Source organism: Massilia sp. P1_C10 (assembly GCF_056406475.1).
Genome location: NZ_JBFUAC010000009.1, coordinates 173,015 through 216,746 on the forward strand (window position 1 = coordinate 173,015; position 43,732 = coordinate 216,746).

A 43,732-nucleotide genomic window follows, 5' to 3' on the forward strand; every position below is an offset into this window, starting at 1 on the left:
CGAGCGAGAGGCCGGGCGTGTCCTTCTCTACGATGAAGGCGGAGATGGCGCCGGCGCCGCGCTTGACCGGGTCGGTGCGCGCCATCACCGTGAAGATGCTGGCCTCCGGCGCGTTGGTGATGTAGCGCTTGGTGCCGTTGAGGAGATAGAAGTCGCCGTCGCGCACCGCGGACGTGCGCAGCGAAGCGGCGTCGGATCCCGATCCCGGCTCGGTCAGCGCGAACGAGCCGATGATCTCGCCGGCGGCCAGCTTCGGCAGGTAGTGCTGCTTTTGCTCCGGCGTGCCGTCGATGACGATGCCCTGTGAGCCGATGCCGTTGTTGGTGCCGATCAGCGAGCGGAAGGCCGGCGAGGTCTTGGCGATTTCGAAAGCGACGCGCACTTCTTCTTCCATGGTCAGCTGCAGGCCGCCGTACTGTTCGGGGATCGACAGGCCGAACAGCCCGAGTTCGCGCATCTGGGCGACGATCGCGGGCGGGATCTCGTCGGTTTCGGCGACCAGGTTCTCGTTCGGCACCAGCACCTCGCGCACGAAGCGGGATATCGAGTCGAGCAGGATGTTGAGGGTTTCTTCGTCACGGATCATGGAGTGTGCGCGTCAGCCGCGGCCTAAATTGGTTTCGATGTCTTTTACCAGCTTCACCAGGCGCGGACCCAGGTCGCCGACCAGCTTGTCGCGCGACAGCAGGAAGGCCGGGCCGCCGCAGTTGAAGGCCATGACCTGTTCGCCGTCGGCGCCGAAGGCCGGCACGCCGACCGCGTGCACGTCGGTCTGCCACTCGCCGGCGGAGATGCAGAAGCCGAGGTCCTGGTAGTCCTTGTAAGCCTGCTCGACGCCGGCCTTGATCTTCGGCCAGCGTTCGGGATCGTGCTGGCGGACGTGATCCAGCAAATAATCGCGTTCGGCCTGCGGCAGCACGCACAGCAGCGCCTTGCCCATCGCGGTGGTGGCAAGCGGGATGCGCGAGCCGACGTCCAGCTTCAGCGTGACGTTGGCGCTGCTGCGGCAGGTTTCGATGTAGACCATGCTGAGGCGGTCGCGCGTGCCGAGCGACACCGAGGCCTGCGCGTATTCGGCCAGCTCCGCCATCGGTTCGCGCGCCATCTTGCGCACGTCGAAGTTCGACAGCATGCGGTAGCCGAGGGCCAGCACGCCGGCGCCAAGCTGGTATTTGCCGAGGGATTCGGAGTAGGCCAGGTAGCCGAGTTTGGTGAGGGTGTAGGTCAGGCGCGAGATGGTCGGCTTGGGAATCGACGTGCGCTTGGCCAGTTCCGCGTTGGCCAGAAACTGCTCGCCGGGGCGAAAGCAGCGCAGCACTTCGAGGCCGCGCGCGAGGGCGTTGACGAACTGGCGGTCCTTGCCCTCGTCGTCATCGCTGAACACTTCGATTTCAGGATCCATCGCCGCCCTCCGACATATGGAAGCAGTGTGCCGGTCGGTCACCTGCAAGTCAACGAATTTCGAAACGTGGGTTTGCACAGCGAAACAAAATGCGGCAAAAGAGCACAAAAATGGCGAGTTTGTATGTTTTTGTTCAGGACAGATTGAAATATTGCCTATTCATATGTATTTTGCATTATGTTACTGCGAGACATAAAAAAGTATTGGTGCAATGTATTCACATTGCTGTTTAGAACAAACCGAGGAGTGAGACGATGTCTTTTTTGGATAAGGAACGAACGATCGCGGGACCGGGCTTCAACCGCTGGCTGGTGCCCCCGGCGGCGCTAGCGATCCACCTGTGTATCGGCATGGCGTACGGATTTTCCGTGTTCTGGCTGCCGCTGTCGCGCGCGATCGGCGTGACCCAACCCGTCGCGTGCGCGGCCGGTATGGACTTTTTCGCGAAGATTTTTTCGACCACCTGCGACTGGCAGATCTCGATGCTGGGCTGGATGTACACGCTGTTCTTCGTCTTCCTTGGCGGCGCCGCGGCGCTGTTCGGCGGCTGGCTGGAACACGCCGGCCCGCGCAAGGCCGGCGTCGTCTCGGCGCTGTGCTGGTGCGGCGGTTTGGTGATTTCCGCGATCGGCGTCAAGACCCACCAGATCTGGCTGCTCTGGCTAGGCTCGGGCGTGATCGGCGGGATCGGACTTGGACTCGGCTACATTTCGCCGGTGTCCACGCTGATCAAATGGTTCCCCGACCGGCGCGGCATGGCCACCGGCATGGCGATCATGGGATTTGGCGGCGGCGCCATGATCGGCGCGCCGATGGCCGACAAGCTGATGAAGTTCTTTGCCACCCCCACCTCGGTCGGCGTGTTCGAGACCTTCCTCACCATGGCGCTGGTCTACTTCGTCTTCATGATCTGCGGCGCGATGGCGTACCGCGTGCCGGCGACTGGCTGGAAGCCGGCCGGCTGGACGCCGCCGGTGGGCCAGAGCAGCAATGCGATGATCACCACGCGCCACGTCCATGTCAGCAAGGTGCTGCGCATCCCGCAATTCTGGCTGCTGTGGAGCGTGCTGTGCCTGAACGTGACGGCCGGTATCGGCATCCTCGGGATGGCGTCGCCGCTGCTGCAGGAAGTGTTCGGCGGCCGCCTGCTTGGCCTCGACGTCCCGTTCAACGAACTGACGCTGGCGCAGAAGGGGCAGATCGCCGCGATCGCCGCCGGCTTCACCGGCCTGCTGTCGCTGTTTAACATCGGCGGGCGCTTCTTCTGGGCGTCGTGCTCGGATTACATCGGCCGCAAGGCGACCTACTTCGTGTTCCTGGTGCTGGGCGTGCTGCTCTACGCGTCGATCCCGACGATGGCGCACACCGGCCAGCTGGCGCTGTTCGTCGCCTTCTTCTGCATCATCCTGTCGATGTACGGCGGCGGCTTCTCGACCATCCCGGCCTACATCGCCGACTTGTTCGGCACGCAGATGGTCGGCGCGATCCATGGCTGGATCCTGACCGCGTGGGCCGCAGCCGGCGTGTTCGGCCCGGTGCTGGTGAACTACATCCGCGAGTACCAGATCGCGCACGGTGTCGCAAAGGCCCAGGCATACGACATCACGATGTACCTGCTCGCAGGGCTGATCGTGATCGGCATGCTGTGCAACCTGATGGTCCGGCCGATCGCCGACAAGCACTTCATGACCGAGGACGAGCTCGCGGCCGAGAAGCGCCTGGCCAACGAGCGCGACATCAACGCATCGTCCGGTTCAGCGGTCGCTGTCGGCAGCGGCGCCACCAGTTCGGCGGTGACGGTGTTCGCCTGGGCGGCGGTCGGCATCCCGTTGACGATCGGGATCTGGATCACGCTGCAAAAGGCCGTGCTGCTGTTTAAGTGATGTGTCGGGGCAGGTCCGCGGACTTGCCCCCCCCACACCCGGAAATTGACTTCGGCTAATTTTGTGAAATCCTGCTCCTGTGGCGAGGGGGAGGGTATGGCACAATACCTGCCATGATGCCTTTTTCTCCACTTCGCCCGCAGCTTTCACAGGCGAGCGCCGCGCTTACTCACGACGTCGAAGTCGTCGACGAGCGCGGGCGCCGTTCCACCATCGCGATTCCCGCCGAGCGCCCGCTGACGGTGTACGTCGACAAGCGCGAACTGGTCACCCTGATGACGCTGGGCGGCGCGCCCGAAGCGCTGACGCTCGGGTATTTACGCAACCAGCGCCTGGTCAAGGCGATCGACGAAATCGAGTCGGTGCAGGTCGACTGGTCGGTGGATGCGGTGGCGGTGGTCACGCGCAACGGCATCGCCGACGTCGAGGAGCGCACGTCGAAGAAGGTGGTGACCACCGGCTGCGGCCAGGGATCCGTGTTCGGCGGCCTGATGGACGAAATCGACAAGATCTCGCTGCCGGCGGACGCGCGCCTGCGCCAGTCGGTGGTCTACAAGATCGTCGACACCATCCGCACCCAGAATTCGATCTACAAGCAGGCCGGCTCGGTGCATGGCTGCGCGCTGTTCTCCAACAGCGGCGAGCTGCTGTACTTCTTCGAGGACGTGGGCCGCCACAACGCGGTCGACGCCATCGCCGGGCGCATGTGGCTCGACGACGTGGCCGGCGGCGACAAGGTGTTCTACACCACAGGCCGGCTCACCTCCGAGATGGTGATGAAGGGTGCGCAAATGGGCATCCCGTTCCTGCTGTCGCGCTCCGGCACCACGCAGATGGGGCACATGGTGGCCGAACGCGTCGGCATGTCGCTGATGTCGCGCTGCTCCGGCAAGCACTTCCTGCTGCTGACCGGGCAGCAGCGGCTGGAATTCGAGCCGCACCTGCTCGAACCCGTGGTGCGCCAGGCCTGATGTCCTTGCTCGACGCGATCCGCGGCGCCTTCGCCCTGTTCCTGTCGGGCGACGCCGCGCTCTGGCGCATCATCTGGATCTCCCTCAAGACAAGTTTGATCGGCCTCGCGCTGGCGACGCCGATCGCCGTGGCGCTGGGCTACGCGATCGCGGCGCACCGCTTCCGCGGCCGGCGCGTGACGATCTGGCTGGCCCAGGCGGCGCTGTCGCTGCCGACGGTGCTGATCGGGCTTTTGCTGTACCTGATGCTGTCGCGCGCGGGGCCGCTCGGCGGCCTGCACTGGCTGTTTTCGCAGCCGGGCGTCGTCGCCGGCCAGTTCGTCATCGCGATGCCGGTGCTGGTGGCGTTCACGCTCGCGGCGGTGCAGGCGGCCGATCCGCGTTATGCCGAAACGGCCATCGCGCACGGCGCCTCGGGCTGGCGCGTGATGACGACGGTGCTGTACGAAGTGCGCTTCGGCGTGATGGCGGCGATCATCAGCGGCTTCGGACGCGTGATCTCGGAAGTGGGCTGCGCGCTGATGGTCGGCGGGAACATCGCCGGCGAGACGCGCACCATCACCACCGCTATCGCGCTCGAAACCAGCAAGGGCGAATTCGCCCAGGGCATCGCGCTCGGCATGGTGCTGGTGGCGATCGCGCTGCTGATGAACGGCGCGCTGATGCTGCTGCAGGGCGACGCCCACATGGCGCGGGGCCACGTGTGAGCGCGCTGCTGGTCATCGAACACCTGCGCAAGCATTTCGGCGAGCGCCAGCTGTTCGACATCGACCGCTTCGCCCTCGATGCGGCGTCGGCGTATGTGCTCACCGGCGTGAACGGCGCCGGCAAGAGCACCTTGCTGCGCATCCTCGCTGGGCTTGAACACGCCGACGCGGGGGCGCTGACCTTCGACGGCAAGGCGCTGGCGCTGGATCCCTATCCGACGGCGATGCGCGCCGCGGTCGGCTACGTGCACCAGCATCCGATCATGTTTTCCACCAGCGTCGCGCATAATATTGGCTACGGTTTGCTGGCGCGCGGCGTGTCGAAATCGCAGGTGCAGGCCGACGTCGAGCAGGCGATGGAATGGGCCGGGGTGGCGCACCTGCGCGACAGCGACCCGGTGAGCCTGTCGGGCGGCGAGAAGCAGCGCGTTGCGCTGGCGCGCGCCAAGGTGCTGAAGCCGCGCCTGCTGCTGCTGGACGAACCGACCGCGAACCTCGACGGCGCCGCCCGGGAACAGGTCATCGCGCTGATCCCGACCTTGACCGCGGCCGGCGCCAGCGTGGTGATGGCCTGCCACGACCCCGACCTGATCGGGCTGCCGGGCGTGCAGCGACTTAAACTGCGCGATGGGCGCATCGAACACAAATAACCAGGAGAAGCCATGCAACGCCGCACCCTCTTAGCATTGATGATCGCCGCATCGCTCGTCGGCGGCGCGGCCTCCGCGGCCGACGTGATCCGCATGTCGACCACCACCAGCACCGAAAACTCGGGCCTGCTCGGCTGGCTGCTGCCGGCGTTCGAAGCCAGGACCGGCACCAAGGTCAATGTGATCTCGGTCGGCACCGGCAAGGCGCTGGAGCTGGCCAAGAACGGCGACGTCGACGTGACGCTGGTGCATGCGCGTCCGATGGAAGACAAGTTCGTCGCCGACGGTTACGGCATCGACCGGCGCGACGTGATGTACAACGACTTCGTGGTGGCGGGGCCGGTGGCCGATCCGGCGCGCATTCGGGGCGGGAAGGATGTGCTGGCCGCGTTCCGCAAGATCCACGCGAGCGGCGCCAAGTTCATCTCGCGCGGCGACAACTCCGGCACCGACATCATGGAGAAGAACTACTGGAAGGCTGCCGGCATCCAGCCGTCGGGCGCCACCTACATCTCGGCGGGCCTGGGCATGGGCGAGGTGCTGAACATGGCTTCGGAGCTGCAAGCCTACACGCTGACCGACCGCGCGACCTACGGCGCCTACAAGGCCAAGACCGGGCTGGAGATCGTGGTCGAAGGCGACAAGTCGATGTTCAACCCGTACGGGATCATCGCGGTCAATCCGGCCAGGCACAAGGACATCAACTACAAGGGCGCGAAGCTGCTGATCGACTGGATCACGTCGCCGGAAGGCCAGGCGCGCATCGCCGCATTCAAGCCGGCGGGCCAGCAGCTGTTCTACCCTTCGGCGGCGCGCTGACCATGAAAGTGATCCTGTTTGGCGCCACCGGCATGGTCGGGCAGGGCGCGCTGCGCGAGTGCCTGGCCGCGTCCGACGTGGAGCAGGTGGTCGCGGTGGGCCGCACGCCGACCGGCCTGCAACATGCCAAGCTGGTCGACCTGGTGCACGCCGAAATGTGGGATTACACCAACGTCGAGGCGGAGCTGACGGGTTTCGACGCCTGCCTCTTCTGCATCGGCGTGACCTCGTCCGGCATGGCGGAGAAGCAGTACACGCACATGACGTACGATCTGACGATGGCGGCGGCGTCCACGCTGGCGAAGCTCAATCCGCAGATGGTGTTCGTGTACGTGTCGGGCGCAGGCGCCGACAGCAGCGAGACCAGCCGCATCATGTGGGAACGCGTGCGCGGCAAGACCGAAAACGCGCTCCTCAAGCTGCCGTTCCGCGGCGTGTACATTTTCAGGCCCGGCATGATCCAGCCGATGTTCGGCGTGAAGTCGAAGACCACCTCATACAGGTGGTTCTACACGCTGACCAAGCCGCTCTTGCCGCTGCTGCGGTCGATGCTGCCAGATCAGATCCTGAGCACGCCGCAGATGGGACAGGCGATGCTGGCAGCTGTGCGTCACGGCGCGCCGAAGCGCGTGCTGGAAGCGCCTGACATAAATGCGTTGAGTCGGAAATGAACCCGGGCCGGTCCGAGATGGGGTCAGGTCCGCGGGACCAGACCCCAACGATGCGCTAGCGCTTCAGGTACTTCAGCGCCGCTTCGGCCGCGGGACCGGACGATGCCGGGTTTTGGCCGGTGATGAGATTTCCATCGACGACGACGTGCGGCGCCCAGTCGGCCCCCTTGCTGTATTTGCCGCCGTTCGCCTTTAGCATGTCCTCCACCAGGAACGGCACCACGTCTGTCAGCTGCACCGCAGCCTCCTCGGTATTGGTGAAGCCCGTGACCTGCTTGCCATCGACGATCGCTTTGGTGTGCTTGAAAATGCCCGGCGCGTGACATACCGCGGTCACCAGCTTGCCCGCACCGTGCATGGACTCGACCAGCTTGATCGAGTCCTTGTCCTCGGCCAGGTCCCACAGCGGGCCGTGGCCGCCGGGGTAGAACACGGTGTCGAAATCGTCGGCCGACACAGTTGACAGCTTGACCGTGTTTGCCAGCGCCTTCTGCGCATCGGCGTCGCCCTTGAAGCGGCGCGTGTCGTCGCTCTGCGAATCCGGCTCGTCGCTTTTCGGATCGAGCGGCGGCTGGCCGCCTTTGGGCGAGGCCAGCGTGATGTTCGCGCCAGCGTCCTTGAAGACGTAGTAGGGCGCGGCGAATTCCTCCAGCCAGAAGCCGGTCTTCTTGCCCGTGTCGCCCAGTTTGTCGTGCGAAGTCAGTACCATCAGGACGTTCATTGCATCTCCGTTTCAGCTTGCGAAAAAAATAAGCTTACTCCGATTCGCCCGAACTTCGCGCACGATCGCTACATCAAAATGACGTCGTACTGCTCCTGGTGGTACGCGTTTTCCACTTGCAGCGAGATGCGCTTGCCGATGAAGTCGCCCAGCATCGCCAGGTGTTGCGACTCTTCTTCGAGGAACAGGTCCACCACTTCCTGCGATGCGAGGATGCGGAATTCGCGCGGGTTGAACTGCTTCGCCTCCCGCAGCAGCTCGCGTAGGATCTCGTAGCAGATGGTGCGGCTGGTCTTGACCTGGCCTTTGCCTGAGCACGCCGGGCACGGCTCGCACAGGATATGCGCCAGCGATTCGCGCGTGCGCTTCCTCGTCATCTCCACCAGCCCGAGCGCCGAGAAGCCGCTCACCGACACTTTGGTGCGGTCGCGCGACAGGGTCTTTTTCAGCTCGGCCAGCACCGCGTTGCGATGCTCGTTGTTGTCCATGTCGATGAAGTCGAGGATGATGATGCCCCCCAGGTTGCGCAGCCGCAGCTGGCGCGCGATTGCATGCGCCGCCTCGAGATTGGTCTTGAAGATGGTGTCGGCAAAATTGCGCCCACCGACAAAGCCGCCGGTGTTGACGTCGATCGTGGTCATCGCCTCGGTCTGGTCGACGATCAGGTAGCCGCCCGACTTGAGGTCCACGCGCCGGCCCAGCGCGCGCAGGATCTCCTCTTCGACGCCGTACAGGTCGAACAGCGGCCGCTCGCCGGCATAGTGCTGCAGGCGCGGCAGCTCGGTCGGGGTGTAGGCCTTGGCAAATTCGACCAGGTTGACGTAGTTCTCGCGCGAGTCGACCTGGATGCTGGCCGTGTCGTCGTGCACGAAGTCGCGCAGCACGCGCTGGGCCAGGTTCAGGTCCTGGTACAGCAGGCTGGTGGCGGGCCGCGTGCGCGCGCCGAGGCAGATCGCGCTCCAGGTCTTGCGCAGGTAGTCGACGTCGGCCTGCAGGTCGGCGTCAGACGCTTCCTCGGCCATCGTGCGCACGATGTAGCCGCCTTTTTCTTCCGGCGGCAACAGGCTTTGCAGGCGGCAGCGCAGCAGGTCGCGGTCGGATTCCTTCTCGATCTTCTGCGAGATGCCGATGTGATTGTCCTGCGGCAGATACACCAGCATGCGGCCGGCGATCGAGATCTGCGTCGACAGGCGCGCGCCCTTGGTGCCAATCGGATCCTTGATCACCTGGACGGTCAGCACCTGGCCGTCGAACAGGATCTTCTCGATGGCGGTGGGGGCGACCGAAGGGCCGTCGTGCGGTCGCGCTTCCCAGATGTCGGCGACGTGCAGGAAGGCCGCGCGTTCCAGGCCGATATCGATGAACGCCGACTGCATCCCCGGCAGCACGCGCACCACTTTGCCGAGGTAGACGTTGCCGGCCAGGCCGCGCGTGAGCGTGCGCTCGATGTGCAGTTCCTGCACGGCCCCCTGCAGGACCAGCGCGACGCGCGTTTCCTGGGGCGTGATGTTGATGAGGATGTCTTCGTTCATAGCGCGATGATACACGGGCGCGCACTGGAAGTGGGGACCAACGGTAGGGGTCTGACCCTGTGGGTCAGACCCTGGTGTTGACCTTGGCCTTTTAAGGCAGCGGCACGCCGGCCATGCGCAGCAGCCTGGCCGTCTCGTACAGCGGCAGCCCCATGATGCCCGAGTGGCTGCCGTCGATGTGCTCGACGAACAGCGCGGCCAAGCCCTGGATGCCGTAGCCGCCGGCCTTGTCGTACGGCTCGGCGCTGGCGCAATAGGCCTTGATCGCCGCCGGCGTGAGCGTGGCGAAGCGCACCTGCGATACCTGGGTGACTTGTTCGGCCATTTTGGTGTGGTGCACCGCGACCGACGTCAGCACCTGGTGGGTGCGGCCGGACAGGCGCTCGAGCATGCGCGCCGCTTCGTCCGGGTCCGCCGGCTTGCCGAGGATCTCGCCATCGATGGTGACGGTGGTGTCGGCCGCCAGCACGGGGCGCGGCGGCATGCGGCGCATCTGCACCACGTTGAACGCGAACGCCGCCTTTTCGCCGGCCACCCGCGCGACGTAGGCCGCCGGAGTTTCACCTGGAATCTCGATTTCGGTCACGTCGGGGCCGCGCGCCGGATCGCTACGCAGCATGAGCAGTTCGAACTCGACGCCGATCTGGCGCAGCAGTTCACGCCGACGCGGGCTCTTTGAGGCGAGGTAGATTTTGTTATCGAGCAGTTTCATCGAAAAGGCTGGTGGATTGATCAGACGCGGTGATAGGGGTGGTTCTGCGTGATCGACCACGCCCTATACAGCTGCTCCGCGAGCATAACACGCACCACGCCGTGCGGGAGCGTCATGCTGGAGATGCGGATCAGTCCTTCGGCTTTTGCCTTGAGCTCGGGATCGAGGCCGTCGGCCCCGCCGATCAGGAAGGCGGTGTCGCGCCCGTCCTGCTGCCAGGCCATCAGCTGCTGCGACAGGCCGACGCTGGTGAGGTCCTTGCCGCGCTCATCGAGGGCAATGATGCGCACGCCTTTCGGCAGGACCGCCTCGATGCGCTCGCGTTCGAGCGCCATCGCGGTGGCGGCGGTCTTGCTGCCGGAGCGCTCGACCGGCTTGATTTCCTTGAGCACGATGCGCAGCTCGGGCGGCATGCGCTTGGTGTACTCGGAAAAGCCGGTCTCGATCCAGGCCGGCATCTTGTGGCCGACCGCAGCGATAATAAGCTGCATCGGCGCTTACTCTGCCTCGACCTTTTTGGCGACGCGCTTGATGACCTTCTTTTCCGGCACGGCGTCGGCCGCGACCTTTGGCTTGGCGACGCGCTTCGGCGGCTGCTCCTTGAGCGCCTTGACGGCCGCCACTTCGGTCTTGGTCGGCGCGACCTTGACGGTCTTGCCCACTGCCTTGGTCGCTGCCTTCTTGGCTGCCGGCTTGGCCGCGGCGGTCTTCTTGGCGGCGGCTTTCTTGGCTGCCGCAGGCTTGGCTTCCTTGATCGGCTTGACTTCCGGCGCTTCCTGGGTCGAAGCGAGGTGCTTCGACTTCGGCTTGGCGGCGGCTTTCGTCACTTCGGCCGAAGCGAGCGTGCCTGTGCGCTTGGCGGCGCCCAGCTTGACCGGCTTGTCGCCCCAGATTTCTTCCAGGCGGTAGTACTGGCGGATCGCTGGCTGCATGATGTGGACGATCATGTCGCCCAGGTCGACCAGCACCCATTCGCCGGTGTCTTCGCCTTCGATGCCGATCACGTCGCCGCCGGCATCCTTGACCTTATCGCGCACCGAAGCGGCGAGCGCTTTGGTCTGGCGGTTCGAGGTGCCCGAGACAACCGCGATGCGGTCGAAAAGGCTGGTCAGGTGCACGGTGTCGAACACGGTGATTTCCTGGCCCTTGACGTCTTCGAGTGCGTCGACGACCAGGGCTTGCAGTTTTTTGATATCCATTAGATTTTGTATAAATTATGTTGTTGAATGTAGTCTAGCACTACCGGAGAGATAAGCGAGTTTGCCTGTTCTCCCCGTTGCAGTGCAGCACGAACCTGGGTGGCTGAGACGTCCACGGCCAGCGTCTCGGCCAGGAAAACCCTGCCGGACGGTGTGGTACGAAGCTGTTCCAGGCTCCCCTGGCGTACCATGAATTCTTGTGCGACGGCCGGCGGCAAGGCCGCCTGGTCCAGCGCGTAACCGGGGCGCGCGCCCACGCCGATATGGGCGTAGTCGAACAGCGTGCGCCAGTCGCGCCACGTATCCAATTGCTGCAACTGGTCGGCGCCCATCAGAAAGACGATCGACGCATCCGGCCCCAGTTCCGCGCGCACGTGACGAAGCGTGTCGATGGTGTAGGTCGGCGTGGCGCGCTCGATTTCCTGGCGGTCGATCACGACCTCGAGGCCGGCTTCGCCGAACGCCAGTTCCAGCATCGCGACGCGGTTTTCCGCGCTGGTCTTCAGGCCATTTTTCTGCCACGGGTTCCCGGCCGGGATCACGCGCAGCTGGTCGGGGTGCAGCAGCGAATCGAACAGGGCGGCAAGCGCAACGTGGCCGTGATGGACCGGGTCGAAACTGCCTCCCAGCAGTGCGACGCAGAAGGTCACGTCGCGAGCCAGTCTTTGTGGACCAGGAAGTCGGTCGCCAGCGCGGCTTCGGCGCTGCCCGGCTCCGGGCGCCAGTCGTAGCGCCACTTCACGATCGGCGGCATCGACATCAGGATTGCCTCGGTGCGGCCGCCCGACTGAAGGCCGAACAGCGTGCCGCGGTCCCACACCAGGTTGAACTCGACGTAGCGGCCGCGCCGGTACGCCTGGAAATCGCGTTCGCGCTCGCCGTACGGCGTGTCCTTGCGGCGCTCCAGGATCGGCAGGTAGGCGTCGAGGAAGCTGGCGCCGACGCTTTGCACCATCGCATAGCTCTGGTCGAAACCGGCCTCGTTGAAGTCGTCGAAGAAGATGCCGCCGACGCCGCGCGGCTCCTGGCGGTGCTTGATATAGAAGTACTCGTCGCACCACGTCTTGAAGCGCGCGTGCAGGTCGTCGCCGAACGGCGCCAGCGCGTTGCGGCACACCTGGTGGAAGTGGCGCGCGTCCTCGGCGAAGCCGTAGTAGGGAGTCAGGTCCATGCCGCCGCCGAACCACCAGACCGGGTCCTTGCCTTCGGCGGTCGCTTCGAAAAAGCGCACGTTCATGTGGACGGTCGGCGCATACGGGTTGCGCGGGTGGAGCACCAGCGACACGCCCATCGCTTCCCAGGCGCGGCCGGCCAGCTCGGGGCGCGCGTGGACGGCCGATGGTGGCAGGCTGGCGCCGGTCACGTGCGAGAAGTTGCAGCCGCCGCGCTCGAACACATTGCCTTCCTCGATCAGGCGCGAAATGCCGCCGCCGCCTTCGGGGCGCTGCCACTCGTCGCGCACGAACGGCTTGCCATCGACGCTTTCGAGGGCGGAGACAATGCGGTTCTGCAGGTCGAGCAGCCAGGCCTTGACGGCTTGAGGGGAGGGGGCGGACATTCGGGGGCGCGGTCGGGGAATAAAAAAGTGAGGACGAATTGTACACTAATGCCGAACGGCAGCCGGGGTCAGGTCCGCAGGACCAGACCCCCGCATGTTGCATGAGCCGCCGCCCAAGTGCTGGGGTCAGGTCCCCAGGACCTGACCCCGGGTTTGTCGCCGCCGCATGCCAGCGTCTTTAGTGCTTCAGCCCGCGCCAGCCGATGTCGCGGCGGAACTGCGCGCCGTTGAAGTGGATCTTGTCGACCGTCTCGTAGGCCTGCTTCTGCGCCATCTTGACGCTGTCGCCCAGTCCGACCACGCACAGCACGCGGCCGCCCGCCGTCTGCAGGTTGCCGCCGACGATCGCGGTCCCCGCATGGAAGGTCACGCATTCCGCCGTCTCGGCCGGAATTCCTTCGATGACGTCGCCCTTGCGGGGGCTGTCCGGATAGCCGGCAGCCGCCATCACCACGCCAACCGCCGTGCGGCGGTCCCAGTCCAGTTCCACCGCGTCGAGCGTGCCGTTGACCGCGTGCTCCATCACGCCCACCAGGTCGCTCTTGAGGCGCGCCATGATCGGCTGCGTCTCCGGGTCGCCCATGCGGCAGTTGAATTCCAGCGTCCTGGGATTGCCGGCCGCGTCGATCATCAGGCCCGCGTACAGGAAGCCGGTGAAGATGATGCCGTCCTTGGCCATGCCGGCGATGGTCGGGTTGATGATCTCGCGCATGACGCGCGCGTGCATCGCCGGCGTGACGATCGGCGCCGGCGAATAGGCGCCCATGCCGCCCGTGTTCGGGCCTTCGTCGTGGTCCTTCAGGCGCTTGTGATCCTGGCTGGTGGCCAGCGGCAGCACGTTCTTCCCGTCGCACATGACGATGAAGCTCGCTTCTTCGCCGGCCAAAAACTCTTCGACCACGATGCGCGCCCCGGCGTCGCCCAGCTTGTTATCGGTCAGCATGTCCGCGGCGGCGGCGTGCGCTTCTTCCAGCGTCATTGCGACGACCACGCCTTTGCCGGCAGCCAGGCCGTCGGCCTTGATGACGATCGGCGCGCCCTTCAGTTTGATGTAGGCGTGCGCTTCCTTCACGTCGGTGAAGGTCAGCGAGTCGGCGGTCGGTATGCCGTGGCGCTTCATGAAGCTCTTGGCGAAATCCTTGGAGCTTTCCAGCTGCGCCGCTTCTTTGGTCGGGCCGAAGATCTTCAGGCCGCGGCCGCGGAACAGGTTGACGATGCCGGCTGCCAGCGGCACTTCCGGTCCCACCACGGTCAGGCCGATATGCTCGGCCTGCGCGAAGTCGGCCAGCGCGGCCGGATCGGTGATGTCGACGTTGACGAGGCGGACGTCGCGCGCGGTGCCGCCGTTGCCCGGTGCGACGTACACCATCTGGATGCGCTCCGATTGGGCCAGTTTCCAGGCCAGTGCGTGTTCACGGCCGCCAGAGCCGACTACCAGGATTTTCATAAGAGCCTTACTTAATCTTCGATCAGGGCGTTGGTATAGACTTCCTGCACGTCGTCGAGGTTTTCGAGCGCGTCGAGGATCTTCTGCATCTTGATGGCGTCGTCGCCGGTGAACACGGTCTCGGTGGCCGGCTTCATGATGATCTCGGCCACTTCGGCCTTGAAGCCGGCTTTCTCCAGCGCGTCCTTCACGCCGGCGAAGGCGAACGGATCGCACAGCACTTCGAAGCCGCCTTCCTCGTCCTGGATCACATCGTCGGCGCCGGCGTCGAGCGCCGCTTCCATCAGCTTGTCCTCGTCCACGCCCGGCGCGAACATCAGCTGGCCGCAGTGCTTGAACATGAACGCGACCGAGCCTTCGTTGCCCATGTTGCCGCCGTTCTTGTTGAAGGCGTGGCGAACTTCGGCCACGGTGCGCACGCGGTTGTCGGTCATGCAGTCGACGATGATGGCGGCGCCGCCGATGCCGTAGCCCTCGTAGCGCACCTCTTCATAGTTGGCGCCTTCCAGGCTGCCCGAGCCGCGCTGGATCGCACGCGTCACGTTTTCCTTCGGCATATTGGCATCGGCTGCCTTGTCGACGGCCAGGCGCAGGCGCGGGTTGGCGTCGACGTCGGCGCCGCCCATGCGCGCGGCGACCGTGATTTCCTTGATCAGGCGCGTCCAGATCTTGCCGCGCTTGGCGTCGGTGGCGGCCTTCTTATGCTTGATGTTGGCCCATTTGCTGTGTCCAGCCATGTCGAATGTTCCTAAGATGGTGTGCTTGAGTGGCCAACATTTTAGCATGGAGGGGCTGCGAAAATGGCCCGAGCCGCCGTCAGCGGCGATTCCTGAATCGCTCTACAATTGTTGGATGACGCAAACCGCAGCACTCAATCCTCAAGCCAGATCGGCCCTCGTCGGCGGGCTGGCGATCGCCATCGGCGGCGCCGTTCTGTTCTCGACCAAGGCCGTCGTCGCCAAGCTGCTGTACCGCTATCACATCGACGCCGTCACCCTGATCGCCTTTCGCATGCTGTTCTCGCTGCCGGTGTTCGCCGCGGTGGCGGTCTGGAAGATGCGCGCCGGCCCGCCGCTGCCTGTGGCCGACCGCTGGCGCCTGGTCGGCCTGGGCCTGATCGGCTACTACCTCTCCAGCTTCCTCGACTTCCTCGGCCTGCAGTACATCTCGGTCGGCCTCGAACGCCTGATCCTGTTCCTGACGCCGACCTTCGTGCTGCTCATGACGTCCCTGGTCTTCAAGCGCCACATCGGCCGCGCCGAGTGGATCGCGCTGGCGCTTTCCTACTGCGGCATCGTGCTGGTGTTCGTGCACGACCTCACCGGCGGCGCCGGCAGCACCGTCATCGGCTCGCTGTTCGTGCTCGGCTCCGCCGCCAGCTACGCGGTCTACCTGCTGTTCACCGGCGAGATGGTGCGGCGCATCGGATCGCTGCGGCTGGTGGCGTACGCGATGTGCGTCTCCTCCGCCGCCTGCATCGCCCAGTTCTTCATCCTGCGCCCGGCCAGCCTGTTGATCCAGCCGGCGCCGGTGTACTGGCTTTCGCTGGTAAATGGGATATTCTGTACGATCTTCCCGGTGTTCATGACCATGATCGCGGTGCAGCGCATCGGCGCGGCCACCGCCTCTCAGGCGGGCATGATCGGGCCGGTCTCGACCCTGTTCCTCGGCGCGCTGATTCTCGGCGAGCCTGTCACCGCGATCCAGCTGGCCGGCACGGCGCTGGTCCTCGGCGGTATTTATATGCTGTCCCGGAAAACATAACCATGAAACCTCGCATCGCACTGATAGCCCACGACAAGAAGAAGGACGACATGATCGCGCTGGCCGACGAATACCTCGACTTCCTGCGCGGCTGCTCCCTGATGGCCACCGGCACCACCGGCGGACGCCTGGCCAACGAGCTCGGACTGACCGTGGAGCGCAAGCACTCCGGCCCCTTCGGCGGCGACTTGCAGATCGGCGCCGACCTGGTGGAAGGGCGCCTCGACGCGATCATCTTCCTGCGCGACCCGATGACGCCGCAGCCGCACGAACCGGACATCAACGCGCTGGTGCGCGCCTGCGACGTGCACAACGTCGCCTGCGCGACCAACCTGTCGACGGCGCACCTGGTACTGACCCAATTGAAGCTGGCTTCCCGCAAACACACGCACGGAGGATGAGAATGACAAAAGCAATCCGCATGAACCGCACCGGCGGCCCCGAGGTGATGGAATACGTCGACGTCGAAGTGGGCGAGCCGGGGCCGGGCGAAGCACGCGTGCGCCACGAGGCGATCGGCATCAACTTCATCGACGTGTATTTCCGTACCGGGCTGTATCCGCACCCGCTGCCATCCGGCCTGGGCATGGAAGGCGCCGGCGTGGTCGAGGCGATCGGAGAGGGCGTGACTGAAGTGAAGGTGGGCGACCGGGTGGCCTACGCCGGCCGGCCGCTGGGAAGTTATGCGGAATCTCGCATAATGCCGTCGTCGATTTTGCTGCGGCTGCCCGACAATGTCGATTTCGACACCGGCGCGGCGATGATGCTGCAGGGGCTGACGGTGCAGTACCTGTTGAACCGCACTTACAAGGTCAAGGCCGGCGACACCATCCTGTTCCACGCGGCGGCCGGCGGTGTGGGGCTGATCGCCTGCCAGTGGGCCAAGGCGATCGGCGCCAATTTGATCGGCACGGTGGGCTCGGACGAGAAGGCGGCGCTGGCCACGGCCGCCGGCGCGGCCCACGTCATCAACTACAACACCGAGAATTTCGTCGAGCGGGTCAAGGAGATCACCAATGGCGAGAAGGTGCCGGTGGTGTACGACTCGATCGGCGCCGATACCTTCATCGGATCGCTGGACTGCCTGCGCCCGTTAGGGATGATGGTCAGCTTCGGCAGCGCGTCGGGGCCGGTGCCGCCGTTTTCGCTGGCCGAGCTGGCGTCGCGCGGCTCGCTGTTCGTCACGCGGCCGACGCTGTTTTCGTATGCGGCCAAGCGCGCGGATTTGGAAGCGATGGCGGCCGACTTGTTCGAAATGGTGTCGAGCGGGAAGGTGAAGATCGATATCCGGCAGCGCTACAAGCTGGCCGATGCGGCGCGGGCGCACATCGAGCTGGAGGCGCGCAAGACGACCGGCTCGTCGATCCTGATCCCTTAAGTTCGCGGCGGCGATGCAGCTGGGGTCTGGTCCTGCGGACCTGACCCCCACCCGCCAATCAGCCGTTCTGCTTCACCAGCTCGATGCGGCGCGCGCCGCCATTCGGCCCGGGGAATCCCTCGAACGCGCTTTGCACCAGTGCCGGCATCATCGCCGGCGTCGACGCCTCGCCGCTGTTGTTATGCACCGTCACGTCGAACAGCGGCTTGCCATCCCTGGCCGAGCGGATCGCCACCTGCAAATCGCGCTGGTACACATGGCGCTCCACCATCTCGTAGCGCGGCACGCCCCAGAACGGATCGTAGAAGCCGCCGCCCCAGTAGCCGCGGTGACGGAACGGCCCATACGCATACCGCCCCGGATAAAAGAACGGGTCGATCGCCTGCACCACGCGTACCGGCACGTCGATGGTCTGGTAGCGCATCGACACCTGCAGCGCCGGCGATCCAGCCGCCTCCTGGAACCCCAGCTTCGACAGCTGCGCGCGCACCAGGTTCTGGTAGCTGCGGTATTCCAGCGTGTCGCCCTGCGGCGGCGGCGCATCGAACACATAGGTCTTTTCCTGCAGCTGCGCCGGCCACTGATGAAAAGTGGTCACGTCGCTGCGGATGGTGGTGGCGCAGCCGCCGAGCAGCAGCGCGAGCGCGGCGGTGACTGTCAATACGGTGCGTTTCATTGCGTTCTCCAAAACATCGTTTTTTCCCTATTTGAGTGTATTCCGCACACTGTTGAAAGGCAAAAGATTTACAGAATGTTACCGCACAAGACACATTGATACATCGCATCCTCAGAGCAGGCGCCGGTATTGGTAAAATAGCCTTTCGCCCACTTGTCCACCCCGGTTCCCTATGCGCACAGACAATCCCCACACCATCTATCGGAGCGACTACACGCCGCCGAGTTACCTAGTGGACACAGTGGAACTCGGCTTCGACCTCGATCCGGCCCGCACCATCGTTGCCAACCGCATGACGATGCGGCGCAATCCGGACAGCACCGACCGCAGCGGCATCGAGCTGTATGGCCAGAACATCGAGCTGGTCGCGCTGCGCATGAACGGCAAGACGCTGGGCAAGCGCGATTACCGCATCGAGGCCAACGTGCTGCGCATCGCGAACGCGCCGGACGCCGTTACGCTGGAAATCGAGACCACCTGCCAGCCTGAGAAGAACACCACGCTGAACGGCCTGTACACCTCGAACGGCAGCTTCTACACGCAATGCGAGGCCGAGGGCTTCCGCGCCATCACCTATTTCCCGGACCGCCCGGACGTGATGGCCGTCTACACCGTGATGCTGCGCGCCGATAAAAGCAAATACCCGGTGCTGCTCTCGAACGGCAACCTGGTCGAAGAGGGCGTGCTGCCCGATGGCCGTCACTACGCCAAGTGGGAAGACCCGTTCCGCAAGCCGTCCTACCTGTTCGCGCTGGTCGCCGCGCGGCTGGTCTGCCAGGAAGAGATCTTCCGCCTGAAGGACGGACGCGACGCGCTGCTGCAGGTGTGGGTCGAAGACGGCAACCTCGATAAAACCGACTACGCAATGCAGTCGCTGAAGAACAGCATCCGCTGGGACGAGGAGCGCTTCGGCCTCGAGCTGGACCTCGACCGCTTCATGATCGTCGCCGTCGGCGACTTCAACATGGGCGCGATGGAAAACAAGGGCCTGAACATCTTCAACACCAAGTACGTGCTGGCCAACCCGCGCGTGGCGACCGACGTCGACTTCGCCGGCATCGAAGCGGTGGTCGGCCACGAGTACTTCCACAACTGGACCGGCAACCGCGTGACGTGCCGCGACTGGTTCCAGCTGTCGCTCAAGGAAGGCCTCACCGTGTTCCGCGACCAGGAGTTCTCGGCCGATATGATCGGCACCGACAGCGGCCGCGCGGTCACCCGCATCGACCAGGTGCGCACTTTGCGCCAGGCGCAGTTTCCGGAAGACGCCGGCCCGATGGCGCATCCGGTCCGTCCCGACTCCTTCGTCGAGATCAACAACTTCTACACCGTCACCGTCTACGAAAAGGGCGCCGAAGTGGTGCGCATGTACCAGACCCTGATCGGCCGCGAGGCTTTTCGCAAGGGGATGGACCTGTACTTCGAGCGGCACGACGGCCAGGCCGTGACCTGCGACGACTTCCGCGCCGCGATGGCCGACGCCAGCGGACGCGACCTGTCGCTGTTCGAGCGCTGGTACAGCCAGGCCGGCACGCCGGTGGTCAAGGCCGAAACGCGCTACGACGCCGCCGCCAGGACTTACGCCATCACGCTCACGCAACGCTGCCCGACCACGCCGGGCCAGCCGAAGAAGCTGCCGTTTCATATTCCCGTCGCCGTCGGCTTGCTGGGCGCAGACGGCAAGGACATGCAGCTGGGCCAGGGCAAGCTGAATGGCGCGACCGCCGTGCTGGAACTGACCGAGGAATCGCAGACCTTCAGCTTCACCGGCGTGAACGAAGAGCCGACGCCGTCGATCCTGCGCGACTTCTCGGCGCCCGTAATCCTGGAATACGACTACACCGACGACCAGCTGCTGCACCTGTTCAGCCATGACAGCGACCCGGTCAACCGATGGGAAGCCGGCCAGCGCCTCGCGATGGAGCGCCTGCTGAAACTGGCCGACGCGGTGCTCGAAGGCGCGCCGCCGCAGCTGGACGCGACCTTCCTGGACGCGATGCGCAAGATCCTGTCCGATGAGACGCTCGACCCGGCATTCCGCGAGCAGGCCTTGCTGCTGCCGTCGGAGACCATGATCGCCGAGCAGATGCGCGAAGTGAACCCGCAGGCGATCCACACCGCGCGCCAGTTCATGCGCGCGGCGATTGGCGACGCGCTGCGCGCCGACCTGTTCCGCCAGTACCACGCCAACCTGACGCCGGGCGAGTACAGCCCGGATGCGCTGTCGGCCGGCCGCCGCGGGCTGAAGAACCTGTGCCTGGCCTACCTGGCCGCGGCGCCGGACGCCGCCAGCGTCAAACTCGCGCAGGACCAGTTCGACGACGCCGGCAACATGACCGATCGCGTCGCCGCGCTGACCGCGCTGATCCACGCGCAGGCGGCCGGCGCCACGTCGTCGCTGCACGCCTTCTACCAGGACTTCGAGCACGAGGCGCTGGTGGTCGACAAGTGGTTCTCGATGCAGGCGACCGCGCCGGACACCGACGTCGAGGCGGTGCGCGCGCTGATGAAGCACCGCGCCTTCACGCTGAAAAATCCGAACCGCGCGCGCAGCCTGATCTTCAGTTTCTGCTCGGGCAACCCGGCACAGTTCCATGCGTCCGATGGCAGCGGCTACGCATTCTGGGCCGAGCAGGTGATCGCGCTGGACGCGCTGAATCCGCAAGTGGCGAGCCGGCTGGCGCGCTCGATGGACCGCTGGCGCAGGTACACCCCGGCGCTGCAGGCGCAGATGCGCAAGGCGCTGCAGAAGGTCGCGAGCGTCAAGAAGCTGTCGAACGACGTACGCGAAGTGGTCGGCAAGGCCCTCGCACACTGAAACATTGGGGTCAGGTCGGCCGGACCTGACCCCGCCCTTGAACACACCATAACAATTCACCCACCGATAAAGGATGTCCATGAAACGCGTCAGCCTCACGCAGCACCTGGTTGAAGAACAACGCTCCAACAACACGATTCCCGCCGAACTGCGCCTGCTGATCGAAGTGGTCGCGCGCGCCTGCAAGACCATCAGCCACTCGGTGGGCAAGGGTGCCCTGGGCGACATCCTGGGCAGCGCCGACACCGAAAACATCCAGGGCGAAGTGCAGAAGAAGCTCGACGTGATCTCCAACGAAATCCTGCTGGAGGCGAACGAGTGGGGCGGCCACCTGGCGGCGATGGCGTCGGAAGAAATGGAATCGATCCACCCGATCCCGAACCGCTACCCGATGGGCGAATACATGCTGCTGTTCGATCCGCTGGACGGCTCGTCGAACATCGACGTCAACGTTTCGATCGGCACCATCTTCTCGGTGCTGAAGGCGCCCGAAGGCATGGGCCAGCCGACCGAGGCCGACTTCATGCAGGCCGGCAGCAAGCAGGTCGCCGCCGGCTACGCGGTGTACGGCCCGCAGACGATGCTGGTGCTGACCACCGGCCACGGCGTCAACTGCTTCACGCTCGACCGCGAGATGGGATCGTGGGTGCTGACCCAGCGCGACATGAAGATCCCGGCCGACACCAAGGAATTCGCGATCAACATGTCGAACCAGCGTCACTGGCACGCGCCGGTGCAGCGCTACGTGAACGAACTGCTGGACGGGAAGGCCGGCCCGCGCCAGAAGGACTTCAACATGCGCTGGATCGCCTCGATGGTGGCGGACGTGCACCGCATCCTGAACCGCGGCGGTATCTTCATGTACCCGGCCGACACGCGCGACACCTCGGTGCCGGGCAAGCTGCGCCTGATGTACGAAGCCAATCCGATGGCGATGATCGTCGAGCAGGCGGGCGGCGCGGCGACCGACGGGCGCCAGCGCATCCTCGACATCGAGCCGCACAAGCTGCACCAGCGCGTGCCGGTATTCCTTGGCTCGAAAAACGAAGTCGAGCAAGTCACCCGCTATCACGCCGAGTAAGGTGGGATTGGGGTCTGGTCCCGCGGACCTGACCCCGTCTTTGCAGTTGGCGTCAAAAGATAATTTTTTGCACGCAAACCCGACAAACATGAATTCGCACTAGCAAGTTTGTGCCAAACCTTGCTAGAATACGCGTCGTCGCCGATGTAGCTCAGTTGGTAGAGCAGTTCATTCGTAATGAAAAGGTCGCCAGTTCGATTCCGGCCATCGGCACCAAGTATCGCGAAAACCCGCATCACCTCCCGGTGGTGCGGGTTTTTTGTTGGTGCGACCGGTTGCCAGATCCGCGCGACCCGCCCTTCCACCTTGTTCAAGTAACATAAGTTACGAAAAAAGTGAGTGGTGCGTTGGAGCAACTCGCGCATTTCGTCTAAACTACGGTCTGTTTTTCCGGCGCCCGGCAAGACTCTTGTTGAACTAATCATTCAATCGCGCTTCCTCAGCCGCGCAGATCGTTCGCCCCGCAGGCGCATCGCGCCGGACCTGGTCCCCTCGGGCCGCTTCACAGAGCACGCTTTATTTCGACATCCGATGACAATTGAACAGCCTACCGTTACCCAGCCCGCGCCGAACCGCGCGATCCGCACATTCCGCCGCCGCGCGCCAGTCGTCGCGCTGTCGCTGATCTCGGTGCTGAGCGCGGGCGTGGTGCTGGCGCAGGTGCTGCACCAGCCCAAGCCGGCGCACACGGCGGCCGTGGAAGCGGCGCGCCCGCCGGCGCCCGTCAAGCTCGACACCGTGACCGTCACGCGCGGCGAGATCCAGGCCACGGTCGACGCGGCCGGCAAGCTGCAGCTGTATAAATTCGTCGACGTCAGCCCGCAGATCGCCGGCCAGGTCAAGGATGTGCTGGTGCAGGTCGGCGACACCGTCAAGGCCGGCGCGATCGTGGTGGAGATCACGCCCACCGTGCAGCCGGCCAAAGTGGAAAGCAACCGCGCGCAGATGGCGCGCCTGCAGGCCGAACTGTCCGACCAGCGCGCGCAGCTCGATTTCGCCGAGCTGCAGTTCAAGCGCCAGACCCAGTTGAAGGCGCAGAACGCGACCCGCGAAGACGCCTTCGAATCGAGCCGCATGGGCGTGTCGTCGGCCAACGCGCGCGTCGATTCGATCAACGCGCAGATCCGTCAGGTCGAAGCGAACCTGAAGATCGACGAGGACAGCCGCCAGCACGCGCAGGTGCTGGCGCCGATCGGCGGCACCATCGTCGCCATCAACGCGCATCCCGGCCAGAACGTCGGACCGGGCCAGCCCAATCCGCCGCTGCTGCGCATCGCCGACCAGACCAGGATGACCGTGCAGGCGCGCGTCGCCGAAATCGACGTGACGCGCCTGCGCCGCGGCATGCAGGCCACCTTCACGACGCCCGGCTATCCGGGCCAGCACTGGAGCGGCAAACTGCGCCAGGTGATGCCGATTCCGGCCGACGGCACCGGCGAGCAGGGCAAGGAGACCTACTACAACGTGCTGTTCGAGGTGAGCAACCCCGACCAGCAGCTGATGGCCGGGATGAGCACGCAGGTGCAGTTCATCGTCTCGCAGACCCAGGACGCGCTGCTGCTGCCGGTGCGCGCGCTCGGCACGCCCGACGCCGACGGCATGTACACCGCCAACGTGATCGACGCCGACCGCAAGGTCAGCCCGCGCAAGCTGAAGATCGGCCTGCGCAACAAGCAGAACGTGCAGGTGCTCTCCGGCCTGTCCGCCGGCGAGCAGGTCCTGGTCGGCAAACTGCCGCCGCCGCTGCCGGTCGTGCAGCCGGCAAAGGCGCCGTCCCCGTGATGGCGCGCCCGATCAAGCTGACGGCGCTGGCGCTGGTGTGCGGGACCCTGGCCGCGTGCGCCCACAAGGTCCCCGTCCCCGAAGCCCCGCCGGCAGTCGACATGCCGGCCGGCTGGTCGCAGGGCGGCAAGGCGGGCGATCCGGAGCGCCTCGACGGCGACTGGTGGAAGCGCTTCGGCAGCGACGAACTGACCGCGCTGGTGGCGGAAGGGCAGGCCGGCAACCTCGGACTGGCCGCGGCGCGCTCGCGCGTGAAGCAGGCCGAGGCCCAGGCCCGCATCGCCGGCGTTCAGCTGCTGCCGACCGTCGATTTCTCGACCGGCGCCAACCGCGACCTGCCGATCGGCTCCGGTTCCGCCAGCACCTCGGCCAACGCCTGGATGCAGACCGCGTACGAAGTGGACTTCTGGGGCCGCAACGAGGCAAGCGTGTCGTCGGCCGACGCCTCGCTCAAGGCCAATCGCTACGACCGCCAGACCGTCGCGCTGACCACCACCAGCTCGATCGTCTCGATGTACCTGCAGGTGCTGTCACTGAACGACCGCCTCGACATCGCGCGCGAACACGTGACCAACGCCGAAAAGGTGCTGGTGCTGGTCGAAGCGCAGAAGAAGGCCGGCTCGGCCTCGCCGCTGGACCTGGCGCGCCAGCGCTCCGCAGTGGCGGGCCTGAAGTCGGCGATCCCGGACCTGACACAGCAGGCGCGCGAGGCCCGTTCGGCGCTGGCGATCCTGCTTGGCAAATCGCCGCAGACTTTCAAGATCGAAAAGCACGGCCTCGATACGGTGTCGCTGCCGGACGTCGTGCCCGGCCTGCCGTCGGACCTGCTGACGCGCCGTCCCGACATCCGCCGCGCCGAAGCCGTGCTGGAAGCGGCCAACGCCGACCTGGCGGTGGCGCGCGCTTCGCTGTTCCCGCGCATCCGCCTGACCGGCGCCGCCGGCGCGCAGAGCAATGCGCTGCTGGCGCTGTTCAACGGGCCGGCGCTGCTGGCGAACGTCGGCGCATCGCTGGTCACGCCAATCTTTGACGGCGGACGACTGAAAAGCCAGCGCGACCTGGCGCTCGCCCGCAAGCAGGAGATGGTGCAGGTGTACCGCTCCACCGTGGTCGCCGCGCTGTCCGAAGTGGACATCGTGCTGGGCCAGATCCGCACGCTCGACGAGCAGCGCAAGCTGAAGCAGACCGAGATGGAGCAGGCACGCCTGGCGTACGACCTGTCGCAGATCCGCTACCGCGCCGGCGCCGAGGAACTGATGACGGTGCTCGACACGCAGCGCGCGATGTCGGACGTGCAGAACGACCTGGGGCAGTTGAAGCTGAAGCGCTTGCAGGCGACCGTGACGCTGTTCAAGGCGCTCGGCGGCGGCTGGCATGATGAAACCGCGGCGAAGGATCCCGCAGCGTGAAACCGGGGTCAGGTCCGATGGACCTGACCCCAGCCCTTTGGCCGCGGCGGTGACGAATTGAAGATGGGGGCACGTGCGCAGGGCAAGACCCCGGCGACTAGCGGCTGGCGTGGCCGATTTCGATGATGAAGCAGCTGTCGGAATGGTCGTTCGCCGGCGCTTGCTCGCCCGCGGCCGGGAAGGCCGGGCCGGCCGCGCGCACCGCGCCGGCGCCATCGGCGTTCCAGAGGTCGAGGAACCAGGAGCCGCCCGGCTCCTTGTGCAGGATGTAGGACCTGGATTTTTCCAGCGCGGGATCGGCCCCGCGCCCCGTCAAGGGCGCCGCGAATTCAAAGTCCTGCCACTCGTCGCGCTCCTGATCCACTGCGATTTCCCTTGTGTTGTCGCTCACTTGCACACGGCGCCCGCGGACACCCGCGCGCACGCCGAACCGGTCCGCCAGATCGCGCTGCAGGCCGGCGCCATGCCGTGCGTATATTAACGCCATCTGCGTGTTCCCGGTTGACAAAAAATAATCACAATTATTGCTCCGAGGCTGCGTTCACCCGTTTGCGCGAAGTCAAACTTTCCCGAATTCTCATCCATGACGATTGGACCGGCACGGCGGCCACAAGTTCATCGTCCGCGAGAAAAAGATCGGCCAGCGCAGGTATTTTAGAAAGGTTGCGCTGCTATGTCTACAAGGCAATTATTGTGACGTCCGAATAAAACAGCCTGCGGCGCGCGCGGCTCCGACGTTTCCACGAAGAATCGCGATTTTCCCCACATTTTCGCCTCTGTTAGCCACCGCACAGTGTCAAGGTTGCAATTCCATTACCGTTTGTCTTCGATGCAGAAAAACGCTTGTTGTGACTGTTTGGTACGCATTGACGCAGGGCAGTCCAGTAAGAATGAATTCGGCGGAACGCTTCACGCCACGCAGCTCTTAAATCTTTTACAAGGAATACATCATGGATAACCAAAAATCGAACGAAGGCAGCGGACGCGACCTGGGCCGCGAAGGCGCCGGCAGCAGCATGGGCAAGGATATGAGCAAGGACCTGGGCGGATCGCGCGGCGCCAGCGGCAACTCGGGCAGCTCTGGCAACTCGGGCAGCTCCGGCAGCTCTGGCAACTCGGGCGCCTCGGGGGCTGCGAGCGCAGCCAGCGGCATGATCGACAAGGCCAAGGACATGGCCAAGGACTTGTCTAAAGACGTCCAGTCGGGCGCCGCCGACGTCCACAAGTCGATCGACAAGGCTGCCGAAGCAGCGCAGCCGATCGTCGACCGCCTGGCCACCTCGGCGCATGCGGGTGTCGACAAGCTGTCTGGCGCGCTGGCCGGCGCCACCCAGGGCATGGATGCGAAATCGCGCCAGCTGGCCGACGCCGCCAAGAACTTCGCCGAGACTGGCCGCGGCTACGTGCGCAGCAGCCCGGCCACGTCGGTGCTGGTCGCGCTGGGGGCCGGTTACATCCTGTCGAAAATCCTGGGGGGCCGCCGTTAATTAGCGACCTCCGGATTACCGCGCCCCGGTCGGCCAGTGCCGCCCGGGGCGTATTCGCGTGTGCACGACTAACAAAAACAAGGACAGATCATGCAAACTCAATCATCAGCTTCGGAAGGCTACGGACGCGACCTTGATATCGACGCGGCCGAATCGGCCCGTTCTGGCGTCTCGTGGGGCGCGATTTTTGCCGGCGCGGCCGCCGCCTCGGCGCTCTCGCTCGTGTTGTTCATTCTCGGTTCGGGCCTCGGCCTGGCGGCGATCTCGCCCTGGTCGTACAACAGCGCGACGGCGATCGGCGTCTCCACCATCTTGTATATCTCGCTGACCCAACTCGCCGCGGCGGCCGTCGGCGGCTACATGGCCGGGCGCCTGCGCACCAAGTGGGCCGGCGTGCACACCGATGAAGTCTATTTCCGCGACACCGCGCACGGGCTGCTGGCCTGGTCCATCGCGACCATCCTGGCCGCTCTGCTGGCCAGCGGCGCGCTCAAGAGCGCGATGAGCGGGGCGATAGAAGCCGGCGCCGGCGTGGCCAAAGCGACTGCGGCGGTGGGCGCGGGCGCCGCGGCAGGCGCCGCCAAGGACGCGTCGAACGACGGCGCGCTCAATCCGGTCGACTACTTCTCCGACATGCTGCTGCGCAGCGACAAGCCGGCCGACGCGACCGGCGCCAATGTGCGCACCGAAGTGGTCCGCATCTTCGCCACCGGCCTGCAGGCCGGCAGCCTGGCCACCGACGACCGCACCTACCTGGCGCAGGTCGTGGCGGCGCGTACTGGCCTGTCGCAGGCGGACGCCGAGAAGCGCGTCGATGAAGTCTACGGCAAGGTCAGCACCGCCGCCGCGAACGCCAAGGCGAAAGCCAAGGAAGCGGCCGATACGGCGCGCAAGGCCACGGCCGGCGCCGCGCTGTGGATGACCGTGGCGCTGCTGCTCGGCGCTTTCGTCGCCAGCCTGGCCGCCACCTTCGGCGGCAAACTGCGCGACAACGTCATCGCGCTGTCGCCGCGCAACCGCTAACCCGTCACTGAAAAGGAGAACCCCATGCGCTCGATCCTGTTATGGATGATTGGTATCCCGATTCCGATCATCATCCTCATCGCGATGTTCACGCACTAAGCGCCATAACGGGGCCGGGCACCAGTCCCGGCCCCGTTTTTCATTGCCTTGTCGCAAAAAACACGACAGTTCAGGGTTATTTGCAATAATTGGGTGAGAATTGCTTTCGAGACATTTAAACGAAGAGTAATTGCAGGTATTCTCGATCTCAGTAGACCGCCGCATTCCAGTCCTGCCAGCCCAACCCTCGCTGCCACCAGCTTGGTCTACTCCGCGACCCGCATCGCTCGCCCGCTCCGCTTTCGCCCATTACCGAACCGTTCGTTGCTGCCCGCCTTGCGCCGGCCGGCGCGTGCGGCGCCATCCAACGAGACTTCGAACATGCTTAAGAACCTGACCATCAAATCGCGGCTGATATTCGTCATCGGTCTGCTGAGCCTCGCCGCGCTGGCGATAGGCCTGACCGGTCTGCGCAACCTGCAGAACACCAACGACGCGCTCAAGACCGTGTACAACGATCGGCTGGTCGCGCTGGGGCAGCTGAGCGAGGTGCTGTCGATGATCCAGCAAAACCAGAACGCGCTGTCGAAAGCGGCCAGCGGCCAGCCGGAGGCGCTTCCGGCGACGGTCGAGGATGTCGAGAAGCGCATCGCCGCCATCACAAGCCTGTGGGGCGAGTACATGGCGACCTACCTGACGCCGCGCGAGAAGGAGCTGGCCGCCAGCTTCGCCGACAGCCGCAAGAAATTCGTCGAGACCGGCCTGAAGCCGATCCTGGCGGCGTTCCGCGCCAGGGACCTGCCGGCCGCGGTGGCGCTGGTGCATGGCCCGCTCGGTTCGGCCTTCGCGCCGGTGCAGGACAACATGCACGCGCTGGTCAAGCTGCAGCTTGACGTGGGCAAGACGGAATACGAAGCGGCCATCGCGCGCTACGAATCGGCCAAGCTGGTGGCAATCGGCCTGATCGCCTTCAGCATCGCCATCGGCGCGGCGATCGGCGCCTGGCTGGTCGTGGGCATCTCGCGTTCGATGGCGCAGGCGCTGCGCATCGCAACCAGCGTCGCCGCCGGCAACCTGACCGAGCGCATCGACATCGCATCGAACGACGAAATCGGCCAGCTGCTGCAAGCGCTGCAAAAGATGAACGACGGCCTGGTCGACATCGTGTCCGAGGTCCGCGGCGGTACCGACATGATCGCCACCGCCTCGGGCCAGATCGCCGCCGGCAACCAGGACCTGTCGAGCCGCACCGAGCAGCAGGCCAGCTCGCTCGAGGAGACCGCGGCGTCGATGGAGGAGCTGACGTCCACCGTCAAGCAGAACGCCGACAACGCGCGCCAAGCCAACGTGCTGGCCGAATCGGCTTCCGGCGTGGCTTCCAGGGGCGGCAGCGTGATCGGCCAGGTCGTCGACACGATGGGCGAGATCAACGACTCGGCGCGCAAGATCGTCGACATCATCGGCGTCATCGACGGCATCGCGTTCCAGACCAACATCCTGGCGCTGAACGCCGCGGTGGAAGCGGCGCGCGCCGGCGAACAGGGGCGCGGCTTCGCGGTCGTGGCAAGCGAAGTGCGCAACCTGGCGCAGCGTTCGGCCGCCGCCGCGAAGGAGATCAAGACGCTGATCGGCACCTCGGTCGAGCGGGTCGACGCAGGCAGCAAGCTTGTCAACGAAGCCGGCGCGACGATGCACGAGATCGTCGAGAGCGTGCGCCGCGTGACCGACATCATGGGCGAGATTTCGGCAGCCAGCCAGGAGCAGACCGCCGGCATCGACCAGATCAACCAGGCCGTCGCGCAGATGGACCAGGTCACGCAGCAGAACGCGGCGCTGGTGGAAGAGGCGTCGGCGGCATCGGAAGCGATGCAGGACCAGGCGGCCAAGCTGGCGCTGGTGGTCAGCGTGTTCAAGCTCGATGCGGTCGGCGCGCCGCGGCCGGCGTTGCGCCAGGTGCCGGCGCTCGCGCGCAGCGTGAAACCGGCGCGGGCCCCGGTTGCATCGAAGCCGCGCGCCGCCGTCGGCGACGACTGGGAGCAGTTCTAAACGCCTAGCGCGCCGCTTGCAGAACGAAGGTCTGCTTGCGGCAGGTGTTCTCGGAACGCCGCACTTCGCTCGCGCCGCAGCTGGCCGACGCGCCGCGCTTGTCGTAGCAGACGTGGATCTCGTTGAGGAATTTGCCGCCCGCCCCGCAGAACGGCAGCACCGCGTTCTCGGCCAGGCGCGGATTGGCCGCGCGGAAGGCCTGCACGAATTCGCCGTAGCTGGTGCGCACCGGCGCCTGCGGGCGCTGGAACTGCGGCGGAATCGCCAGCTGGTCGCGCAGCCGCGCCGACATCTCGAAATAAGCGGCCGGATTCAGGCCGGAGCAAGTGCCATGCTTGCTCCATTCGTGGCCGATCATCGTCGGCGACGGGTACAGCGACGCATACCTGTCGCGCTCGCGCGGCGACAGGCGTTCGGTCGAGCACTCCTGCGGATATCCCTTTTCATACTGCGGCCACAGGCCGTGCAGCACGAAGCCGGCCTGGCGTCCCGGCGCGCACTGGTTCGGATCGTCGTGGGTGGCGCAGAAGGCCGGCGACCAGCTCATCGCAACCGCGTAGTAATCGAAGCGGCCCGGCTCCCCGGCGTCGCGTCCATGGCGGTATTGGCCGGCACCGGCGGCTGCGGCGGCGCACAGCAGCGCGCCCATCAGCATGATTTTTTTGACCTGCATGGGCCAGCTCCTTTGGGATTGTCTCGGGGGAAAGGTCTTGCGCGTTACATTTTATAACCAGATCCAGTCCGCGCATGGCCGCCAGGAGCGTTAAATGGATACGCGGGTACGGAAAGGCGAAATGGTTCGCTCACGTACAGAAAGTTCGCGGGGCACGATGCACCATAATGGTGCATTTTCCAGCGAACACCCCCATTTTGCAGCGAGGTCCTATGAACCAGCACATCCCTTTCAAGCGCATCGCGCTCGCCGGCCTCGGCGCTGTCCTGATGAGCGCCAGTGCCGGCGCGCTGGCCGATCCGCCGACGCGCGTGGCGCGTCTCGCGTATGTCAGCGGGCCGGTCAGCTTCGCCCCGGCGGGCGACAACGTGTGGGAGAACGCGGCGCTGAACCGGCCGCTGATTCCGGGCGACCGCCTGTGGGTCGAACCGGGCGCGCGCGACGAGATCCAGCTGAACGGCGCCGCGCTGCGGATGGCCGGCGGCACCCTCGTTACGCTGCTCAATAACGACGACCGCGCGACCCAGCTGCAGCTGTCGCAGGGCCGCCTTAACGTCCACGTGCGCCGCATGCGGCCGAACGACGTGTTCGAGATCGATACGCCGAACCTGGCGCTGTCGATCCGCGAGCCGGGCGATTACCGGATCGAAGTGGACCCGAGCGGCGCCGCGACGATGGTGGCGGTGCGGCGCGGCCAGGCCGAAGCCTACGGCGACGGCAACGCCTACCGGCTCGCCGCCGGGCAGGCCTACAGTTTCGGCGGCACCGACCTGCGCGAGGCGCGCTACGCCCGCCCGCTGATGGACGAATTCGACCGCTGGTCCGACGCGCGCGACCGCCGCATCGAGCAGGCGCGTTCGGTGCGCTACGTGTCGCCCGACCTGGTCGGCTACGAGGACCTCGACGACCAGGGCACCTGGCGCGTGGTGCCGGACTACGGCAACGTCTGGATGCCGGCGCATGTGGGACGCGACTGGACGCCATACCGCGACGGCCACTGGTCGTACGTGCAGCCGTGGGGCTGGACCTGGATCGACGATGCGCCGTGGGGCTACGCCGTGTCGCACTACGGCCGCTGGGCGCGCTTCGACAACGGCTGGGGATGGGTGCCTGGGCCGCGCACGGCGAGCCCGGTGTACGCGCCGGCGCTGGTGGCTTTCGTGAACATCGGATCGGGATCGTACTCGCCGCGCGAGCGTCCGGTCGGCTGGTTCCCGCTGGCTCCGCGCGAGATATATCGGCCTTCGTATCGCGCCAGCCCGAACTACATCACCAACATCAACGTCACCAACACGATGGTGGATCGGCGCCATATCGCGCGCGACGACCGCCGCGACGATTACGCCAACCGCCGCGCCGTGACCGCGGTGCCAGCCCACGCATTCGCGCAGGCGCAGCCAGTGTCGCGTTCCGCGATCAACGTGCCGGCGCTTGCGCTGGCAGCGGCGGCGATCGCGCAGAACGCGCCGGTCGCACCGGAGCGTGAACGCGGCCATCGCGGCCAGGGCAACCAGCCGCCGCAAGCCGTGATGCAACGCCAGGCGCTGGCGCGCCACGCGCCGCCCCAGGCAGCTTTCCAGGCGCCGATGCCTCAGCAGCAGGAGGCGGTGGCGCCGGCGCCGCGCATGCTGCAACAGGATCGACGCGGAGCACGCCAGTTCGGCCAGTTGCCGCCGCAAGGCGCCGCGCCGGCAATGCCGGCGCAGGTTCAGGGAAGCGAGCGCGATGCGCGGCGCGAGCACGGGCAGCGCGAAGCGGAGCAGCAGGTGCGCGCGCAACAACAGGACCAGCAGTTGCGCATGCAGCAGCAAGCCCGCGAGCAGGAACAGCGCGGCCGCGCGCAGCAGCAGGAGCAGCAGGCGCGCATGCAGCAGCAGGCAATCGAGCAGGAACAGCGCGGCCGCGCGCAGCAGCAACAGCTGCAGCAGCAGCAACAGCAGCAGGAGCTGCAGGGTCGCGAACGGCGGCAGCGCGACCGCGCGCAGGAGCAGGATCAGCAGGGGCGCATGCAGCAGCAGGCGCGCGAGCAGGAGCAGCGCGGCCGGGCGCAGCAACAACAGCAGCAGCAACAGCAGCAGCAACAACAGGCTCGCGAACAGGAACAGCGCGGCCGCATTCAGCAGCAGGCTCGCGAGCAGGAACAGCAGGCACGCGCGCAGCAGCAACAGCAGCAGGCGCGCGAGCAGGAACAGCGCGGCCGGGCGCAGCAGCTGGAACAGCAGGCGCGCATGCAGCAACAGGCTCGCGAGCAGGAGCAGCGTGGTCACGCGCAGCAGCAGCAAGCGCGCGAACAGGAGCGAATCCAGCAGCAGGCGGCGCGCGAACAGGAACAGGCGAAGGCGCGCCAGGCACGCGAGCAGGAACAGCAGGCGCGCGCGCAGCAGCAGGCCCAGGCCCAGGAACAGGCGCGCGCGCAGCAGCAGGCGCACGCCCAGGAACAGGCCAAGGCGCAGGAGCAGGGGCGGATTCAGGCGATGGCGGCGCAGGCGGCCGCACGGGCGCAGGCGGAACAGGCGAGGGCGCAAGCCCAGGCGCAGGCCGCGCAGGCGAGGGCCCAGGCGCAGCCGGCTCCGGCGCAACCCGCGGCATCGGCGCCGCCGGAGAAGGAGCGTGGCCGAGGGCGTGGCCGCGACAAGCAGGATGACAAGGAACAGCAGAACCGATAAGCGGTTCGGCGGTGGTCGTGAAAAGGGGATCAGGCCTTACGAACCTGATCCCCTTTTTTATCGTCCTTGCTTCATCAAATCCGGCACCGGTTGCGGCGCCGGCGCCACCGGCTTCTGGCGCCGCATCCGATGCATGCCGCGCCTGATCAGGTGCTCCAGGTCGTCGATGTAAGTGAACACCGCCGGCACCACCAGAAGGCTCAGCAGGGTCGACGTGATCAGCCCGCCGATCACGGCAATCGCCATCGGCGAACGGAAGCTCGGGTCGGCGCCCCAGCCCAGTGCCAGCGGCATCATGCCGGCGCCCATCGCGATGGTGGTCATGATGATCGGCCGGCTGCGCTTGTGGCAGGCGTCGACAAGCGCGTCGAAGCGGTTCATTCCGGCCTCGCGCGCGAGAATCGCGTAATCGACCAGCAGGATCGAGTTCTTGGTCACGATCCCCATCAGCATGATCAGGCCGATCATCGACGGCATCGACAGCGCCCGTCCGGTGATCAGCAGCGCCACGAAGGCGCCGCCGATCGACAGCGGCAGCGCCGCCAGGATGGTAATTGGCTGCATGAAGTCATGGAACAGCAGCACCAGCACGCCGTAGATGCACAGCACGCCAATCGCCATCGCGATGCCGAAGCTCGCGAACAGCGCCGCCATTTCCTGCGCATCGCCCAGTTCGGCGATCTTGACCGACGCCGGCAGCGCCTTCACCGCGGGAAGCTGGCGCGATTCTTCATTGACTTCGCCCAGCGAACGGTTCGACAGCTCGACGTCGAGCCTGACGTTGCGGCTGCGGTTCAAGCGGTCGATCTGCGCCGGGCCGCTTTCCATCGTGATTTCGGCGACGTTCGCCAGCATCACGGGGCCGTTCTTGCCCGGCACGGTCAGGCGGCCGATTGCATCCAGGTCGGCGCGCACCGCGTTCGGCAGCTTGACCCGGATCGGCACCTGGCGTTCGGACAGGTTCATCTTGGTCAGCGCCACGTCGTAGTCGCCGGCGGTGGCCACGCGCACCGTCTCGCCGATCGAGGCCGCGGTCACGCCCAGGTCCGCCGCCTTGGCGAAGTCTGGGCGCACGATGATTTCGGGCCGCACCAGCGACGCGGTCGAGCTGACGTTGCCGATGCCCTTCAAGGTGCGCAGGTCGCGTTCCACGGCACGCGCGGCGGCGTTGAGTGCGACGGGGTCCTCGCTTTGCAGCACCATTTGCATCTTCACGCCCGTGTCGGGCGGACCGACGTTGAACTTCGCCCCGGGCACCTGGTCGAGCTTCGCGCGGACCTGGCGCTCGATGTCGTTGAGCGACTCGCTGCGGTCGGTCCGATGGACGGTGGTCAAGGTCAGCACCGCGCGCCGCGCTTCGGCAGCCGCGCCAGGAGCGAATGCGTCGCCGCTGGATCCTCCTCCGATCGAGCTGAATACGCCCTTGATTCCTTTGACCTGCATCGCCGCCACGCGAGCCTGTTCGGACACCGCGCGCGTTTCGGCAAGCGTGGATCCCGGCGGCAGCTCGATATTGATCTGCGTCTGGGACCGGTCGGCCGGCGGCACGAAGCCGGTCGGCAGCAGTCCCACCAGCGCGATCGACGTGGCAAAGAAGACAATCGAGGCGATCGCCGTGATCAGTCGATGGGTCAGGCACCAGCGCATCGCGCGCATGTAGCGCGTCATCACCCAGCCGTCATGCTCGTCGCGGTGTGCGACCGGTTTCAGGATGTAAGCCGCCATCATCGGCGTGAGAAGGCGCGCCACCAACAGCGACGCCAGGATCGCCAGCACCGCGGTCCAGCCGAACTGCTTGAAGAATTTCCCCGGGATGCCGCCCATGAACGCGGTCGGCAGGAATACCGCCACCAGCGCAAAGGTGGTGGCGATTACCGCCATGCCGATTTCGTCGGCCGCTTCGAGCGCGGCCTGCATCGGGGTTTTCCCCATGCGCAGGTGGCGTGAAATATTTTCGATTTCGACGATCGCGTCGTCCACCAGCACCCCGACCACCAGCGCAAGCGACAGCAGCGTCACGGTGTTGAGCGTGTAGCCGAACAGGTATTGACCGAGGAAAGCAGGAATTACCGACAGCGGGAGCGCGGACGCGGCCACCAGCGTGGCGCGCCAGTCGCGCAGGAACCACCACACCACCAGCACCGCCAGCAGCGCGCCTTCGTACAGCAGCTCCATCGATCCGGTGAAGTTCTCCTGCACCGGGCGCGCGTTGTCGATCACTTCCTTCAGCACGATGTTCGAATGCGCCTTGCTCAGCTCGGCTACCGCTGCGCGTGCGCCCGCGGCGACGTCGATCTCGCTGGCGCCCTTGGTGCGGAACACCTCGAATCCAACTACCCGCTTGCCATCCTGCTCGGCCAGCGAACGCGGCTCGGCGACGGTGTCGGTCACGTTGGCGATCTGGTCGAGTCGCACGCGCCGACCGTCGGTCAGCGGAATGTCCAGCGCCGCCAGTTCGGCCGCGGTCTTGACGGTGGCGATTGTGCGCACCGATTGTTCGGCGCCGCTGATGTCGCCCCGGCCGCCTGGCGACTCGCGCTGCACGCTGCGCAGCTGGCGCGACACGTCGATGGCCGACACCTTCAGCGCCGCCATGCGCGCGTCGTCGAGTTCCACGCGCACCTCGCGAGTGACGCCGCCGACGCGCTTGACCGCCCCCAGGCCAGGCACGCTGAGCAGGCGCTTGGTCGCCACATTGTCGACGAACCAGCTCACTTCCTGGTCATCGAGCGGCGTGCCGCCGCTGGCCGGCGCCGGTGCGGCGATGAAGGTCATCACCACGCGGCCGGCGGTGGACGCCTTGGTGACGGTCGGGTCGCGCATCTCGGCCGGCATGTCGGCCTTGACGCGCGCCACCGCGTCGCGCACGTCGTTGACCGCCTCGGCGATGTCCTTCTCGAGGATGAATTCGACCGTGACCGTGGCCACGCCATCGAGTACGCTGGTGTAGATGTTCTTGACGCCCTGCAGGCTGGCGACCGAATCCTCGATCTTGCGCGCGACCTCGGTTTCCAGCTGCGCCGGCGCGGCGCCGTCGAGCGTGGCGGCGACGGTGACGATCGGCAGTTCGATGTCGGGGAAGTCCTGCACCTTGTTGGCCTTGTAGGCCAGGATGCCCGCCAGCGACAGCAGGATGAACAACATGATCGCCGGGACCGGGCTCTTGATCGATAGTGCGGAAAAATTCATGGCGCTTCCTTATTTCGCGGCGATGGCGGCCGGCGCAGCCGCGGGCACGTTGCGAACCAGGTCGCCGTCGTTGAGGAAGCCGGCGCCGCCGACTACCACCAGTTCTTCCGGCTTCAGGCCGCCGATCACTTCGATGCGGTCGGCCAGTCGCCTTCCGGTCTGCACCTTGAGCTGGCTGACGCGCTGGTCGGCGTTCAGCCGGAACACGTAGCTGAAGCCGTCGCGCACCACGACCGCCTGCTGCGGCACCGTCATCGCATTCGACGTGCCCAGCTCGAACTGGCCGCTGGCGAACATGCCGGCCTTGAACGGCGAGTTGGCCGACAGCGACGGCGGCAGGTCGACGTACACCAGCGCCGAACGGGTCTGCGGATCGATGGTCGGCGCGATCATGCGCACGCGGCCGGTCAGCTCGGCGCCGCTGGCCGCCTTCACCACCGCCCTGGCGCCCGGCTTGATGCGCGCCAGGTCGGCCGCGATCACTTCCGCGCGCCACTCGAGCCGGCCCTGGCGAATCATGCGGAACAGTTCCGTGCCGACGCCCACCACCGAGCCGACAGTGGCGCTGCGCGCCGAAATCACGCCGCTGTCAGGCGCCACCACCTGCGTGTACTTCAGGCGCAGCTGCTGCGCCGACAGCGTCGCCTGCGAGGCGGCGATGCGCGCGTTCGCGGTCTGTTCGGCCGTCATGTACTGGCTGATCTGCTGCGCCGACAGCGCGCCGGAACTCTGCAGCGTGCGGGCGCGTGCCGCATTCGCGGTCGCTTCCGCGGCGTTGGCGCGAGTCTCCTGCAATGCCGCGCGCGCTTGCGCCACGTCGGCGTTCACGCTGTCGGCCGAAAACACCGCCAGGACCTGGCCCTTCCTGACGATGTCGCCAACGTTCACGCGCACTTCGTTGAGCCTGAAGCCGCCGGTCTCGCTGCCGATGATCGCTTCCTGCCAGGCCGCCACGTTACCGTTGGCGGACAGCTTGATCGGCAGGTTGGCCGCCGATGGACGCACGGTAGTGACGGTCAGCGACGGCTTCGCCGGCGCCGGCTTCTTGTCGTCGGCAGAGGCGGGTGCGGCCAGCATGGTCGCGGCGGCGCAGGCGGCCAGGACGCCGAGGACGAGGGCGGAAGCGGGGGTGAGCAGCAGGTTTTTCATGTTCTTGGATTCCGTGGTCGGGCGATTCATTGGATGGCGGCGATGTTGGCGGCGGGCGTCCAGCCGCCGCCGGCCGCGCGGTACAGCGCGATCCATGCGGCGTTGCGCTCGCGTTGCAGCGTCACGACGGCGTTTTCGGCGGCCAGCCGGGTGCGCCGCGCGTCTTCCAGCTGCAGCAGGCTGGCCAGGCCGTTTTTGTACAGGTCTTCGGTGGCGCGGAACGAATAGCGGTAGCCGTCCATCGCCACTTGCGCGTCGGCGCTGCGCTGCGCGGTGCTGCGAAGGTTGACCAGCGCGTCCTCGACTTCGCGCACGGCCTGGCGCACCGTTGCGCGGTAAGCGATGACGGCGTTGTCGTAGCGCGCGCGGGCGGCGTCGACGTTGGCCGCGCGGCGGCCGGCGTCAAATACGGGCACGCTCAACGCCAGCGGCCCGATGGTCCAGGTATCGAGCCTGGTATTCTCGCCGCCGGTGCGAAAGTTGGCGAGGCCGACGGCGCCCTGCAGCGACAGGCGCGGATAGCGGTCGGCCTGCGCGCTGCCGACTTCCGCGCTCGCCGCCGCGACTTCGCGCTCGGCGTTGAACACGTCGGGACGCTGCGCCAGCGTCTGGGCCGGCAGTGCGCTGATTTCGATCGGCGTCGCCGCAACGGCCGCGGCGCCGGCGATTTTCCGGCGCAGGTCGGGCTCGGGCAGGGCGGTCAGCACCACCAGCGCCTTGACGTCCAGGTCGCACTGGGCGCGCTGGGCGGTGGCGCGGCTGCGTCCTTCTGCGGCGCTGGCGCGCGCCAGCGCCGCGGTGGCCGGCGACTGGAAGCCGGCGTCGGCGGTCAGCTGGGTCAGGCGCGAGGTGTCGTCGCGCGAGGCGGCGTCCTGCTCGGCCACTGCCAGCAACTGCTCGCAGGCCCGCAGCGCATAATACTGGTTGGCGGTTTCGGCGGCGACCGATACGCGCGCCTCATGCCAGCCGGCGTTCGCGCCGGCCAGCCGCTCCTCGGCGGCGCGGCGTTCGGCGCGGCGCGCGCCGAACAGGTCGATTTCCCACGCGGCCTGGAATCCGGCCTGCGAAGTGGTATTGGTCGGCAGTTCGCTTTGCTGGCTCGAGCGGACGATGGTGGCCGCCGCATCGACCGACGGCAGCAGCGCCGCGCCGGCCGCCACGCGCTGGGCGCGCGACTGCGCGATGCGCGATCGCGCCGCCGACACGGTAGGACTGGCCGCCTGGGCCGAATCGACCAACTGCGCGAGCAGCGGATCGCCTTGCCGGCGCCACCAGCCGGCCAGGTCGGTCAGGCTGCCGTTGTGCGCCGGCGCCGCTTCCCACCTGGCCGGCGCCAGCGCATCGACTTTCGGCGCGGGAGGGGACAGGGCGCAGGCGCACAGCGCGAGCGGCGCGGCGGCGGTCATCATGATGCGGGCTATCTTCATGCTTTCTTCTTTCGTGGCTGTGTTTTTCGTTCAGCGGATTCCATGCGCGCCTTTTCTGCGTTGACCATCGCTTCGGCGTAGTCCACCAGGCGCTCGGTCCAGGTGTCGATCGCGGACTCGTTGGCCAGCAATTGCGGCGTGAGCTGCTCGACCACGTCGCGCGAGATCATCAGGTGAATCGCCATGCCGACCGCCGCGAACGCGAGGCGCGCGACGTCGTCGGCCGGCGCGGCGGCGCCGAGATGGCGGCCCAGCACCTGCACCAGGCCGGCGTGCGCGGGCCGGATGCCGTTGTCGATTTCGTCGAGCCACAGGCCGGTCGGCTCCAGCATTTCGCGGAACCAAAGGCGCATCGACAGGCGCTGCTGGTCGCCCTGCTTGAGCTGCCCGAGCAGCATCGCGTAGAACGCCGCCAGCGCTTCGCGCAGCGGCAACTGCGGATCGGTGAACGCCGCAACGTCCTTGCGCGGACAGGGCGCCAGGTCGCGGAACGCCGCGCGGTACAGCCCTGCCTTGTCACCGAAGTAGTAGCTGATCGACGCGACGTTGGTGCCGGCGGCGAGCGCGATTTCGCGGGTCGAGGTCAGGGTAAAACCCTGTTCGGCGAACAGGCGCTGCGCCGTCAGCAGCAGGCGTTCGCGCGACTGTGCGCCATCCGAGCGGGGCTTGCGGGTTTCGTCGTGAATGCTGTGGTTCGATTCTTCCATTTGTGAAATTACACCACAATTCTCAATCGCACGATATAAGTAAATCATTTGTTTGAATTAGCCGTTACATTTGCTTACAATTGAAACAAAGTAAGCTTCATCGGCTGAGCAAGTTGGGATATAAATATGCATGGGCACACATCGAATGCCACTTAGAGACCAATAATGAAAGCACAACAATTCTCCCTCATCATCTTCAGCGCCCTGTTATGGGCCGCGGCTCCCGCCGGCGCCCAGGCGCTCACCCCCGACCAGCAGGCTGTCCATGTCCTGAACCGGCTTGCATTCGGTCCGAAACCGGGCGACATCGAGCGCGTCAAGCAGATGGGCGTCGAGCGCTACATCGACGAGCAGCTGCACCCTGAAACCATCCCGATGCCGGCCGCGCTCACCGAGCGGATCGCCACGCTGGCCACCGTCCACCGAAAGGCTGGCGACGTGGTGGATCAATTCGTCGACTTGCGCAAGCAGGTGCGCAACGAGGACGAGGGCGCGAAGCAGAAGCGCCGCATCGCGCTCACCGCGATCGCGATGGAGACGGCCGAAGCGCGCCTGTTGCGCGCGATCGACAGCCCGCGCCAGCTCGAAGAGGTGATGGTCGATTTCTGGTACAACCACTTCAACGTCTTCTCCGGCAAAGGCATCGACCGCGCCTTGGTCGCCAGCTACGAGCGCGACGCGATCCGGCCTTACGTGCTCGGCTCCTTCCGCGAGATGCTGGGCGCCACCGCCAAGCATCCGGCGATGCTGTACTACCTCGACAACCACCTGTCCACCGTGGCCGGCTACACGCCGGGCAGGGTGCGCGCCTCGCTGGCGCTGACGCCCAAGGGCAAGGCCAGCGGCCTGAATGAAAACTTCGCGCGCGAGGTCATGGAGCTGCACACGCTCGGCGTGGACGGCGGCTACACGCAGAAGGACGTGACCGAATTGGCGCGCATGCTGACCGGCTGGACCTACGACCAGCGCACCCTGATGCTGAGCAACCAGACCTTCGTGTTCGACCGCGCGCGCCACGACAAGGGCGTCAAGCACTGGATGGGCATGGAGGTCAAGGACAACGGCCTGGCCGAAGGCGAGATGGCGCTCGACGTGCTGGCGATGCATCCATCGACCGCGCGCCACCTCAGCTACAAGCTGGCGCAGTACTTCGTGCAGGACGTGCCGCCGCCCGCGCTGGTGGACCGCATGGCGCGCATGTACCTGGCGTCGAAAGGCGACATTCGCTCGGTCCTGACCACGCTGTTCTCGAGCCAGCAGTTCATGGCGCCGGAAGCGGTCGGCGCCAAGTTCAAGACGCCTTACCAGTTCGTGGTGTCGGCGGCCCGCGCCAGCGGTGCGCCGGTGACCAACATCCAGCCGCTGCTCGGCACGATGGCCCAGCTGGGCATGCCGCTGTACGGCTGCCAGACGCCGGATGGCTGGAAGAACACCCAGGACGCCTGGCTCAATCCGGACGCGCTGACACGCCGGATTACCTACGCCACCGCGCTCGCCGCCGGCAAGCTGCCGCTGGCGAAGAAGCCCGCGATGACGGCGCCGGAACTCGACGCCACGCAATTGCAGGCAACGCTGGGCGGCGCGATTTCGAGCCGCACCCTGACGACGGTGGCCGGCACCGCGGAGCCTCTGCGCGCCGCCATGCTGCTCGGCAGCCCGGATTTCATGCAACACTAAAGCGGAGAATAACAAGATGAAACGCAGAGACTTCCTCAATTCGATGGCGCTTGGCGCCAGCCTGGTGCTGCCGGTCGGCCGCAGCGCATGGGCCGCCACCAGCGAGAATCCAACCAAGAAAAAACTGATCGTCGTGATGTTGCGCGGCGCGGTCGACGGACTGAACGTGGTGGCGCCGGTCGCTGACGAGAACTACCTGCGCCTGCGTCCGACCATCGGCCTGTCGGCTCCCGGCATGGAAGGCGGCGCGCTGGACCTGGACGGCTACTTCGGCTTGCATCCGGCGCTCGCCACGCTGCAGCCCCTGTGGCAGGAGAAGAAGCTGGCCTTCGTGCATGCCAGCGGTTCGCCCGACAGCACCCGCTCGCACTTCGACGCTCAGGACTACATGGAGTCGGCCACGCCGGGCCGCAAGAACACGCCGGACGGCTGGATGAACCGCCTGGTCACGGCGCTGCCCGGCACTCCTACGGCGAGCCGCGCGTTGTCGATCGGCCCTGTCATGCCGCGCATCCTGGCGGGGGCGTCGGGCGCGATGAACCTGCCGAACGTGGTTTCCGCGACCAAGGCCAACATCCTCGACCGTCCGGCGATCGGCGCCGCGTTCGACCAGCTGTACGGTGGCCACGAGCGCTTCGGCCGCGCCTACGCCGACGGCAAGAGCGCGCACAAGGAAGTGATGGAGGCGGCGGCGGCCGGCGAGATGATGAATCCGGCGGACGGCGGCGCGCCACTGCCGAACGGCTTCCCGGACGACGCCGCGCGCCTGGCCGCGCTGATGCGCAACGATCCGAAGATCCAGGTGGCCTTCATCGCATTGGGCGGCTGGGACACCCATGCCAACCAAGGCGCCGGCAAGGGCCAGCTGGCCAACCGACTGGCGCCGCTGGGCCATGGCCTGGCCGTGCTGGCGCAGCGCCTGGGGCCGATGTTCGACGACACCACGGTGATCGTGATGTCCGAATTCGGCCGCACCGCGCGCGAAAACGGCAACGGCGGCACCGATCACGGTCACGGCAACGTGATGTGGGTGATGGGCGGCGGCGTCAATGGCGGCAACGTGTACGGCGACTGGCAGGGCGTCGGCGACGCTGCCCTCAACGAGGGACGCGACCTGCCGGTGACGACCGACTTCCGCTCGGTGCTGGCGCAGGTGGCCGAACGCCACATGCGCATGTCCGACCGCCAGCTGGCGCAGATCTTCCCCATCATGCCGCAGCGTTCAGCGGGATTCCAGCTGATGAAAGCATAGTAGTTTTACGGTATTGCAGCGCAACATAAAGCGGACTATATTGGAACTGTCTCCTCCAATTTCCCGCAAATTGGATTACCGCCCGCCCCGCAAGGTCGCGGGCGTTTTTTTTCGGACGTCGTCAGCGCAGCGGCTTATCCCGCAATGTGAGGGTGAAGGTGCTGCCCACGCCGAACTCGCTCGACAACGACAGGCTTCCGCCCAGCAGGTTGGCCAGGTTCTGGCATAAATACAGCCCGAGCCCCGCGCCTTCGGCATGCCGGGTGGACGTGGAATCGAGTTGCGAAAACGCCTGGAACAGCTTGGCCTGGTCCTCCGCCCTGATGCCGGTCCCGCTGTCGGTAACGCTCAATTCCGTCACGACGTCGTCCGCGATGCTGCGCTGCGTCAGCGCGACCCGTATCGAACCCTGCTCGGTGAACTTGATCGCGTTGTTGACCAGGTTGATCACGATCTGCGTGAGCGCGCGCCGGTCGCTGGTGACGATGACGGGATCGGGCGGCAGGTCGACGGTCAGCGCCAGGCCCTTTTGCGCCGCCAGCGGCCGCAGCGAATCCGCCGTTTCCGTGATCAGCGCCTGGCAATGCACCGGCGCCAGCGCCAGCGTGACCTTGCCGGCCTCGATCTTGGCCACGTCGAGGATGTCGTTGATCAGCGAGAGCAGGTGGCGCGCGCTGGTGCGGATCGTGTTCAGCTGGCGGTCCTGGTCGTCGTTGAGCGGTCCGGGAAGCTTCATCAGCAGGGTCCCGGTGAAGCCGATGATCGCGTTGAGCGGTGTGCGCAATTCGTGCGACATATTCGCGATGAACGCCGACTTCATGCGGCTCGCCTCCGCCAGTTCGATGTTCTTGCGCGCGATCTCCTGGTTGTGCGCCTCCAGTTCGGCCGCATGCTGCGACAGCCGCATGTTCAGTTCGATGACCTGGCGTTCGCGCGCCTGCAGCTCGACGTTCACCTGCACCGCCTGTTCGTAGGTCGAGATCAGCAGGTCGAGCATCTGCTGGCGGCTGGCGTTGATGAAGTGCTTCTGCTCGCCCAGGTACACGCCGATGCCCGCTTCCGGCCCCGCATCCTGGCGCAGGCGTTGGTTCAGCAGCACCTGGCTGATGCGGTTCAGTAGGTAATCCTCGGAATAGGGCTTGCGGATGAAGTTGTCGGCGCCCGACTCGATGCCGCGGATGATGTCCTTGGCGTCGTTGAGCGCGGTGACGAGGATG

Annotated in this window: 38 protein-coding genes and 1 tRNA gene (1 of these 39 only partly in view); 20 read left to right on the forward strand and 19 right to left on the reverse strand. The window is 66.1% G+C overall.

The window, feature by feature from the left end; genetic code table 11:
* Together AC1D02_RS18865 and AC1D02_RS18870 are read right to left on the reverse strand one after the other, a co-directional pair.
* Window positions 1-586, reverse strand: the 5' portion of a protein-coding gene (locus tag AC1D02_RS18865; protein WP_477319676.1) for an acyl-CoA dehydrogenase family protein. The gene continues 569 nt to the left of window position 1, outside the view; only the first 586 of its 1,155 coding nucleotides appear in the window; its start codon is at window positions 584-586; its stop codon lies off the left edge, out of view.
* 12 nt (window positions 587-598) lie between these two features.
* Window positions 599-1,402: an IclR family transcriptional regulator gene (locus AC1D02_RS18870; RefSeq protein ID WP_477319678.1), complete on the reverse strand. Its 804-nt coding sequence runs from the start codon at window positions 1,400-1,402 to the stop codon at window positions 599-601.
* A 254-nt stretch (window positions 1,403-1,656) separates the two neighbouring features.
* Between AC1D02_RS18870 and AC1D02_RS18875 the strand changes: the two genes are divergently transcribed.
* The 6 genes from AC1D02_RS18875 to AC1D02_RS18900 all read left to right on the forward strand — a co-directional run bounded on the left by AC1D02_RS18875 (window position 1,657) and on the right by AC1D02_RS18900 (window position 7,103).
* Window positions 1,657-3,285 (forward strand): OFA family MFS transporter, encoded by a 1,629-nt coding sequence (locus AC1D02_RS18875; RefSeq protein WP_477319680.1) that lies wholly within the window; start codon window positions 1,657-1,659, stop codon window positions 3,283-3,285.
* Between the two features lie 113 nt (window positions 3,286-3,398).
* Window positions 3,399-4,256: a formate dehydrogenase accessory sulfurtransferase FdhD gene (locus tag AC1D02_RS18880; RefSeq protein WP_477319682.1), complete on the forward strand. Its 858-nt coding sequence runs from the start codon at window positions 3,399-3,401 to the stop codon at window positions 4,254-4,256.
* A complete protein-coding gene (locus tag AC1D02_RS18885) occupies window positions 4,256-4,963 on the forward strand; it encodes an ABC transporter permease (protein ID WP_477319684.1) in 708 nt (235 codons plus the stop codon). The genes AC1D02_RS18880 and AC1D02_RS18885 overlap by 1 nt, the downstream gene beginning before the upstream one ends.
* Entirely contained in the window at window positions 4,960-5,613 is a 654-nt protein-coding gene (locus tag AC1D02_RS18890; protein ID WP_477319686.1) for an energy-coupling factor ABC transporter ATP-binding protein, read from the forward strand. Before AC1D02_RS18885 ends, AC1D02_RS18890 begins: the two co-directional genes overlap by 4 nt.
* Window positions 5,614-5,625: 12 nt before the next feature.
* Window positions 5,626-6,432, forward strand: coding sequence for an ABC transporter substrate-binding protein (locus AC1D02_RS18895; RefSeq protein WP_477319688.1), 807 nt, complete (start codon window positions 5,626-5,628; stop codon window positions 6,430-6,432).
* 2 nt (window positions 6,433-6,434) lie between these two features.
* Window positions 6,435-7,103, forward strand: a complete 669-nt coding sequence (locus AC1D02_RS18900; protein WP_477319690.1) for an NAD(P)H-binding protein — start codon at window positions 6,435-6,437, stop codon at window positions 7,101-7,103.
* 55 nt (window positions 7,104-7,158) lie between these two features.
* Here the strand turns inward: AC1D02_RS18900 and AC1D02_RS18905 are convergent, their stop codons facing one another.
* The 9 genes from AC1D02_RS18905 to AC1D02_RS18945 all read right to left on the reverse strand — a co-directional run bounded on the left by AC1D02_RS18905 (window position 7,159) and on the right by AC1D02_RS18945 (window position 15,009).
* Window positions 7,159-7,824, reverse strand: coding sequence for a type 1 glutamine amidotransferase domain-containing protein (locus tag AC1D02_RS18905; protein WP_477319692.1), 666 nt, complete (start codon window positions 7,822-7,824; stop codon window positions 7,159-7,161).
* A gap of 68 nt (window positions 7,825-7,892) precedes the next feature.
* Window positions 7,893-9,356, reverse strand: coding sequence for a ribonuclease G (rng, locus tag AC1D02_RS18910; protein WP_477319694.1), 1,464 nt, complete (start codon window positions 9,354-9,356; stop codon window positions 7,893-7,895).
* 91 nt (window positions 9,357-9,447) lie between these two features.
* A complete protein-coding gene (locus AC1D02_RS18915) occupies window positions 9,448-10,068 on the reverse strand; it encodes a Maf family protein (RefSeq protein WP_477319696.1) in 621 nt (206 codons plus the stop codon).
* A 20-nt stretch (window positions 10,069-10,088) separates the two neighbouring features.
* Complete coding sequence (gene rlmH, locus AC1D02_RS18920) at window positions 10,089-10,559, reverse strand: 23S rRNA (pseudouridine(1915)-N(3))-methyltransferase RlmH (protein WP_477319698.1); 471 nt, start codon at window positions 10,557-10,559, stop codon at window positions 10,089-10,091.
* Window positions 10,560-10,565: 6 nt separating this feature from the next.
* Window positions 10,566-11,267, reverse strand: a complete 702-nt coding sequence (gene rsfS / locus AC1D02_RS18925) for a ribosome silencing factor (RefSeq protein ID WP_477319700.1) — start codon at window positions 11,265-11,267, stop codon at window positions 10,566-10,568.
* Window positions 11,267-11,917, reverse strand: coding sequence for a nicotinate-nucleotide adenylyltransferase (locus AC1D02_RS18930; protein ID WP_477319702.1), 651 nt, complete (start codon window positions 11,915-11,917; stop codon window positions 11,267-11,269). Before AC1D02_RS18930 ends, rsfS begins: the two co-directional genes overlap by 1 nt.
* Window positions 11,914-12,825, reverse strand: a complete 912-nt coding sequence (gene hemF, locus AC1D02_RS18935) for an oxygen-dependent coproporphyrinogen oxidase (protein ID WP_477319704.1) — start codon at window positions 12,823-12,825, stop codon at window positions 11,914-11,916. The genes AC1D02_RS18930 and hemF overlap by 4 nt, the downstream gene beginning before the upstream one ends.
* A gap of 178 nt (window positions 12,826-13,003) precedes the next feature.
* Window positions 13,004-14,272 carry a phosphoribosylamine--glycine ligase gene (purD, locus tag AC1D02_RS18940; RefSeq protein ID WP_477319706.1) on the reverse strand — a complete coding sequence of 423 codons (1,269 nt, stop codon included), beginning with the start codon at window positions 14,270-14,272 and terminating at the stop codon, window positions 13,004-13,006.
* Window positions 14,273-14,283: 11 nt separating this feature from the next.
* On the reverse strand, window positions 14,284-15,009 hold the full coding sequence (locus AC1D02_RS18945; protein WP_477319708.1) for a YebC/PmpR family DNA-binding transcriptional regulator: 726 nt from the start codon (window positions 15,007-15,009) through the stop codon (window positions 14,284-14,286).
* Window positions 15,010-15,124: 115 nt separating this feature from the next.
* Between AC1D02_RS18945 and AC1D02_RS18950 the strand changes: the two genes are divergently transcribed.
* Genes AC1D02_RS18950 through AC1D02_RS18960 form a run of 3 tightly spaced genes read left to right on the forward strand, consistent with a single transcriptional unit; the run spans window position 15,125 to window position 17,414 of the window.
* A complete protein-coding gene (locus tag AC1D02_RS18950; protein WP_477319710.1) occupies window positions 15,125-16,036 on the forward strand; it encodes a DMT family transporter in 912 nt (303 codons plus the stop codon).
* A gap of 2 nt (window positions 16,037-16,038) precedes the next feature.
* Window positions 16,039-16,437 (forward strand): methylglyoxal synthase, encoded by a 399-nt coding sequence (locus AC1D02_RS18955; RefSeq protein ID WP_477319712.1) that lies wholly within the window; start codon window positions 16,039-16,041, stop codon window positions 16,435-16,437.
* 2 nt (window positions 16,438-16,439) lie between these two features.
* Window positions 16,440-17,414, forward strand: a complete 975-nt coding sequence (locus AC1D02_RS18960) for a quinone oxidoreductase family protein (protein WP_477319714.1) — start codon at window positions 16,440-16,442, stop codon at window positions 17,412-17,414.
* A 58-nt stretch (window positions 17,415-17,472) separates the two neighbouring features.
* On the opposite strand, the gene AC1D02_RS18965 is transcribed toward AC1D02_RS18960, so the two are convergent.
* On the reverse strand, window positions 17,473-18,090 hold the full coding sequence (locus AC1D02_RS18965) for a DUF4136 domain-containing protein (protein WP_477319716.1): 618 nt from the start codon (window positions 18,088-18,090) through the stop codon (window positions 17,473-17,475).
* A gap of 172 nt (window positions 18,091-18,262) precedes the next feature.
* Here AC1D02_RS18965 and pepN point away from each other — a divergent pair, with 172 nt between their 5' ends.
* The 5 genes from pepN (at window position 18,263) to AC1D02_RS18990 (ending at window position 25,180) form a co-directional block, all read left to right on the forward strand.
* Window positions 18,263-20,908: an aminopeptidase N gene (gene pepN, locus AC1D02_RS18970; RefSeq protein WP_477319718.1), complete on the forward strand. Its 2,646-nt coding sequence runs from the start codon at window positions 18,263-18,265 to the stop codon at window positions 20,906-20,908.
* Between the two features lie 79 nt (window positions 20,909-20,987).
* On the forward strand, window positions 20,988-21,989 hold the full coding sequence (locus AC1D02_RS18975; protein ID WP_477319720.1) for a class 1 fructose-bisphosphatase: 1,002 nt from the start codon (window positions 20,988-20,990) through the stop codon (window positions 21,987-21,989).
* 140 nt (window positions 21,990-22,129) lie between these two features.
* Window positions 22,130-22,205: transfer RNA gene (locus AC1D02_RS18980), tRNA-Thr, on the forward strand.
* Between the two features lie 315 nt (window positions 22,206-22,520).
* Window positions 22,521-23,771, forward strand: coding sequence for an efflux RND transporter periplasmic adaptor subunit (locus AC1D02_RS18985; protein WP_477319722.1), 1,251 nt, complete (start codon window positions 22,521-22,523; stop codon window positions 23,769-23,771).
* Window positions 23,771-25,180 (forward strand): efflux transporter outer membrane subunit, encoded by a 1,410-nt coding sequence (locus AC1D02_RS18990; RefSeq protein ID WP_477319764.1) that lies wholly within the window; start codon window positions 23,771-23,773, stop codon window positions 25,178-25,180. The genes AC1D02_RS18985 and AC1D02_RS18990 overlap by 1 nt, the downstream gene beginning before the upstream one ends.
* Window positions 25,181-25,277: 97 nt before the next feature.
* Here the strand turns inward: AC1D02_RS18990 and AC1D02_RS18995 are convergent, their stop codons facing one another.
* Window positions 25,278-25,667: a hypothetical protein gene (locus tag AC1D02_RS18995; RefSeq protein WP_477319724.1), complete on the reverse strand. Its 390-nt coding sequence runs from the start codon at window positions 25,665-25,667 to the stop codon at window positions 25,278-25,280.
* Window positions 25,668-26,130: 463 nt separating this feature from the next.
* Between AC1D02_RS18995 and AC1D02_RS19000 the strand changes: the two genes are divergently transcribed.
* From AC1D02_RS19000 to AC1D02_RS19010, 3 genes are all read left to right on the forward strand, one after another.
* Window positions 26,131-26,667 (forward strand): hypothetical protein, encoded by a 537-nt coding sequence (locus AC1D02_RS19000; RefSeq protein WP_477319726.1) that lies wholly within the window; start codon window positions 26,131-26,133, stop codon window positions 26,665-26,667.
* A 90-nt stretch (window positions 26,668-26,757) separates the two neighbouring features.
* Window positions 26,758-27,690: a hypothetical protein gene (locus AC1D02_RS19005; RefSeq protein ID WP_477319728.1), complete on the forward strand. Its 933-nt coding sequence runs from the start codon at window positions 26,758-26,760 to the stop codon at window positions 27,688-27,690.
* A 420-nt stretch (window positions 27,691-28,110) separates the two neighbouring features.
* Window positions 28,111-29,775 carry a methyl-accepting chemotaxis protein gene (locus tag AC1D02_RS19010; RefSeq protein WP_477319730.1) on the forward strand — a complete coding sequence of 555 codons (1,665 nt, stop codon included), beginning with the start codon at window positions 28,111-28,113 and terminating at the stop codon, window positions 29,773-29,775.
* Between the two features lie 4 nt (window positions 29,776-29,779).
* Here the strand turns inward: AC1D02_RS19010 and AC1D02_RS19015 are convergent, their stop codons facing one another.
* On the reverse strand, window positions 29,780-30,448 hold the full coding sequence (locus AC1D02_RS19015) for a ribonuclease T2 family protein (protein ID WP_477319732.1): 669 nt from the start codon (window positions 30,446-30,448) through the stop codon (window positions 29,780-29,782).
* A 212-nt stretch (window positions 30,449-30,660) separates the two neighbouring features.
* On the opposite strand from AC1D02_RS19015, the gene AC1D02_RS19020 reads away from it, so the two are divergent.
* Entirely contained in the window at window positions 30,661-33,114 is a 2,454-nt protein-coding gene (locus AC1D02_RS19020; protein ID WP_477319734.1) for a DUF6600 domain-containing protein, read from the forward strand.
* Between the two features lie 57 nt (window positions 33,115-33,171).
* On the opposite strand, the gene AC1D02_RS19025 is transcribed toward AC1D02_RS19020, so the two are convergent.
* The 4 genes from AC1D02_RS19025 to AC1D02_RS19040 are packed head-to-tail and all read right to left on the reverse strand — an operon-like array spanning window position 33,172 to window position 39,586.
* Window positions 33,172-36,303, reverse strand: coding sequence for an efflux RND transporter permease subunit (locus AC1D02_RS19025; protein ID WP_477319736.1), 3,132 nt, complete (start codon window positions 36,301-36,303; stop codon window positions 33,172-33,174).
* A gap of 9 nt (window positions 36,304-36,312) precedes the next feature.
* A complete protein-coding gene (locus AC1D02_RS19030) occupies window positions 36,313-37,452 on the reverse strand; it encodes an efflux RND transporter periplasmic adaptor subunit (protein WP_477319738.1) in 1,140 nt (379 codons plus the stop codon).
* Window positions 37,453-37,478: 26 nt separating this feature from the next.
* On the reverse strand, window positions 37,479-38,879 hold the full coding sequence (locus tag AC1D02_RS19035) for an efflux transporter outer membrane subunit (protein ID WP_477319740.1): 1,401 nt from the start codon (window positions 38,877-38,879) through the stop codon (window positions 37,479-37,481).
* Complete coding sequence (locus AC1D02_RS19040; RefSeq protein WP_477319742.1) at window positions 38,876-39,586, reverse strand: CerR family C-terminal domain-containing protein; 711 nt, start codon at window positions 39,584-39,586, stop codon at window positions 38,876-38,878. The genes AC1D02_RS19035 and AC1D02_RS19040 overlap by 4 nt, the downstream gene beginning before the upstream one ends.
* A gap of 165 nt (window positions 39,587-39,751) precedes the next feature.
* Between AC1D02_RS19040 and AC1D02_RS19045 the strand changes: the two genes are divergently transcribed.
* The gene (locus tag AC1D02_RS19045) at window positions 39,752-41,263 is read left to right on the forward strand and encodes a DUF1800 domain-containing protein (RefSeq protein WP_477319744.1); all 1,512 of its coding nucleotides are present in this window, start codon (window positions 39,752-39,754) and stop codon (window positions 41,261-41,263) included.
* Window positions 41,264-41,279: 16 nt separating this feature from the next.
* The gene (locus AC1D02_RS19050) at window positions 41,280-42,515 is read left to right on the forward strand and encodes a DUF1501 domain-containing protein (protein WP_477319746.1); all 1,236 of its coding nucleotides are present in this window, start codon (window positions 41,280-41,282) and stop codon (window positions 42,513-42,515) included.
* A 121-nt stretch (window positions 42,516-42,636) separates the two neighbouring features.
* Here the strand turns inward: AC1D02_RS19050 and AC1D02_RS19055 are convergent.
* Window positions 42,637-43,732: hybrid sensor histidine kinase/response regulator (locus tag AC1D02_RS19055; RefSeq protein WP_477319748.1), on the reverse strand; the 1,096-nt coding region annotated here is incomplete at its 5' end.

Coding starts and splice junctions, on each gene's coding strand:
- AC1D02_RS18870 (WP_477319678.1), bottom strand. CDS start 1,402: ATGGATCCTGAAATCGAAGTGTTCAGCGATGACGACGAGGGCAAGGAC.
- AC1D02_RS18875 (WP_477319680.1), top strand. CDS start 1,657: ATGTCTTTTTTGGATAAGGAACGAACGATCGCGGGACCGGGCTTCAAC.
- AC1D02_RS18880 (WP_477319682.1), top strand. CDS start 3,399: ATGATGCCTTTTTCTCCACTTCGCCCGCAGCTTTCACAGGCGAGCGCC.
- AC1D02_RS18885 (WP_477319684.1), top strand. CDS start 4,256: ATGTCCTTGCTCGACGCGATCCGCGGCGCCTTCGCCCTGTTCCTGTCG.
- AC1D02_RS18895 (WP_477319688.1), top strand. CDS start 5,626: ATGCAACGCCGCACCCTCTTAGCATTGATGATCGCCGCATCGCTCGTC.
- AC1D02_RS18900 (WP_477319690.1), top strand. CDS start 6,435: ATGAAAGTGATCCTGTTTGGCGCCACCGGCATGGTCGGGCAGGGCGCG.
- AC1D02_RS18905 (WP_477319692.1), bottom strand. CDS start 7,824: ATGAACGTCCTGATGGTACTGACTTCGCACGACAAACTGGGCGACACG.
- rng (WP_477319694.1), bottom strand. CDS start 9,356: ATGAACGAAGACATCCTCATCAACATCACGCCCCAGGAAACGCGCGTC.
- AC1D02_RS18915 (WP_477319696.1), bottom strand. CDS start 10,068: ATGAAACTGCTCGATAACAAAATCTACCTCGCCTCAAAGAGCCCGCGT.
- rlmH (WP_477319698.1), bottom strand. CDS start 10,559: ATGCAGCTTATTATCGCTGCGGTCGGCCACAAGATGCCGGCCTGGATC.
- rsfS (WP_477319700.1), bottom strand. CDS start 11,267: ATGGATATCAAAAAACTGCAAGCCCTGGTCGTCGACGCACTCGAAGAC.
- hemF (WP_477319704.1), bottom strand. CDS start 12,825: ATGTCCGCCCCCTCCCCTCAAGCCGTCAAGGCCTGGCTGCTCGACCTG.
- purD (WP_477319706.1), bottom strand. CDS start 14,272: ATGAAAATCCTGGTAGTCGGCTCTGGCGGCCGTGAACACGCACTGGCC.
- AC1D02_RS18945 (WP_477319708.1), bottom strand. CDS start 15,009: ATGGCTGGACACAGCAAATGGGCCAACATCAAGCATAAGAAGGCCGCC.
- AC1D02_RS18950 (WP_477319710.1), top strand. CDS start 15,125: ATGACGCAAACCGCAGCACTCAATCCTCAAGCCAGATCGGCCCTCGTC.
- AC1D02_RS18955 (WP_477319712.1), top strand. CDS start 16,039: ATGAAACCTCGCATCGCACTGATAGCCCACGACAAGAAGAAGGACGAC.
- AC1D02_RS18960 (WP_477319714.1), top strand. CDS start 16,440: ATGACAAAAGCAATCCGCATGAACCGCACCGGCGGCCCCGAGGTGATG.
- AC1D02_RS18965 (WP_477319716.1), bottom strand. CDS start 18,090: ATGAAACGCACCGTATTGACAGTCACCGCCGCGCTCGCGCTGCTGCTC.
- pepN (WP_477319718.1), top strand. CDS start 18,263: ATGCGCACAGACAATCCCCACACCATCTATCGGAGCGACTACACGCCG.
- AC1D02_RS18975 (WP_477319720.1), top strand. CDS start 20,988: ATGAAACGCGTCAGCCTCACGCAGCACCTGGTTGAAGAACAACGCTCC.
- AC1D02_RS18985 (WP_477319722.1), top strand. CDS start 22,521: ATGACAATTGAACAGCCTACCGTTACCCAGCCCGCGCCGAACCGCGCG.
- AC1D02_RS18990 (WP_477319764.1), top strand. CDS start 23,771: ATGGCGCGCCCGATCAAGCTGACGGCGCTGGCGCTGGTGTGCGGGACC.
- AC1D02_RS18995 (WP_477319724.1), bottom strand. CDS start 25,667: ATGGCGTTAATATACGCACGGCATGGCGCCGGCCTGCAGCGCGATCTG.
- AC1D02_RS19000 (WP_477319726.1), top strand. CDS start 26,131: ATGGATAACCAAAAATCGAACGAAGGCAGCGGACGCGACCTGGGCCGC.
- AC1D02_RS19005 (WP_477319728.1), top strand. CDS start 26,758: ATGCAAACTCAATCATCAGCTTCGGAAGGCTACGGACGCGACCTTGAT.
- AC1D02_RS19010 (WP_477319730.1), top strand. CDS start 28,111: ATGCTTAAGAACCTGACCATCAAATCGCGGCTGATATTCGTCATCGGT.
- AC1D02_RS19015 (WP_477319732.1), bottom strand. CDS start 30,448: ATGCAGGTCAAAAAAATCATGCTGATGGGCGCGCTGCTGTGCGCCGCC.
- AC1D02_RS19020 (WP_477319734.1), top strand. CDS start 30,661: ATGAACCAGCACATCCCTTTCAAGCGCATCGCGCTCGCCGGCCTCGGC.
- AC1D02_RS19025 (WP_477319736.1), bottom strand. CDS start 36,303: ATGAATTTTTCCGCACTATCGATCAAGAGCCCGGTCCCGGCGATCATG.
- AC1D02_RS19030 (WP_477319738.1), bottom strand. CDS start 37,452: ATGAAAAACCTGCTGCTCACCCCCGCTTCCGCCCTCGTCCTCGGCGTC.
- AC1D02_RS19035 (WP_477319740.1), bottom strand. CDS start 38,879: ATGAAGATAGCCCGCATCATGATGACCGCCGCCGCGCCGCTCGCGCTG.
- AC1D02_RS19040 (WP_477319742.1), bottom strand. CDS start 39,586: ATGGAAGAATCGAACCACAGCATTCACGACGAAACCCGCAAGCCCCGC.
- AC1D02_RS19045 (WP_477319744.1), top strand. CDS start 39,752: ATGAAAGCACAACAATTCTCCCTCATCATCTTCAGCGCCCTGTTATGG.
- AC1D02_RS19050 (WP_477319746.1), top strand. CDS start 41,280: ATGAAACGCAGAGACTTCCTCAATTCGATGGCGCTTGGCGCCAGCCTG.